This is a genomic window from Lacinutrix sp. YIN62, from assembly GCF_057219185.1.
Genome location: NZ_JBXVVH010000002.1, coordinates 173,014 through 230,684, shown reverse-complemented (window position 1 = coordinate 230,684; position 57,671 = coordinate 173,014). Strand labels below are relative to the sequence as shown.

Genomic DNA, 57,671 nt, shown 5'->3' with positions numbered 1-57,671 from the left:
CCTGTCCTAAGACCTTCATAGCCTTGGTTTTCAAATCTACTTATTAACTTATAAGCTGTAGGACGAGAGATTTCAAAGGTTCTGCATAATTCTGTAATGGTATATTTTCCTGTACGCCATTCACAGATAAATTCAATTTTTTGTTCCATAGTTGTCGTTTCTTTCCAAGGCATAATTTCTGTTTTTATTCAGAAATTTAGTCTTTAAAAAGTGTAAACGATGTCCCTTTAACTTTGTAAACGATGTTTCTTTACCATACCGCATTACACACAACGGTTAGTATATGAAAAGTAGGCGATTTCTAAGTGCTAAACTTTCGGTTAAGTATAAAGTTTGATATAAACTCAAAGCTTTGAATTTATCACTGTTTCGCCTATTTTTTATATACATCTTAAGTTAGCATTTTATTAAATTAGACACATAATCATAAAGAACTAAAGCACAGAATAAGGTTATGATATACGCAGAGACCTAGCTCTCGTCAACATTGATAATCCCTGTTCTTTACTATGTTAAATTCGTTCAGTTCTGTGAAGCTTTAGACTTCGATTTTAAGTTGTAGAATTCACATTAGATTAAGTTCTTTACAATCCTTTTTTTATGAATAAAGATATTAAATATTTTGGAATAGACATTAGTAAAGATTTTTTTGATGTCTGCGATAATCATTCGAAGTATTATCAATTTAGTAACAGTATTTCTGGCTTCAAAAAGTTAGTTAAAATATTAGATTCCAATACGGTTTGCGTTATGGAAGCTACAGGTTATTATCATTCTCGATTAGCTTACTTTTTGTTAGCATTAGGTTTTGGAGTAAGTGTCGTTAATCCATTAAAGATTAAACGTTATATCCAAATGGATTTATCAAAAATAAAGACCGATAAGAGTGATGCGAAAATGATTCAGCTTTATGGTAAGGATAGAAATCCTAAGTTATGGGTTGGTCAATCAAGTAGACAGCAAGAGAGTTTACAGTTATCGCGTATGCTTAGTGTTTACAGTAAACAAAGCACTCAGTTAAAAAATAAAATACACGGCGAATCGGTTTTAGGAAATCCATCAAAAAGTGTTGTTAAGTCTTTAAAGAGAAGCTTAAAGCATCTAAAAAAAGAAATGGAAATTTTAGAAAAAACATTGCAAGAGCATGTGAAAGAAGAATATCAATCATCATTAACTTTATTACAAAGTATTCCAGGAATAGGCAACAAAACGGCTTTAATGTTATTGGTTTTCACAGATGGTTTTCATCGTTTTGAAAGTTCAAAAGCGTTATGTAGTTATGCTGGATTAACTCCAATAATAAGACAAAGTGGAAGTCGTGTAAAAGGGCGCCCACGAATTAGTAAAATGGGGAACCCAAAACTTAGAAATTTATTATTTATGTGCCCTTTTAATGCCTGTAAATATAACCGGGCATGTAAAGCCCTTTTCGATAGAATAGTGGCTAAAGGCAAAAGTAAAAAGCTAGCTTTAATAGCAGTGTGTAATAAGTTACTAAAACAAGCGTTTTCTATTGTTAAAAATGGGGTGCCTTATAACGATGAATATAGAAGTGTTTTGAGGTGTCATTAATTGAGTTTTATTTGGTTTTTACTTCAGTGCTTTGTTGGCAACTGGCTTTTTATTCTATATGATACCATTGATATTCTTTTCCGTTCCAAAATATAATTCCGCCACCGTGAGATTCCTCAACGCTCATATAAATTCCGTTTCCAATAAGTTTGAAATTCTTGCTTTCGTCTTGTCCGATTATATCTCCCGTTTCTTCGTCAACTAAAGTCGGTGAGACAATTTCTCCTATTGGTAACATTTCAAAAACTTCAATCCAATCCAAGTCTGTCATTTCAGACACTTCTTTTCCTGCTCCGAAAATGTAACTCTCAAAATTTACAGAATTGTGAAGTATTAAAACTCCAGTTTTTTGATTGATTTTATTTTTTACGATCGAGGCGAAGTCAGTTTTGTTATCTCCGTTAAAATCTCCTATCAGATTTTTGTCAGTAACTAATTCTAAAGAATCAGGAACTTTTGATAAGTCAACTTTTTCAATCGGTTCAACTTTCGGTTTATTCGATTCGACTTTTAATTCAGTTTTTTCTTTTTTAGGTTCAGTTTTTCTTTCCGTCTTTTCTTTACAAGACGAAAAGCATAAAATCAGAACTAAAATTGTTATTATAAATCTCATTTTTCAGCTTGTTGCCAACGTTTAGTATATGCAAAGTAGGCGATTGCGGGCTTCAAACTTATCAAACCAACACGATTATGAAGCGTGCTATAACCGTTGATTTTACTGCCATTTCGCCTATTTTGTATATGCATTGTTGTGGGTAGTTTTTCTTTGTTCTTTGTAAAAATATCTTATTAATCTTGTCGATTCGTGAGTATCAAGTTTCCATGAGAAAACTTCAACGGGCATTCCATCAGAATCATACTTGTAATCTGTTTGTACATTTCTGTTATCAGAGCCATAAGAATGTTTCTTTACTAATTTCCCATTGTTGCCATAAAATGATTTAAATCCCCAAAAACTTGTTGTAGAATCGTTTTCAATTGTTTCATTTTTATAATCTATGAGTCTATTATTTGAATCATATTCTTGAATCAATTTTGAGTCAAATCCCTTATTATCAAGATAGTCATTCCATTGAGTTTTTCTGCTCAAAATAGAATCTTGATATTCATATGTCGTCAGTTTTTCTAATTTGGGTTGTTCATATATAAAATGGCCGTAATGTTTTTCTTCTCTTACTAAGAGATTCAGGCTATCATAGTAATAATAAGTCTTGGAATTTATTTGACCATCTCGATTGAAAACAGTCCATTCTTTAAGATTTGAATTATCATCATAAGTTTTCCTGTAATTCAAATGTGTTGTGCCTGTTTCAATTCTCGTGGCATAGCGTTCAAAATCTCTTCCTAGACTATCATATTTTATTTCATAAGTTGTATGGTCTTTAAATGTTGAGAAATAATCCAAGTTTAAATATTCAATCAAAGTGCTATCCTTTATTTTTCCGTTTTTCCGAAACCCGTAAGAATAAATCTTTACAGCTTTGATTTTGTTTGTGTCAATCTGGGTTTTTCCAATCAGCTCAAACATCTGATTGAATGCCATATTCCCTTCATCAATTTGAACACAATTCCAAGTGTGTTTCTTATGAATAGAACAACTACTCAAAATAAAAATGATTAATATGTATTGTATGTATCTCATTTTTAAATTACCCACAACTATTATATAAGTACAACTCACTGGCACTTATTTTCCTTATGCAATATAGTTTTAATTTTAAATAATAGTGTGTTTAAGCCGTTTTATTCTAGTTATAACAAAGCATATGCGCGCTTATCTTAGTTTATTTATAAGTGTGTTATAACCGTTAAAAACGGCTATGGTTATTATTAACTTGGTTGTATATTGTTAGTTATGAGCTATTTTGAACTTAATGCAATGTTTTTTCTTAAGAAATGTTAAATATGAGTCTGCTGATAATAGCGGAAAATAGAAGCTCAAAAAAAAGTAAGTATTTAAGCCTTTTAACTAGGCATTAAAAGAGGTGTTTTGTATCTTTGATAACACTTCATTTTAGTTTATACATATGAATATACCTAATACCAAAAGCCCTAGGATTGTCATTGTAGGTGGCGGTTTTGCAGGGGTAAGTATTGCTAAATCTCTAGCAAATAAAAAAGCACAGGTCGTTGTATTAGACAAGCATAATTACCATACATTTCAACCTCTTTTATATCAAGTTTCATCGGCAGGGTTAGAACCCGATTCTATTGCATATCCGCTTCGGAAAATTTTAAAAACACACAAAACTTCTTTTTTTCGTTTAGCTAGTGTAGAAACGATCGATCCAGCTCAAAAAGTAATACAAACTAATATAGGGGCATTGGCATACGATTATCTTATACTGGCTACGGGAACAAAGACTAATTACTTTGGGAATAAGACTATAGAAGCCAATAGTATGCCAATGAAAAAAGTGCCGCAAGCATTGGATATTCGTAGCTTAATACTTCAAAATTTTGAAAAAGCGGCAGTGACGAACTCTGTAGAAGAACGTAAGGCATTATTAAATTTTGTAATTGTGGGTGGTGGCCCCACAGGGGTAGAATTGGCAGGTGCTATCGCAGAGTTAAAAAACAACATACTACCTAAAGACTATAGGGATTTAGATAGTAGTATGATGCAAATCCATTTGTTGGAGGGAAATAAAAGGGTGTTGCCGCCTATGAGTGAGTATGCCTCTGCGCAGGCCACAATATTTCTTGAGGAGTTAGGCGTAAAGGTACATTGCAATACCTTTGTAAAGGCTTACGACGGTAAAATGGTTTTAACCAATACCGATTTGATATTACAGTCTGAAACCTTAATTTGGGCGGCAGGCGTTACTGGAGCTCCTGTAAAAGGGTTAAAAGCAACGGCTGTTAAAGCGCAGTCTAATCGCTATGTGGTTAATAGGTTTAATCAAGTTGAAGGTTACGATACTATTTTTGCTATAGGGGATATCGCTTTAATGCAAACAGAAGCTTATCCTAATGGGCATCCTCAAGTGGCACAGCCAGCAATTCAGCAAGGTAAATTGCTAGGCGCTAATCTTATAAGGCATATTGAAGGGCAGGAGATGAAACCTTTTGTTTATAAAGATAAGGGAGCTATGGCAACGGTAGGCAGAAACAAAGCTGTTGTAGATTTAAAGCATTATAAGTTTGCTGGTTTTTTTGCTTGGTTTGTGTGGATGTTTGTCCATTTAATGTCTTTGGTAGGCTTTCGTAATCGCGTTATTGTTTTTTTTAACTGGTCTTACAGTTATATTAATTTTGATAAAGCTGCACGGCTTATTATACGCCCTTTTAATAAGGGAAATAAAACAGGCTAATCCTTTTTTTGTAAAAGGCCCAAAACAATTAATAATTGCGCCAAGGCATAGGTAAACATAATGCTAAAATCGGCATAATCTAGAGGCGTGTAAAATTTATTTAAAGCCAATAAACTGTCCGATAACATAAACATAAGTGCCCCAAAGAAAACAAGATTAAAGCTATAAGGGCTAACGTTGCCACGTCTTAAAAAAGCAGAGACGGCCATTACTAAAATAACTGCCATATATAAAATAACAGGTATTAATAAAGCACCTAACCCCGATTTTAAAAGGCTAAACAAGCCAATGGCATAAACCAAAAGCAAGGCTATAAAACCATAGGGTTTTATAGTGGTATTACGCTGTTTTAAAAAGACAATACAATACATAATGTGAGCGATTAAAAAAGCCAGTAAGCCAGCGATAAAGAAATGCCCTGATTGATATACGAATAACAATAAAACATCTCCAATTAACGAAAATACCAGTGCTAGACTAGTAAAGGTTTTGGTAGGTTTGGTAAGTCGTGTATTATGTTTTAAAAAGTAAAATAGTAAAGTGCCTACAATTAAAGGTTTGGAAATAAAGTGTATTGCTTGTAAGCCGTTAAAGTTAGCTAGGGTCGTTTCAATTAAAACGAGAATAGAAAATACTATAAAAAATAAAAGATGAGGATTGAGTTTCATTTACAGGGGTGTTTGGATAAAAAGTAAAAGTACTCATTTCATCTTAAAAAAAATACAGTTCGGTAAGTATAAGTTTTGATATTGTGGTAACAAATAGAGTTTTGTACCATTAAACAAAACGAACAGATTAAATGAAATTTTTACACGTACTATTAATGAGCTTGATGCCTTTGTTAAGCATTGCACAAACAACAATAAGCGGACGTATTATAGATACAAAAAAGAATCCTATAGTAGGAGCAAATGTATATTTAGATGGTACTTACGATGGAAGTACAACCAATGCAGAAGGTGTATTTACATTTTTAACGGAAGCAAAAGGAACACAGGTATTAATTATTTCTTTTGTTTCCTATGAAACGGTACAGATACAAAGTGATGTTAGTACATTAGATAATATAACTGTAACGTTACGAGATGCTGTAGGGACACTAGACACGGTAGTGCTATCGGCAGGGACCTTTGCCGCAGGCGATAATAGTAAAATATCGGTTTTAAAACCACTAGATGTTGTTACAACGGCTAGTGCTTTGGGAGATTTTGTAGGCGCTTTACAAACCTTACCAGGAACAACAACTGTTTCTGAAGATGGGCGACTGTTTGTAAGAGGAGGCGACGCAACGGAAACACAAATATTTATAGATGGGATTCGTGTTTTTACCCCATACACGCCTAGTCCTAATAATACACCAACACGGGGGCGTTATTCTCCATTTTTATTTGATGGAATAACCTTTTCTACAGGCGGCTATTCCGCAGAATTTGGAAAAGCGTTGTCTAGTGTGTTGTTATTAAATACTATTGCCGAACCTGAGCAGGAAAAAACAGATATTGCTATAATGAGTGTAGGTGCTACGCTTGGAAATACTCAAAAATGGGGAAATAATGCTATAAGTATAAATGCATCATATATAAATTTATCGCCATATAATGCTGTGTTTAACGATAGAAACGAATGGAAACAACCTTATGAAGGTGCGTCTGGAGAAGCGGTGTATAGGCATAAAACAGAACGTGGAATGTATAAAATATATTCTGCATTCGATACCTCTCATTTCGATGTCATTCAAGCGGATATAAATAATACCGATGGCATACAGTTTAAGTTAAATAACAATAATTTATATTTTAATGGATCTTACAAAGGGGCTTTAAATGCCACGTGGGAGTTGTTTAGTGGCTTAAGTTATACTTATTCAAAAAATAAAATAAATACAGCGCATAATAACATTGATAATACAGAGAAATCTATACATGCAAAAACCAGACTGAAACATCGTTTTAGTAATCGTTTTAAGCTTCGTTTTGGAGGGGAGTATTTTTCAACACGATTTAATGAAAATTATGTTGAAGGCTTAATGTTACCGCAAGATTATGGGGTTTCTAATACGATGGCTGCCGGTTTTACAGAGGCTGAGCTGTTTTTTTCTAAAACCTTAGCTCTAAAAGCTGGTGGTCGCTTAGAATATAGTGTTTTGTTTAAAGAAACCACAGTATCTCCAAGAGTATCTTTGGCTTATAAAACAAGCTCTAAAAGCCAGGTGTCTTTAGCGTACGGTGATTTCTATCAGAATCCAAGTGCCCAGATTTTAAAGTTTAATCAAGAATTGAAAGCGCAGCACGCACAGCATTATATTTTAAATTATCAGTTAAACCATGCGGGGCGAATTTTTAGAGCAGAAACATATTATAAAGATTATAATAAATTAATAAAATATGATACTGAGTTTGCACAATTTAATAGCAATTATACCAATTTAGGTTCTGGATTTGCTAAAGGCATAGATTTATTTTGGAGAGATAGTAAAAGTATTAGTAACATAGATTATTGGTTAAGTTATTCGTATTTAGATACGGCGCGCGATTATAAGAACTACCCTAGTACAGCGCAACCGGACTTTGTAAACACACACAATATATCTGTTGTTGGAAAATATTGGATTAACAAATGGAAAAGCCAAGTAGGGTTAAGTTATAGTTTTGCTTCGGGACGTACCTATACAAATCCTAATCGTCCTGGCTTTTTAAATGCTAAAACTAAAAGTTATAATAATTTAAGTTTAAATTGGGCGTATTTATTAAGTCCTCAAAAAATTCTGTATTTCTCGGTTAATAATGTATTAGGGATAAAAAATATTAACGGTTACCAATATGCTAGTGTACCAGATTTAAACAATAATTTTAATAGGCGTGCTTTACAACCAGCTGCCGATCAATTCTTTTTCGTAGGTTTCTTTTGGACTATTAGCGAAAAAGGTACAGATAACCAATTGAATAATTTGTAGGAATAAAAAAACAGCTCCATAAATTAGGAACTGTTTTTAGGTGTAATTAAAAAATTGATTTTTATTTTAAACAAACTGTAATATGCGCATCGGCATGTGTGCCTTTACTCGCACTATTTAAAATGGCTTTTTGGGTCGCTCTTAAATGAATGGCTCCACAATTTAGGTTTGGATCGGTTTTAATTTCAAATTTTCCCGCTCCGGTATTGGTTCCAGATTGATCTAATCCAGGGCCTATTTTGGTGTAAACGCCTAAATTACCTATTGTAACAGCATAATTTTCAATGTAGTTATCGGTCACTGTAAATTGCCCTTTTATAGTATCGCCTTGGTTATAATGGGTGCAATTACCGCCATCGTTTATAGACAAGGTTACTTTAGGTAAGCTGCTATCCATTTGAATAATTTGACTGTCTGACGTTCCATTACTATGTTCTATGGTTACCTTAATTTTATCATTAGTCCCTGGAGAAAACCTAGCAAGAATACTTCCAATATTGTTATTATATGGTTGGTAAGTGTACTCATTATTAACCGCCGTAACAGTAGGATGTGTAACGCTACCTCCAGAAAACCCTATGAGTTTTAGATCGTCGTTTAAGTAATAACTGCCATTGGTAGCCAAATTGGTAATTTTTATTTTGTATTTCATACCAGCATAAGGTGCAGAAATTCCTTGCACAACAATAATGCCTCTAAACGGACTGTTATTGAATGTCGCTATTTGGTTAAATTCAAATTTGGCTCCAGGAATGGTTAATCCCGTTACAGGGTTAATATAATCTGTTGCTACACCACCTACAGTTATTAGTTTAGGTCTGTTTCCAAAGGTGAAAACTTTAGGTTTAAGTTGTATGTAAGACTCTACTACATTACCCCATGAAGCGCAGTTTAATCCTTGTGGCGGCGTATTCCATGACAGTACCGCTCTTACTTTTAAAACTTGAGGTTTGCTACATTTCTTTTTAAATTTTGAAAAGTCATAAGGTAAAATGGCCGAATAGGATAATCCATTTTTTGGAAAAGGCGTAATGTCATGTACTTCAACAAAAGTGCTGCCCACATGTTGCCATTTACAATATTTTTCATCTTGAATCCAAAAGGAAACGTATTCTTTACTGCCTTTATTACATAAATTTCCATTGTAACCTGAAGGTTTTTTTATTTTAAAGGTTCCTATTAGTGCCTCTTGATTATAATCTGCGCCAACACACATAAGTTCCTCGTAAGTGGTATTACATTTTAGCTTATTTAACTGAGAAAGACTGTCTGCAAGCGAGAGTTTTTTCGAATCAAATAAGTTTTCTATGTTTTTTATGGCAGCATAATTTGAAGTTGATTTCGCTTCTTTTAATAGTTTGTAACCAAAACGATGCGGTTCTATTTTTTCTTTTTTATATGCATCTGCTAATTCTAAAAAGTCTATTTTTTTTGGAGCTATTGTTTTTTTAGAAAGACTAGAAAGAGTAAAGGCAGAGGGAATACCGGTAGAAATTGGAACTGTAGGAAAGGTGGGTAGAATAAATGTTAAAGGTTTTATTTGAATGTTTTCAACTCTAGTGTCACTCCAAACGTAATTTCCAATAACTTGATTGGGGTCGTTGGGAGCAGGAATGGCATTCCATGATAATATGGCTTTTACTTTGGGAAGGTTGGCTTTTGTACAAAATAGTTGTTTAGGGTCAATTTTTAGCCGTACCACATAATCAATGGGTTTTTTTATTTTTTTTAAACAGTCTTTACCTGTTGGAATGTCATGGACATTTAAAGCAGTATAGCCCATATCTTTCCAACCGTTTCCAGTTTGGTAGTCTAAATAGAAACGCACATATTCGTAAGATCCTTTATCACAGAGATTTCCAGAATAGCCTGTCGCTCTTTTTATTTTAACCGTTGCTGTTAATTCTTCAAATTCAGGGTTATACCCAACACAACCTAGAGATTCAAAGCTTGTATTTCCTTTGTTTTTATAAAAATCTAGAGGTGTTTTTAGATTTAGTTTAGAAAATCCAGTGTCTCCAACAGCTAAATAAGAATTGAATTCTTCTCTAGCAGTCATTAATTGTTTGTCGTCTAATTTTGGCATTAGTTCTAAAAGTTAAATTTAGCTTACTCTATATCGTTTTTGAGTAGGGCTTAAAACGGGATAATCATTAATTTTTGTTTGTTTTCTACTTAGAAAGTTTAAATCGTGATATTTGATAAAAAATTAAATATTACAGTTTTAAGTCGTTATATATAACTCATATTCAATGACTTTTCAGCTTCCGTCAATGAATTAATATGTTATGCAAAATTGTAGAATCAATCTAAAAGTGTCAAGAGTTAAATCGCTGTAATACAGTAGGTTTAAAGCTTTGGGGTTAAAGCGTGTTTTTCCTTATTTGTAAGAATAATAAGTCAGATTAATGTTTGTTTTTATGGTGTCTAATGTTCTATAAAATAGAATATTACGTTTTATTTGAGCTAAGGATTTACCTTGTTTTTTATAAGGATATTCAGTATATAAATGAATAATTATAATTGTAGTTTTGGTTTCGTTGTCAATAACAAGACAATAAGCGTAAGTCGAAAAGCTATAATAGAGTAGACATAATTAATTAATATTCATTATCATGAAAATTGAAAGATTATCATCAACATTAGGAGCGAGCGACAAATTTATGGTTGCTGCTGGCTGCAACTGTAACTGCTGTTGCTGTTGTAACTTTAGCATTTTTGCAGAGCAATCTGCACTTTCTGCACTTTAAAGTATGTAGCCTGTGTGCGTTTAATGCATACAGGCTTTTTTTATTCACAAAAAACCAACTAAATCTATGCTGAACAACTTTGACATTTTCGAAGATAAAGAAAATAATGTCTATCAAATAAGAACAAAAGGCGATGTTTTTTTAGTCCGTTTTGAGGGCGAAGAAAAAAAAGAAATTTTCCTTTACATCGTAAAAATAACTAGAGAAAAGAATTTTTCATTCAAAGAGTTGATGAAGAATTTAAAAAGTAAGTTTGAAGAATCCAAAATAATGCCCGTCGTTAATGAATTGAAAGAGAGTGGTATTTTTAATGAGTATTATGTTAGTCCTAAAAAAGATGTTAAAGGTTTGGCACTTGGTATTTTAGGAAAACAAAAGGATTTTTCTAGATTAAAAACAGAAAAAACACTTGAAATTATTGGTTCTGGAGATCTTTTTGAATCTTTTAAGAAGATTGCCAATAAAAATGATTTTGGGTCATTATTTTTAACCAAACTAACAAATAAAAATACCGAGTCTTTACTAGAGAAAGCTTTTAAAAGAGCAGACCTTGTTATCATAGAGAATAACGAATGGAACCCTAAATTTTTAGAAAAAGTAAATCATATTGCTTTAATCCAAAATAAACCATGGATGCTTGTTCGCGGTATGTGGAGAGGTTATGGGAGTATTGGACCTTTGTTTTATGGGAAAGAAACAGGATGTTATGAATGCTTATCTGCAAGAGTGAAAAGTAATATAGAACACCTACAGTATTTTTTAGCTTACGAAAGGCATCTTAAAGCCGAAGATAAGGGGTCACAGCCAGATTGGGCGCCTACAGGCTTTCATGAAATTATTGCTTCTACAGCAATATTTGACAGTTTAAAGTTTCTTACCGAATGGGATGTACCAGAAACTTACAATAATATTATTAATATTCTTCCATCCTTAACCACAGAAAAACACAAGCTATTAAAAAATCCTTTGTGTAGTACTTGTAAACCAGAATTAGAGTATAACTTATCGCCATGGATCGCAAATATTGCACTTAAATAACTACTAGCTCCTAATATATGTATACAAATCAAACTTTAGATAAGTGTTCTTGTATTATTTCAGATGAAACAGGAATTCTAAAAAAAGTCTCTCGATTACCAATTCAAAACGGAGACCCAAAACTGATTGCCTTTGGAGTTATTCCTTCAGAAACGTCTATGCTAGGTACAACGTCTTTTCCTGGAAGAGGAAGTGGCTGTGCATATTCATGGGAAGGCGCAATGCTTACAACTTTAGGTGAAATTTCTGAACGTTATGCACCGGTGTTTTATAAAAAAGAAGAATTTATAAAAACTGCGTATAAGGACTTAAACGTAGGGAAAAAAATTCCCCCTTCAGAATATGCGATTTATCATGAGAATCAACATGACTTATATCAAAAAAACGAACTTCCTATAAAACCATTAACCGAAGATTTAGAATTGCATTGGGTAAAATGTACAGATCTTACAGATGGTCAAGAAGCATGTATTCCCGCAACATTGGTATATATGCCTTTTTTTGAAGATCCTTATTATATCATGTTTAATACTTCTACAGGGCTAGCAGCGCATTCAAATTTTTATAAAGCAGTATTAGGGGGATTGTATGAGTGTATAGAACGGGATTCTTTTGTAATTACATGGTCTCATCACTTGGACGTTCCAAAAATTAGAATTACTCAAGAAATGCAGGATTATATAGACCAGTATTATCCTAAAAACTTTAAGTTTCACCTGTTAGACGTTACGTTGGATCTTGAAAAACCAAGTGTTTTTGGTTTTTGTGTAGGAGAGAGTGATTATGGTAAATTTATTACTGTAGGATCTTCTACAAGAGGAACCTATGCCGAAGCTATTAAAAAAGTAATAATGGAATGTGGGCAAGCGGTCTCTTACTTACGGCATACGTTTAATAAAAACCCAGATTGGAATAAAGGAAAAATGGATTTAAGAGATTTTGAAGACCATTCTTTATATTATAACGTCCATAAGGAAGAAATGAAGGTGTTCGATAAATGGATAGATAAGGTTCCGAATAAAGAAATAGATTTTAATGAAGTAAGACAGACTAGCGATATTGAAGAAATTCAAAGCATGCTAAAAGTCTTTAAAAAGAAAGGTTACAACGTTTTATTTAAGGATGTAACAACGGTTGATGTTAATCAGGCAGGGTTTTATTCTATAAAAATATATATTCCTCAACTTATACAAATGGCTGGCGGTTACCCTTTTTATTTTTGGGGCGGAAAACGATTGTATGAAGTGCCACCAGCACTAGGTTACCCAGCTAAAACGTATGAAGAAATTTCTCGTTATCCTTATCCTTTCCCATAAACAAAAACTACATAAATGAATATTGAAAATATAAAAGAAAAATACGATCGCTTAGATATGGAGATTACGAGTATTCGTAATCTCGGGAAAACAATGGCAGCCTTGTATCATGAAAACTCCAAGGTAAATAAAATAATAGCAAGAAAACAGATCTCTCAAATAAGCATGTTTGAGAGCCCTTATATTGTTGAAAAATCTAGTCAGCCTTATAAAAACTATTATCAAATAGAAACTCATAATTTAGAAGATTATGATATACAAGGCGATAAATCTGATTTTTATAAAACAATACAAGGGAGACATAGCGGAAGAACCTTTGATGGCGATTATAAAATCTCTCTCTTTGAGCTTCATAAAATTCTATATTATTCTTATGGAATTTCAAAGACAAATCAAGTTAGCGAAAACGTAAAATGGTCGTTTAGGCATGTGCCTTCAGCAGGAGGTTTATATCCTTTAGAGTTGTATGTGGTTGTTTTAAATGGAGATGTTCGCAAGGGATTGTACCATTATAGTCCTATAAAAAATGCCTTGTCTTTAATAAAAGAAGGAGATTTTACAGATTTCCTAGCGGAATATTCAGGAGCTAAACCTTGGGTGGATATAGAAAACGCCTCTTGTGTAGTGTTAACGACTTCTGTATTTGAACGGCAAATGATTAAATATGGAGAAAGAGCCTATCGTTTTATCTTAATGGAAACCGGTTTTGTAGCTCAAAACATAAACCTTATTTGCGAACATATAAATTTAGCATCATGTATGGTTGGATTTTATTATGATGATAAAATAAATGAACTCCTTGATGTAAATGGAGTAGGAGAAACGGTTCAAAACATCCTTGTTATAGGAAAAGAGAAAGAAGAAACCCCACGTACAAATGCTGAAAATTAATAAATTAACCCTATAATTTATGGAGGTAATAAATATATCAGATTTACATTATACCATTGAAAAAAAACAAATTCTTGATGGGATTGACTTTAGCATTAACGAAGGGGAAAAAGTAGCTTTATTAGGGAGTAATGGCTCAGGGAAAAGTACTATTATAGATATTATAGCAGATAATTTTTCACCAACATCTGGAGACGTAAAAGTATATAATAATACGTTTAATAAAAAGAAAAAAAATATTGGTGTTTTATACGATAACAGCCCTTTTTTTCCTGCATTAAAAGTAAAAGAACTCATTGCATTTACAGCTTCTATTTATAATATAAAAAAAGAAGACAGTATTGTTAATCAATTAAAAGAGAGTTTAGGAGTAGAAAGTATTAATAATAGCCTTTTTTATTCCCTATCGAAAGGGGAGCGTAAAAAGGTAGGAATTATATTATCTCTAATACACTCGCCTTCATTATTCATTGCAGATGAACCGACCTCTTTTTTAGACCCTTCAATGCGAAGTAAATATTGGAAAATATTATCCAATAGAAAAAATCTAACGGTACTGTTTACTACTCACATTTGGGAGGAAGCAGAACAGTATGCCGATAAAGTTGTTTTTATAAATGAAGGGAAACAATTGTTGGACGCAGATACTGTTTCAAACTATATGTCTGATATGTATTTGATGGGAAACAAAAAAATTGTAATTGATGACACACAAGATGTTAAAAAACTACCGTCAGAGGCCATCGTGATTACTTATAATGACCAGCATCATATTTTTAGTAAAGACTTTAATGAAACACTAGCTATTGTGCAAAAAACAATTAATAAATACTCTTTGCTGGAAAAAGGTTTAGAGGATGTTTATCACTATCTAATCGCAAAAAATAATCAATGAAATCACTCGTAACATCTATAAAATATAATTTATTAATGTATTACCGTATAAAGGTAGCCTTGTTTTTTACATTTATATTTCCAACATTATTGTTTGTTATTTTTGGGAGTATTTGGGGGATTTCTAGTCCTGAGTATATTTATTTTTTGCTCTCTGGAGTCGTTGCAATGAATGTATTAAGTCAAGGAATCTTTTCTACAGGAGCTGTGATAAAGCAATATTATCAAGAGAATATTATCAAGTTTTTAAAAGGACTTCCTATGAATGTATTTAATTATTTTTTAGGAATGGTTATATGTAGGGCTTTGGTTGTTGTAGCAAGTATATTAATGTTAATTTTAATTTCGTTTTTGTTTTTTGGCTACGCAGTAAGCCTAACACAATTTATACTACTTACAGTGGGGTCTTTAATAGGGTTAATCCTTTTTTCTTTTATGGGATTACTTATTAGTTTTTCTGGAAACCTAAGGAATAGTGAAGATTCTAGTAAAGAAATAGGCAATATCATTTATTTTTTAATGATTTTTCTTTGCGATTGTTTTTATCCTGTGAGTGAGTTAAATAATGTTATAGCAACTATTAATATGTTTTTTCCGCTTACTTATTTATTAAATTTTTATAGAGAAGAAAATATCGGGTATTCATTGTTAATCATGCTACTGTTTTTTGCCGTTTTTGCGGTGTTATTTACGTTTATGTTTAAGAGAAAAGCATTACATAGGGTATGAGTATATTGTATTTGTTTGGCGGATTATTAACACTAACAATTTTCCATGAATTGGGACATGTTATTAGTGCTCTAATTTTAAGATTACGAATTTTTAATGTAGGAATAGCAATGCTTCCTTACCCTCATCCGTATGTGAAAGTGTCACATACAGATAATAAGTTGCACCGTTATATTTTTTATTATTCGGGAATAGGAATGACACTTTTATTATTGTCAATTTGTGCTTTGAAAGGCTTTTTGTCTTATAAAATGCTGTATTATGCCTTTGCAATAGAGTTAATTATAGAGTTGAATCCTTTTTACTCGGATATTTTTCTGGTAAATACCAATTCTAGTGATTATGGTAAATTTAATTTCAACCTTTCTAGAAGCAAGAAACTTTATTTTGTTTTCTGGATCGTATTGATCTATCTTTTTTTTAGCCCTTTTGGCTTTCAAAGATTTTTAACTTTTAATTGAATGTAAGATGAAAACAATATATTACCTCTCTATTATCGTTCTATGGGCAATAACAGGTTGCCAAAATTCTAATGCCTCAAAAAACAATGCTACTATTGCTTATGCAAATACTCCTTTGCAGTTTAAAGTTAATGATACGGTTTTAGAAAATATACAAGCTAAGATTTACCAGGCTTTTGTAACGTCTATAACCTCAAAAGAGGTAAGTAGTTTAGAAAGTATAGAATTTAAATTAAATGCGCTTATAAAGAAACACCCTCAAAATATTATTAAATATTGGCAGGCATATTTATATTACTATAAGTCTATTTATTATATGCAAAAAAAGGATAAAGACGAAAGTGAGATTCAAATAAATAAAGGCCTAAAAATAATAGAGGAATTAACACCTAAAAATGGAGAAGATTATGTGTTATTAAGTATGATTCAAGGTTTTGCTATACAATATGTACCTAATTTAAGAAAAGGTGTTTATGCAGTGAAAATTAAAAAAAACATAGAAAAAGCACTTAAAATAGACGATAAAAATATTCGAGCTCATTATGTAGCGGCTAGTAATGATTTTTATACCCCAAAAGAATTTGGAGGAGGTAAAATTATGCAAAACCATTTATTAAAAGCGATTGCACTTCCCGACCAGTTACATCCTAATAAATATTTGCCTTCTTGGGGAAAGGATTTAAGTTATGTTATGCTTATTCAGTTTTATATTAATGACAATAAGATAAAGGAGGCAAAAAAATATTTTAAAGAAGCTATTGCTCTTTATCCAGAAAATTATTCTATTAAATCATTGGCAGTAAAACTTATAGATTGATTTTTTATAAATTTTGAAATGATTAAAAAGAATTATATCGCCTTTGGGCTTATGCTACTCTGTGTTTTAGGGTTTGGTCAATCTAGAATACAAGGGGTCGTTTTAGATAAAGAGCGTGTTCCTGTTTTTGCTGCAAATGTTTATTTGAAAAATAATTCAGCTATTGGTACTACAACAGATTTTGATGGTAAATTTAGCCTGCCATTATCAATTCTTGAACAAAAAAAGGACACTTTGGTTGTCTCTTCTATTGGTTATAAAACATATTATAAAAAAGTGAGCTTATTGTCTCATAACGCGGTGAATAGGATCACAATTGCATTTGGGGAAAATCAATTGCAAGAAGTTGCATTAAGTTATAAATCACCCATTTCTGAGCAGTTTTCAGTTAATAAATTAGAGAAATTAGATATTTATTTAGATCCTATATCCAATGGAGATCCTTTAAAAGCTATAACAGGGTTAGCATCCTCAACAAATGTTAGCGAAAATTCAAATCCAGTTTTGAGAGGGAGTAGTTCTACACGTTCATTAGTAGTGCTAAATGGTGTACCTGTTATAAACCCTATAAAAAATAGTCAAGTAAACAGTGTTGGCAGTTTTAGTTTATTTAATACGGAACTTATAGATAAACAATATGTATATGCGAGCAATCCTCCGTTAACTTATGGGAATTCTAGTGCCGGATTAATAGAGATAGAATCCATAGATAAATTAAGTGCAAATCAATTGAGTCTTTCTGCAGGCCTGGCCAATTTAGGGTTTTTCGTATCTCAAAAAACGAAAGCTGAGAATTTTGTACAGCTTTATGGGAATTGGCAGTTTTCAAGCCCTTTTATAGGTTTAAATGCACCCGGTTTTGATGCTATCAATTATTTTAAAAATAAAGATTTTGGAATAAATTATCATCATAAAATAAATGAAGAGACCGTATTCAATATCTTTAATTATGTAATAGATGAAGATTATAGCGCAGTGAGTCAAAGCTTCACATATAAAGGGACTCAAAAAACTTCGAATACGAGGTATTTTAATATTTTAAACTATAAGAAAAAATATGAGAAAAGTTATTTAACCATTAATGGAGGAGTAGACCTCGCTAATAAATCGTATAATTTTGGAAATGTAGATTCTAAAGTAGACGAACTTCAGTTGTATACTTCTGTTAATTATAAGGATAAAATATTTGATGGAAATACTTTGCAAGTAGGGGCTAGTACAACTTATAATAGTTATAATTACGAAAGCACTATTCCTGAGTTTTTTTTTGCGCAAGCTCCTACTGCACCAGCATTAATAATGGCCGAAGATATTTCGAATCATATTATTGAAATGTATTTGTATGATACGCATAAAATAACAGATAAGTTAACCGGTTCTGTTGGCGCTAGACTTAATATCCCGACTAAAAAACAAAGTAGTAATTTGAGTTCTCAATTTAATTTAAGATATAATTTAAATAGGGAACATTCCTTTTTGTTGAGTTCAGGAAAATATTTTAATTACTCTTTACCCGAGTTTTTTGATACTAATTATACGCTTTTAGAAAGTTACCAAGTCGCTTTAGATTATGCTTTTAAGAAGACAGATTATACTATAAATGCAGCTGTTTATTATAAAGATGAAGGTGGAGATTTGGTAACCAGTGAATTTATACCTTATGATAAAACAAAAATATTTGGGCTGGAGTTTTCTGTAGCGTATTTTATAAATGATGCTTTTAAAGTAACGCTGTCTAATACTATTGTTGATAAAAAAATTAGGGCCTACGATAACTTTGTGAATGCAACAGACGATTTAAATTACTTTGTAAAGGCAGCATTGTCTTATACCAACCCTAAATATGTTAATGTTGCATTAAATTATATAGGGCGTTCTGGAACACGGTTTACGCCAATAGTAGGCAGTACATTTGATACCGATGCTAATGCGTATAGTCCTACATATTCCGAAGGGATTAATGGTGAAGCTCTTAATAATTATAATAGTTTTAATATTACGTTTAATAAAGTGTTTAAAGTTAATGAAAACGCATTAATTAGCTATTTTTCAATAAATAACGTATTCGATACTAATAACCAGAGTGAAAAGCTTTATAATATGGATTATAGCGATTTCTCATACGATTATTTACAGCCACTTACGGTTTACTTTGGATTTATGTATAAGTTGTAAACGTTACACTATAGGCGTGCTTTTGTTTTTTTTAGAGTATTCATTTAGAGTTGTTTATAAAATATTCCCTTTTTATACAAGATAAATTATAATTAAACGCAAGCCTTTTTATAAATTAGAAGTTTACAATTCAGCCATAAGAAATAACAATTCAGAAATACTCTTTTTAAAAACATCGCGTACTGTGAGATATTTGTGGTGTAATTAAAACAAATGTATTATGTGTAAAATATCACTTATTATTGTATTTATAATCACTTCTATATTGCCAGCACAGAGCAATTATGAAAACGGTATGAAAACAGCCTTTGCACTGTGGCAAGAGCAAAAAACAGAAGCCGCTGTTAATTTATTTGAACGTATCGCAAATGCCGAACCCGATAATTGGTTAGCTCCATATTATGCAGCAGAAATTTTAATATGGGATGGGTTTACAGTTTTAAAAAATAAAGTAAAATTAGATTCACAATTGCAGCGTGCACAGCGGTTTTTAGATAAGGCCAAATCTATTTCAAAACACAATCCTGAGATTATGATTATGCAAGCAATGCTGTATACGGCTTATGTGGCTAGTGATGGAAGTACTTATGGGATGACATTATCTGGAAAAATAACAAATTTGTATGCAAAGGCTTATAAATTAAGTCCCCAAAACCCTAGAGTAGTATTAAGTAAAACAGAATGGGATATTGGAACGGCTAAGTTTTTTGGGCAAGACACAAAGCCCTTTTGTAAGGCTATTAAAAAAGCTGTAGAACTTTTTGCTAACTTTAAACCAGAAACAGATTTTCATCCCAATTGGGGCGAAGATAGAGCCAAAGAAGTATTAAAAACGTGTAAATAAAATTAATGTGTTGGAGTTTTTTAAAGCGCTAGGGAAAGCATTTATTATTGGAATTATTGTATTCTTAATTAGAGGTATAATTATGTACTTTAATGGGATTGAAATAGAAATGAATACTAATTTCTATTTGGATTTTGTATATAATCAAATGTATGCTATTATATTGTATATGGCTAATGCCTATGTTATTGGGTATTTCTTAAAACGTTACAAAAGTGAGCTGTTTGAAATAAAAAGAATAGTTTTAGCAGCACTATCTTCAATAATAATATCTGTCGTCACCATTTTTATCCTTCGTTTTTTTATAAACGTTGTTGTTTATAATAGCAGCGTTAGCCAGTTTTTTGCCGATGAGAAAATAATATATTACTGGTTCTCTCTAACAATAGCTGTTACTGTTACCGCTGCATTTTATATTTTTCATTATTATAAATCCAAGCAAGAAAATAAAGTTAAGGAGCAAAAGGTTATTGCAGGAACAGCAAGTGCAAAGTTCGATGCTTTGAAAAACCAATTAGACCCGCATTTTTTATTTAATAGTTTAAATGTATTAACCAGTTTAATAGAAGAACATCCAGAGAATGCACAGCGATTCACAACCGGGCTCTCTAAGGTTTACCGTTATGTGCTAGAGCAAAAGAATAAGGATTTAGTGACCGTAGATGAAGAATTAAAATTTGCAAAAATCTATATGTCCTTGCTTAAAATGCGTTTTGAAGATAGCCTTGTTTTTGATATCCCAGCGTGTTCTGTAGACCCAGAGAGTAAAGTTGTGCCTTTGTCATTGCAGTTGCTTTTAGAAAATGCCGTAAAGCATAATATTGTAACGGCAAATAAACCGTTGCACATAAGAATTTATGAATTTAATAATACATTGGTTGTAGAAAATAACTTGCAAACCAAAGAAGTGATTAAAAAAAGTAGTGGCGTCGGATTAAATAATATTAAACAACGCTACCATTTATTAACAAGTAAAAAAGTAAGTATTATAGAAGACGAGGCTTATTTTAAAGTCGCAATTCCTATGCTTACAAAACAAATAAAAGTGATGATACAAAAAGAAGAAAAAAATATGAATGATGCTTATATAAGAGCACGAAAACACGTAGAAGAAGTCAAAGGGTTTTATTACAACGTAATTGCTTATTGTCTCGTTATACCTTTTTTAATTTTTATAAATTATAAGACTTATTGGGAATTTCAATGGTTTTGGTTTTCTGCTTTTGGATGGGGAATGGGTATTGCATTTCACGCGTATAAGGTTTTTGTAAATGATGGTATATTGGGGCGTGATTGGGAGCGTCGTAAGATTCAAAAATTTATAGAAGAAGAAAAAAAGAAGCATTGGAATTAAATTGAAAGTTAAGATGGAATATAATATAGAATCACACGAAAATAAAGATCAATATCATAGTCAGGAAGAAGCTTATATACGGGCCAAAAAAAAGGTCGAAAGAATAATTGGATTTTACTGGCATTTGGCCTCCTATATTATTGTAAATATTTTTATCATTATTATAATAGCCAGACATGCTGAAAATCAGTTCTGGAGTTTTTCTACATTTTCAACGCCTTTTTTTTGGGGGATAGGCTTGTTTTTTCATGGCGTAGGTGTTTTTGGTAAAAATTTAGTCTTTGGTAAAGCATGGGAAAAGCGAAAAATTGCTAAATATATGGAAGAAGAAACAAACCAGTGGGAGTAAAAGTATATTGTAATTAAAGTGCTAAAAAATTGGTGAACAATTAGAATCAAAAGACGCATTTTTTTAAGGCGTTTAATATTTTAAATAGTAATTAAATTAGTAAAAATAAGCAGGAATAAGTATGAGGGTGTTAATAATTGAAGATGAAAAGCCGTCGGCACGACGTTTACAGCGCATGTTAAAGGCTATAGATATATATGTTGAAACCTTGCTGCATTCGGTAGAAGAGTCTATAGAATGGTTTCGAAATAATGCGCATCCAGATTTAATTTTTTTAGATATCCAGTTAAGTGACGGGCTGTCTTTTCAAATATTTGATGTTATAGCAATACAGTCTGCCATAATATTCACAACCGCTTACGATGAATACGCCTTACAAGCCTTTAAATTAAATAGTATAGACTATTTGCTTAAACCTATAGATGCAGATGATTTAGAGATGGCTGTTGCCAAATTTAAAACCAGACTACCACAAAAACAAAATGTAACTTTAGATTTTAATGATATAAAAAAACTGTTAGTAAACCCGATAGAACGTGAATATAAAAAGCGTTTTTCAATTAAAGTTCGGCAGCATTTAAAACTAATAAATATTGATGAGATCGAATGTTTTTATAGCGAGAATAAAGGGACTTATCTTTATACAAGTGAAGGGCGTAGTTATTTGTTAGATACTAGCTTAGAGCGTTTGGAGCAAGAATTGGAACCGCAGACTTTTTTTAGAATTAATAGAAAATTCTTTGTTAATATTTATGCGATAAAGGATATGATAAGCTATACGAATTCACGCTTGCAAATTAAATTAAAAACGTATAGGGAACAAGATGTTATTGTTGCAAGAGAGCGTGTAAAAGACTTTAAGTTATGGTTAGAATAATGTGCGATTAAAGTTAATCTTCGGTTCTATTGTCATCAAATCCTGATGGGAGTAGTTTGGGGATGAATTTTATTACAAGCGGTAATAGTAAAGCACCTCCTGGAAGCATAAAAATAGCCAAACTAGGGATAGACTTAAAAATGTCAAGCAGTTGCTCTTGTACTATTTTTTGTTCTTTTGTACTTAAATCTCTAACTGTAGACTGCGAAATTAAAAACATTAATTCCTTACTTTGTACGAGTTCTTTTTGTAGGCGTTTACTATTTCTAGAAATAAGTTTACTTACCATTTTACTAGAGTTGTCATAAAAGGTTTTAACTATATTTCTTGACCCTAATAGAATGATGTCTTTTTTATGATCGTTAAAAAAGGTATTAATAACAGTAATGGATGTTTTTACAGTGTATTCGTTTAAATCTAAGTTTTTACCTAATTGAAAAAGGATGTAGCGTTCATTATCATCTATAGTTTTGTCGCTCCAAGTCGATATACAAGCTAAATCTAAAATATATTGTTTATCCAGAGGTGTGTTAAGGAGGGAGATAGCTTCTAAGTAACTTAATTCTTTATCCTTTTGATAACGCATAGATTGCTCAAAAAAGTTAATTAAGCTTGTATCATAAGATGTTTTATCTGCTTTAGCATTTAGTGTATTTAAAACAATGGTCTCTATTATAGATTCTTTTTGTTGAATATTTTGTTCAGAAATATTTCCAATGCTTAAAAATTGCCTAAACGCAATAACATCAATAAATAAAAGGGCATTAGTTATAAAGTAATTGAAACTTTTATTTATTAGGTTATTATCTATTTGAATCCGTTTATGAATGATTTTTTCTAATAATGAGGCATCCTTTTTTTCTCTTAAAATATCCGATAAAAAGGTTGTTTTATACGCCTTAACTTCAGAATAAAAGCGAATAATATTGTCTATAAAATCAACAGGTTGCTGTGTTTCATTATGAGTGATATATAATGCTAGAAGGTGATTTATTTTACACATCTCTTCAGGACTTAAATCTCCTTTTTCTATGTAATTATTAACAATATCGGTATTACTACCATAGATATAACCAGATAATCGTAAACCATTATATAATTCCAAAAGGGTGTTGGGAAGTTTTAAGGTTTCAATTGTTTTTAATAGTTTTTTTACCCAACCGCTAGTTGACGGATTCATAGAATTGCTTTTTATTTACTCTAAAATAAGCATTCATATGGAAAAAAAAAAGCTACAATTAAGTAGCTTTTATTATTTTTTAGGATTTAATCTTAAAGGGTAAACAAAATTATTTTTAGCTGTATTAATTAGCCCTTAGAAAAGTGTTCACTTCAATAGCTACATCTTCCCAAGTTTTGCTTATTCCATCTGCTCCTTTATGTAAGTCAAAACAAACCTTATTTAAGGTTTCTAAAGCCTCCAAGGCTTTCCAATCTTTTAAGTGCATAGTCCCTACCATTTTTACACGTCTTTCATCTGTTATGGAGACTTCTAATGGTAAATTATTAGTCGTACCATTCATGGTAATGGCTGCAATATATTTTCCATCATTGTAAGTAATGGTTCCTTTTATAAACTCAGGATCAAGCATAACACCAAAAAAAGATGTTTTTAATTTAGTGTCTCTCCCTTCATCTTTGGTAAATAAACTACTAACAGGGATAGCAAAATTTAAATTATTTAAGGCTTCTTGTGGTGTGTTGCCTGTTTTTTTATCGAAATTTAAGACCAAAAACTCTCCTCCAACCGCTTTTTTATCAGTAGTTTTATAGGCGGTCCATTTTACAGATGTGGCTTCTGGTATAACTACGAATTTTTTAGTTTCTACAGTCTCTACAGGAGACGTTTCCTTAGGCTCTTTTTTGTCACTCTTGCATGATAATACCCCTAATGATAAGACTATTAGTAGGGCGCTTATTTTGTTCATTTTTCTTAGTTTTTTATTAAAGAATAAAGTTAAGTATTTTTTAGTCTAAACTAAAGGCTTTTGTGTCTTTAAATTCAGAAGTATTTAAACCTTCTATTGTTTTGCGATACGGTTTCCAATCTTCATCATAAAAAATATTAATTTTATTTATAAAATCAGTTAAACTTTCCTTGGCTTGAGACACTAAAGTAAATTCTGTTTTGGATAACCCTTTTTTTCGAGAACGAATGTAATTGCGGGCTTTGTTTATTCGAGAATTTACTGTTGGGAGGTTGTTTCTTGTAATCCCTTGACGCTTATCTTCTTTTCCGAAGTAAAGCGCTAAAGTAGAGTCAATTTTCTGTATAATTTCTTTAGATATCTTTATTTCTTCTGTATATTTTTTTGAATCTAATTTTTTTAAATCTTTCTCGTATTTAGAAGCCGTATTTTTACTTTCTACTAATTGCTTTATTGCGTTTGCAGCAGTTTGTTGCATTGTTTCTATTGTTTTTAATGCGGCATAAATAGCATCAGTATTCGAGGTTAAAACAGTAATACGAGGGTCTTCTTTAACAGTTATTTGCGTTTCAGAAGTTTGATCTCCATAGTGCATTTCTACTCGATAAACCCCTGGTTTTACAGAAACACCACTAGGTTCGCTTTTACGGGGTCTAATGTTTTTAGAAGGCCTAGCTTTTCCGCTTTCACGCATAAACCAGGTCCATTTGTGAATTCCAGTCGCTTTAGGGCTTTTACGTTTTAAGGTTCTAATTAAGCGATTACCATCATATATATTCATTGTAATAGAATCCCATTTTACGATGTTTTCCTCCTTTGGGTTTTCCTTATTACTCGTTTTATCTTCTTCTTTTTTTGAAGTAGGATTAATTTTTAAATAATAACTTAATTGCGCTCCAAAATTTCTGTTTTCACCATTGTAAGTGGCATCTGCTCCAAAGCGACTGCCTGTAGGTTGTTGGTATGTCGCTTTATAGGCTGTAGGAGGGGAGAAGAGCTCCAGCTTTTTATTTAATAGGCGATTGTTTTTAGCGATAGCTCTTAAAGGTCGAATATCATCTATTATCCAAGCGGCACGCCCAAAAGTACCTATTACTAAATCGTGTTCACGCGGATGAATAACTAGATCTTTAACAGGGACAGTAGGGAAACCTTCAGTCCATTTTGTCCATTTTTTCCCAGCATTTATAGAAAGGTATAAGCCATCATCTGTACCTAAAAATAAAAGATTAGGCTCTTCGAGGTCTTCAACTATGGATAATGTATAGCTTTTTACTGTATTAGAGTCTACAATACGTTTCCACGTTTTTCCATAATTTTTTGTTCGGTATGCATAAGGAGTATAGTTGAAGCGTCTATAATCATTAGCGACTAAAAGCGCTTCCCCTTTATTTTTGTTGGATGCTTTTATTTGCACAATCCAGCTGCCTTCTGGGAGGCCTTTTAGGTTTTTAGAAACCTCCGTCCAAGTGTCTCCTCCATTTTGTGTAATATGTATGCGTCCGTCATCTGTACCTACCCAGAGCATATCTTTTTCAAGGGGAGAAGGCTCGATAACTAAAATGGTACAATGGTTTTCTGCTCCAGTGGCATCAATAGTTAGTCCTCCACTATCTCTTTGTTTTAGTTTTTCGGGGTTATTAGTTGTTAAGTCGGGTGAAATGATTTGCCATGTATCTCCTTTGTCTGTTGATTTATGAACAAATTGACTCCCAAAATAGGCGATATTATTGTTAAATGGATCGACATTAATAGCTGCATTCCAGTTAAAACGTAATAAAACCTCTGCATCGGGATGTGTTGGTTGTACAGTATAATTGTTACCCGTTTTCCAATCGTAGCGACTTACATAGCCTTGTTGGCTCATAGTCCAACCATATCTGGAGTTGTCTTTATCAGGAATAACATCAAAACCATCGCCAAAAGAGAGTTCTTGCCAATATGAATTTCTAATCCCTTGAGAGCGCCAAACATAAGCGGGGCCTCGCCAAGATCCATTGTCTTGCATGCCTCCGTATACGTTATAAGGAATGTCGTTATCTACATTTATATGGTAGAATTGTGCTACAGGCAGATTCCCTATAAAGCGCCAGTTTTTGCCGCCGTCTTTTGTAATGTTCATTCCACCATCATTACCATCTATCATAAAGTTACCATTTTCTGGGTGAATCCACCAAGCATGATGATCGGGGTGAACCCCATTATTAACACCATATGCAGGCATTAATTGGTTGAAATTTTTACCACCATCTTCACTTACATTAATGTATGTAAATACAGAATAAACGCGGTTTTCGTTTTGAGGGTCTACATAAATTTCAGAATAGTAGAAAGGTCTGTTACCAATGCCTTTTTTATCATTAATTTTTTTCCAATTAAAACCACCATCTTCACTTTTGTATAAAGCATTCTTTTTAGCTTCAATAAGCGCATAGATTATATTCGGTTTACTTTTTGCAATAGCTACTCCAATACGTCCAAGATTACCTTTAGGTAAGCCCTCTTTATCGGTTATTTTTTTCCAATTTTCGCCTCCGTCATGGGTAATATACAAGCCCGAGCCTTGTCCGCCAGAGTTGAAAAACCAGGGGGCTCTCTTGTGCTCCCATAGCGTTGCGATTAATTTATTGGGGTTTGTGGGGTCCATAACCAGATCAGCAGCTCCTGTTTTTGTATTGGCATAGAGTATTTTTTTCCAAGTTTTGCCACCATCGGTGGTCTTGTAAACTCCGCGTTCTGTATGCGCTCCCCAAGGCGAACCGATAGCGGCAACATAAACGGTGTTTGGATGAGTTGGATCTATAACAATGCGATGTATATGACGTGTTTTTTCTAATCCCATAGACAACCAATTTTTGCCTCCATCTAAAGATTTATAGATGCCATAACCTCCATTTAAACTGTTTCTAGGGTTGCCTTCTCCAGTACCCACCCATATTACACTTGGGTTAGATTGTTGTATCGCTAGTGCGCCAATGGAAGCTGTAACCTCTTTGTCAAATATAGGGTGCCATTTTATACCACCTGAAGTAGATTTCCATAGCCCACCCGAAGCTGTACCAACGTACATTATATCTGGATTGCTGTGAATAACATCTATAGCAGTAACACGACCGGACATTCCGCCAGGGCCAATATTACGAGGAGTCATATTTTTAACCAAATCCATAGAAAACTCTTGAGCAGACAAGGAAAAGATAAATAATAGGGACAGGGTTGATAAAAAGTGTTTCATTTTAAGGTTTCATAGGTTATGAAAATAAAGGTAATAAAACGGATGCAGATAATTCATAAAGACTTGTTAACATGAAAGCGACAATACCCAAAAATATTGTATTTTTATAATGCTATGAAAAAAACAAGAACGCAAAGAAAAGGATTCGTTTTTAAAAGATATAAAGCGCCTTTTCAATCTCCTTTTGAAAAATTATTCGATATATTTAAAGAGCTCATAACGCATACTTCTGGAGATTTTGATGAAGCTATAGATTGGCTAAGAGAGCTTGATAAAGAATATAAATTAACGACACCAGATTATACTATTGAAGACTTTATTGAAGATTTGAAAGCTAAAGGATACATTCGTGAAGCCGTAAAACCAAATGGTAAAGGCGGGATGACTATTACAGCGAAAACCGAACGAGCCATTCGACAGGCGGCATTAGAGCAAATTTTCGGACAAATAAAACGGAGCGGTTCTGGCCAGCATAAAAGTCAGTCTCAAGGAGTAGGAGACGAACATACGGGTGATTTTAGAAACTATCAGTTCGGAGATGCTTTGGATAAAGTTTCTATAACAGAAAGTTTACGTAACGCTCAAATAAATAATGGAATAGATGGGTTTCGCTTAACCGAAGAAGACTTGGTGATCGAAGAGACCTTGCACAAATCGCAAATGAGTACAGTGTTAATGATTGATATTAGTCATAGTATGATTCTGTATGGAGAAGACCGAATCACACCAGCCAAAAAAGTAGCAATGGCATTAGCAGAGTTAATTACAACACGATACCCGAAAGATACATTAGACATTTTAGTTTTTGGGAATGATGCTTGGGTTATAAAAATTAAAGACCTTCCGTATTTAAATGTAGGACCTTATCATACTAATACCGTTGCAGGTCTAGAGCTAGCAATGGATTTGTTACGAAGAAAACGTAATACAAATAAACAAATTTTTATGATTACCGACGGGAAACCAAGTTGTTTGAGGTTGCCTGACGGTAATTACTACAAGGATAGTAATGGTCTTAATCCTTACATCACTAATAAATGTTATGCGATGGCACAACAAGCAAGAAAACTTCATATTCCTATAACAACATTTATGATAGCTCAAGACTCCTATTTGATGCAATTTGTACAGCAGTTTACACAAGCGAATCAAGGAAAAGCATTTTATACAGGATTAAAAGGCTTAGGAGAAATGATTTTTGAAGATTATGAAACCAATAGAAAGAAACGTATTAAAGGATAGTTTTAAAAGAAAAGAATAGGTCATAAAATGAGCATAAAAGCAATTAAAACATTAGGCGAATTACAAAAAACGAATTACAGATCTAAATCTATAAAGGATGAATTAAGAGCGAACTTAATAGCACAGATAAAAAATAAAGAAACCCCTTTTACAGGGATATATGGTTATGAAAATACAGTAATACCAGAGTTAGAACGTGCTATTTTATCAAAGCATAATATTAATTTGTTAGGGTTGAGAGGCCAGGCAAAAACACGTTTAGCGAGGTTAATGTTGAATCTATTAGATGAATATATTCCAGTTGTAGAGGGCTCTGAAATTAACGACGATCCTTTGCAACCCATTTCTCGCTATGCTATTGAATTAATACGAGAAAAAGGAGCAGAAACGCCAATTACATGGATGCATAGAGATGCGCGTTTTGCCGAAAAACTAGCAACTCCAGATGTAACAGTGGCAGACATTATAGGGGATGTTGATCCTATAAAAGCAGCCAATTTAAAACTTAGTTATGCAGACGATCGCGTAATTCATTATGGAATGATTCCTAGGGCAAATCGCTGTATTTTTGTTATTAATGAGTTGCCAGATTTGCAAGCTAGAATACAAGTAGCTCTTTTTAATATTTTACAAGAAGGAGATATTCAAATACGGGGTTTTAAATTACGATTACCTTTAGATATGCAATTTGTGTTTACAGCCAATCCTGAAGATTATACTAATCGGGGGAGTATTGTAACGCCTTTAAAAGACCGTATTGGTTCGCAAATATTAACGCATTACCCACAAGATATAGAAACAGCTAAAATTATAACAGCACAAGAAGCAAAATTAGAAACGATTCAAAAAGAGCGTGTTACTGTTCCTGAATTGGCTAAAGATCTATTAGAACAAATTGTTTTTGAAGCCAGAGATAGTGAATATGTAGATACCAAAAGCGGGGTTAGTGCACGGTTAAGTATTACCGCATATCAAAATTTAATTAGTGCAGCAGAGCGCAGAGCTTTAAAGAATGGTGAAAACACCACGATGGTAAGGTTAAGCGATTTTCTAGGAATTATTCCAGCTATAACAGGGAAAATAGAATTAGTATACGAAGGCGAGCAGGAAGGAGCTGCAAAAGTGGCCTATCATTTAATAGGAAGCGCAGTACAAAGCTTGTTTTCTGAGTTTTTTCCTAAAATAGAGAAGCTACAAAGAGAAGAGGATGAAAGTCCATACGACACTATTGTATCTTGGTTTTTTAATAAAAGTGAAGGCTTTGAGTTATTAGACGATTTGAGAGATAAAGAGTATATAAGTCTTTTAGATGCCATATCTCCATTAGATGATTTGTTAGCAGCATACCAGCCACGATTAGCAAAGGACGAAAGCTACTTTGTTAAGGAGTTTGTGTTGTGGGGATTGGTGGAGTTTAAACTATTGAGTAAGTATCGCTATATGGAAGGGATACAGTTTAAAGACCCGTATGGGAGTTTTATAAATGGATTATAAAATAAGAGTAAAATAGATCCCATTTTATAGATTGTAAACATTTTAAAAGCTCAAGATAATATTTTACGCTTGAGTTTTAAAAAAGCTTACAAATTAATGTTAATGCGTTTTGCTACAGAGGCTTATCTAGCCTGTTCTATTGCCGTTTTCTATGAAACGTTCGGATTGGAGTAACGTAATTTCTTTGGCTCCATCAATTTCTCCCAAAATAAGACATTCACTCATTGTTGTAGCTATTTGTTTTGGAGGAAAGTTAATGACAGCAACAATTTATTTTCTAATCAAACCCTTAACCAAATATAATTGGGTTATTAGAGCCGAAGTTTTATGGATATAAATAATGATTTATTTATGCTTATTATCACGCTCTTTATAATCGTCTCTTTTTACTCTGTGTCTATACTTAAATTGTTCAATCATTTTTTTTCTAAATGAATGATCAGCTTCTATGAGTTTTATAACTCTTTTTGCTGACAATATTTTTATGAGTTTTTCATAATATTTTTTTTTAAGCTCTAGACGTTCCTGTTCTGTTTTTATTATATTTTCTAGGAAAGTTTGAGCCTCAGCATCTGTTAAGTCTTTTGAATGTTTTTCTTTAGAGGTTTTATAATGATAAGTACGTAATTTTTCTCTAGCGTTTTCATAAGTATTATAAATAGGCCAAAACGCTTGTGCTTCTGTTTCGGTTAAATTTAAGCTTTCGGTAATGTGAGCAATTTTTAATGCTTTTAACTTACTTTTATTAGGTTTTTGAGCATAAACACTCATAATAGAAAGCGTTAAAACGAGCACTATAAGTCTTTGTTTTGTATTCATTTTATTGTGAAATTAATTCATTGTCTTCTAAATAATCTAAGTACGTTTCTAAAGTGTCGTCGCTTAAATATTGAGCAAAACTGTTTTCGTCTAATTCTTCGTTGGTAAACAGTGTTGTTATATCGTAAAGATCTGTTTCATTTAATACATAATGATCGATTAACTCTGTATCTAAAGAGCTAAAGGTTGTTGGCTTGGTTGTATTTAAACTAAAAAATAATATAATTGTTGCAGCGATACTAGCGGTATAAAATAATACGTTTTTATTAAATAAGGAGACGACCTTATTTTTCTTTTGCATAGCAATCTTATCAATAATATCGTTTTCTAAAGTGTTAAGATATTGCTTAGGAGCTTGAAAACCAGAGTTGTTTGTTGCTTTTTTACGTTCTTTGTTATTATAAATAGCAGCTTCTAAACCTTCAAAATAGCTGTCAGGTACTTTGAATCCAGAGTCCTTTATGTCGTGTAAATTTGTAGTCTTCATAATATATTTAGTGTAATAATATACTAATAACAGCTCAGTTATTATGGATTTAATGTTAAATAGCGTTCAATTTTTTTTACAGCAATGTGATACGATGCTTTTAAGGCACCCTCACTAGTCTCAAGAATATCTGCCATATCTTTATATTTAAGTTCTTGAAAATATTTCATATTAAATACCAATTGTTGCTTATGCGGTAATAGAGCTATCGCTTTTTGTAATTTTAATTGTATTTCGTCCCCTTCAAAATAAACATCTGCGTGTAAATTGTTTATCGTGATATTTTGAAGGTCTTCATTTGTTATTTGTAATCGTTTAGCCTTCTTGTTTAGGTGTGTAATAGATTCATTTGTTGCAATACGATACATCCATGAATATAATTTACTTTCTCCTTTAAAGCAGTCAATATTCTTGTACACTTTTATAAAGGTGTTTTGAAGTACATCATCTGCATCATTATGAGACTTAACAATATGCCTTATATGCCAATATAAACGCTCTTTGTAAAGCTTTATTAATGTTTTGAAGGCTTTATCTTTATCGTGTTTAGATTGTAATTGTACTAAAAGTTCGGTGTCTTCGATCACAAAATTAATTTTCTATAGGACTATGGAATTTAAATAAGGTTTAAAATATTATTTTTTAAGATATAAAGTTAGCTAATGTAGGGCTTTAGATGTTGGTTTATTTTAACATAAAAATCGACCAAGAGTTGCTATTCATCGATAAAAAGTGTTTTTTTTTGGAGGGTATGTTTTTTTATATTATTTTTGGTTAACATACATACTTAAGTTGTTAGTCGCCCCAAGTCTAACACGGAATGAAAAAGGATAAACATTATGTTTATCCTTTTTTTATGTGTTATATATTTGAGATAGTGAATGTTACTCGAAACTTTGCATCTCCACAAGCTTTTTATAAATACCATTTTTAGTTATAAGCTCATTATGCTTTCCTTGTTCTGCTATTTCTCCTTTTTTCATTACAATAATTTCATCAGCATTTTGAATGGTTGATAGGCGATGCGCAATAACAATAGATGTTCTGTTCTTCATCATATTTTCTAGTGCCACCTGGACTAAACGTTCACTTTCGGTGTCTAAGGAAGACGTCGCTTCATCTAATATCATAATAGGCGGATTTTTAAGGACGGCTCTAGCAATACTTATACGTTGCTTTTGTCCTCCAGAGAAATTGCTACCAGCGTCTCCAACATTAGTTTCTAGTTGTTCTGGTAAATCTTTTATAAATTCCCATGCATTTGCAATTTTAAGAGCTTCGACGATTTGTTCGTCAGTAGCATCTTCTTTACCTACAAGGACATTATTTTTTATGGTATCGTTAAATAGTATTGAATCTTGTGTAACGAGTCCCATTAAGGAGCGAAGCGAATGGGTATCCATGTCTTTAATATCTATCCCATCAATAGTAATAGCGCCTTCATTTACATCGTAAAAACGAGTTAAAAGATTTGCGATTGTACTTTTACCACTTCCAGATTGTCCTACCAAAGCGATTGTTTTACCTCTAGGGACATCGATAGAAAAGTTTTTTAGTACGTTGTCTTTTTTATATCTAAAATTAACGTCTTTAATGGAAATGTTATTCGTAAAATCTTCTTTTATAATGGCATTTTCTTTTATTGGAATGGTATCTTCTTGCTCTAATATTTCAAAAACACGATCGGCAGCAGCAACACCATTTTTCACAGCATATGAAGCTTTAGAAATTGCTTTTGCAGGTGTTAAAATATTATATGCTAATCCCATAAAAGATAAGAATACTTCTCCTTCTAATGTTTTTTCTATTAAAACGAGTTGCCCTCCATACCATAGTAATACGGCGATAGTAATTATACCTAAGACTTCACTTAAGGGCCCTGCTAAGTTGTTCTTATTCCCAATACTATTGGATAGTTTTAATAGGCGGCTTACAGAACCATTAAACTTTAATCCAAAATTCGATTCCGCATTATAGCTTTTTATAATTTTAAGGCCAGATAAACTCTCCTCTACAATGGATATTAAAAATCCGCCTTCTTGTTGTAAACGCGTAGATTTAGATTTTAAATTTTTACCTATAATAGAAATTATAAACCCAGCAACAGGAATAAAAAGGAATACAAATAAGGTTAACTTCCAACTAATTGTAAACATAAAAACTATTGAAAAAATAATAGTCATAGGTTCTTTTACAACAAGTTCTAGTACTTTAAAAAAAGAATTTTGTACTTCGCTAACATCACCTAGCATTCGTGCCATTACATCCCCCTTTTTTTGTTCTGAATAGAACGGAATAGGGAGGCTTATAATTTTTTGATACATCGTTTTCCTTAGGTCTGCTAAAACGCCATTACGAAGATGCATAATATGTAAAGAAGCTAAGTAGTTGAATACGTTTTTTAATAAGAAAGTCACTATAACAAGCCCAACAACCAATAATAAGCCATATTGTGCACCATAATTTTCATTGAGTTCGGAAACATTGAAATAGAAGGATTCTTTTAAAAAACCTGGTAATTCTTCGATGCCATTATAAATGGGGGCTTTGTCAATTTTTTTAGACTTGTCAAAAAGCACTTCCATCATAGGGATTAAAGCGACGAATGATAGTGTGCTAAAAAGTGCATAAAGCACATTGAAAATGACATTCCATACCACATTAGTTTTATAGGGTTTAACAAAGGGAAGTAATTTATGTATTATTTTTTTCATTTATTTGAGATTCATAGTCTTTAAAATAGCGTCAATTTTTAGCTCTAATTGCGCTTCGGTTTTAATAAAGTCTTCTATAGATTTTAGAGGTGCATTCACACTAATATAGAATTTTATTTTTGGTTCTGTACCACTTGGTCGTAAGGCTATTTTACTACCATCTTCAGTATAATAAATAAGGACATTAGATTTGGGAACAGCAATGCTAGTCGTAGCTCCTGAAATCATATTCTTAGCTACAGATAATTGATAGTCTTCTATACTTGTAACCTTAGCATTATTAACAACTAGTAAAGGGTTTTTACGGGCATTTACCATCATTTGTTTTATTTCTTGAGCGCCTTTAATTCCTTTTTTTGTTATCGAGACTAGGCGTTCCTTATATAAACCATGTTTAAGGTATAACTTAATTAATTCCTTGTAAAAGGAGCTGCCTTTGGCTTTGGCTTGAGCAGCAATCTCACAGGCTAGAAGAGTTGCTGTAACAGCATCTTTATCTCTAACAAAATCACCAACCATAAACCCAAAACTTTCTTCACCACCGCCTATAAAATCTAGATTAGGGAAATCTTTGATCATTTTTGCGATCCATTTAAAACCTGTTAAGCCAATTTTACAGTCTACATTGTAGGCTTTAGCTAAAACGGACATCATCGGAGTAGATACAATTGTACTCCCAATAAATTGATTATTGTTGAGTTTACCGTTAATCTCCCATTGTTTTAAAAGGAAATCGGTCATCATCACCATGGTTTGATTGCCGTTAAGTAAAACCAATTCATTCTCAAGGTTTCTTACAGCAATTCCCACACGATCACTATCAGGGTCGGTTCCAATAACAATATCACCATCAACTGTATTTGCTAGGTTTAAAGCCATTTTTAATGCTTCTGGTTCTTCAGGGTTAGGGGATGATACTGTTGGGAAATCACCATTAGGCTCTCGTTGTTCTTCAACAATATGAACAGTAGCATAACCTGCGCGGTTAAGAGTTTCAGGAATAGTCATTATTGAAGTGCCATGCAAAGAGGTAAACACAATATTTAAATTGTTTTTAGCTGCTTTAGGAGTATTAAAACTTCCGTTTTTAATCGCTGCATCAATAAAAGCAGTATCTATTTCTGGTCCTATATATTGTATTAAATTGTTATTGGCTTCAAATTTTATTTCAGCATAATCTATTGCATTTATAATTTGGATAATCTCATGATCTTGCGGTGGTACGAGTTGCCCGCCATCTTGCCAATAGACTTTATAACCATTATATTCCGGTGGATTATGAGAAGCTGTTAAAACAATGCCACAATGGCAATTTAAGTGTTTTAAAGCAAAGGACAGCTCTGGCGTAGGGCGAAGATCTTCAAACAAAAAGACTTCTATGTTATTTGCCGAGAATACATTGGCTACTATTTTTGCTAGCGCTTTACTATTGTGTCTGCAATCGTAAGCAATGGCTACTTTAAGGGACTCGTTAGGAAATACCTTATGCATATAATTACTAATGCCTTGTGTATTTTTACCTAAAGTATATTGGTTAATGCGATTGGTGCCAATACCCATAATACCGCGCATACCACCAGTACCAAATTCTAAGTCTTTATAGAAACTTTCTTTTAATTTTGAAGGATCTGTAGCTATTAGGTGTTTTATATGATCTTGAGTCGCTTTGTCAAAAGCAGGGGTGATCCATGTATTAACTCGTTTTAAGAGCTCTGGTTCTATATTTGTCATTGTTTGTTATAATAGATTGCAAAAATAAGCAATTTTAAAAATGTTAAAACTTAAGAGTGCTTTTCATTTGCATTAAAGTTTAATTTTTTCTTAATTAAATAGCGTTTTTTATCGTTTTTAGTACGTAATATGATTTCGCCTAAGAACCCTGCAATAAAAAATTGTGAACCAATAACCATTGTTACCAATGCGATGTAAAATTGGGGGCGCTCTGTTATTAATCTTCCCTCTGGATTAAAGAATAATTTATCGATGCCTAAATAGGCCGAGAAGGAGATACCAACAATAAACATAATAACACCTAAAGCTCCAAAAAGATGCATGGGACTTTTCCCAAAACGTGAAATAAACCAGATGGTTATTAAATCTAGAAAACCATTAATAAAGCGTTCTATTCCAAATTTAGTTTCACCATATTTTCTTGCTTGATGCTGTACAACCTTTTCTCCAATATTGGTAAATCCTGCATTTTTTGCAAGTACAGGAATATATCGATGCATCTCTCCATTAACATCTATGTTTTTTATAACATCGTTATGATAGGCTTTAAGACCACAATTAAAATCGTTTAGTATAACGCCAGAGGTTTTTCTTGCTGCCCAGTTAAAAAGTTTAGACGGGAGGTTTTTTGTAAATCTGTTGTCGTAGCGTTTTTTTTTCCATCCAGAGACTAGATCGAATTTATTATTTACAATCATATTGTAAAGTTCTGGAATTTCATCAGGGTTATCTTGCAAATCAGCATCCATTGTAATAATAACGTTTCCAAGTGCTTTTTTAAAACCAGCGTGTAAAGCTTGAGATTTTCCATAATTCTTTAAGAATCGAATTCCTTTTACATTACTGTCATGTTGCGATAAACTAGTGATAGTATCCCATGAATCATCTGTACTCCCATCATCTATAAATATGATTTCATAAGAAAAATGATTGGATTGCATAACCTTTGCAACCCAATCATATAATTCTTTTAGAGATTCTTTTTCGTTAAGTAGAGGTATGACTACAGATATGTCCATAAAATAAATCTGAAATTTAATATTTCAAAGATATGATTATTCTGCGTTTACTGGGTTTCTTTTTAAAATTAAAGAAATAATTAGTCCAATAACTGAGAAAAAAACCAAACCTTTAGCTAAAGAAAATAATTGAGCTCCTATTGATTGTGTATCTTGGTTTTCGATTGTTTCTATTTGTTTAGCGATATCATCTTGAGAGGCTCCAAAATTTTGAAGCATTGATACAGATTTTTCAATAGCTATTTCTTTTAATTGAAGAGCCGCCTCAGGATCAATTACATTAAATATTATAAAACTTGTAATTGCACTAATAATAGTTCCTATTGCTATTGTGATGAAGTAAGAAGAAAAAGCATTTTTAAAACTAATAAATCCCTCTAATTCTTTTTTAGCGTTAATTGTAGAGAATGTACCGAAAGCAATAATTATTACAGGTATAGTTAGAAGTACCAACCATAAATTAACAAGCAGTTCAATTTTTAAAGCATAACTTAATATAGTTATTGCAGCAAGCAGAAAGCCTAAGTATAGGCCATAATTAATTGCTGATGATTTGATAGAAGTTTCCATAATAGTTTGTAATTTTATAGTTTGTTTATGTTTGGTTAGTATTCAAATATAATGAAACGTTACAAAAATAAGTTTAAAATTATTCTGTAAAATTTGTTGTTAGTTTGCAAAAAAGAATTAAATTTGCACCTCGAAAATAGAATAGAATTAAAGCATTTAGCGATGAAAAAAGGTATACATCCAGAAAATTATAGAATGGTAGCATTTAAAGATATGTCAAATGAAGACATATTCATAACTAAATCTACAGCTAATACGAATGAGACTATTGAGTTTGAAGGAACAGAATATCCTTTAATAAAAATGGAGATCTCTAGAACGTCACATCCATTTTACACTGGTAAATCTAAATTAATTGATACTGCTGGACGTATTGATAAATTCAAAAACAAATACGCTAAATTTAAAAAATAATTTTAGCATATCGATATATAAAGCCTTTCAATTTATTGAAAGGCTTTTTTGTTCTATACAATTTAGATTATTTTTGAATATATAACGATTTGAATTGTAGATTTAAATTCTAAAACACACCTTATAATGAATTACATTCTTTTTGATGGCCCCTCTCGTAATCAATTGTTACCGTTCACTTATACACGACCAGTAGCAGACATTAGAATAGGAATTTTAACTATTAGAGAAAAATGGGAGCGCTACTTGGAAGCTACAACCACTACGATTACCGAGGATTATCTTTCTGAAAAATATCCTATGGTGGAGCTAGAAAAGAATATTATGATTAATGCATCTTATTGTCCAAATGCGGAATTGGTTGTTTTAATTAAAAATTTAAAAGCCAATCAAGCAATTTTTAAAGACGATGAGGTTATTGCTTTTTTTACAATAGAAGCACAAGAGGCTATAGATTTAAGTACATTTGAGGCTATAGAGTTTAATGATGATTTATTGAAGGTAGAACATACTTGGGATGTCTTTTCTAAAAACGAAGCCGCTATTAGTCATGATTTTAATCTACTAACCAAAGGACGTGAATCACAAGCTATACCAAGCTCTAACAATGTTATTGCTCCAGAAAATATATTTATAGAAGAAGGTGCTACATTAGAATTTGTAACATTAAACGCGAGTTTTGGCCCTATTTATATTGGTCGTAATGCAGAAATAATGGAAGGTACGATTATACGTGGCCCACTAGCATTATGCGATAATGCAACCTTAAAATTAGGGACTAAAATATATGGGGCAACAACTATAGGGCCTTATAGTAAAGTTGGAGGAGAGGTTAATAATTCGGTGCTATTTGGGTACTCAAATAAAGGACACGATGGGTTTTTAGGAAATGCTGTTATAGGGGAATGGTGTAATTTAGGAGCAGATACTAATAACTCTAATTTAAAGAATAATTATGCCGAAGTTAGGCTGTGGAATTACGAAACTGAAAACTTTGCAAAAACAGGATTGCAATTTTGTGGTTTAATGATGGGAGATCATAGTAAATGCGGTATTAATACAATGTTTAACACAGGAACCGTAATTGGAGTGAATGCAAATATTTTTGGAAGCGGTTTTCCACGAAACTTCGTTCCTAGTTATAGTTGGGGCGGGAGCTCTGGTTTTACAACTTACAATACTAAAAAAGCCTTTGAAGTTGCCGAAGTAGTAATGTCTAGACGAAATATTCTGTTTTCCGAGAAAGAAAAAGCAATCTTATTGGCGGTTTTTGAAGAAACAAAGAAATTTAGGCGGGACTAATTGTTTTAATTACTAGACTGTTTTTTTACGTGTTTTAACTCTAAGAGGTTAATAGGATTGTTGCCTAACCCTGAAACATCTTTTCCTTTAAAACGAACCACTTCATCGTAGTATAAAGGAATTATTGGAGTTTCTTGCATTATTAAGCTATCCATTTTGGTATAGAGTGATATGCGTGCTTCTCTATCTGTTTCAGTAAAGGATTGTGTGTACCACAAGTCGAACAAGTCATTTTTAAAATGCGTATAATTGGGGCCGTTTGGGGCAAAATTTTCACTAAAATAAAGCGATAAGTAGTTTTGGGCATCAGGGTAATCGGCGACCCAACTGGCTCTAAATAGGTCTAGTTTTCCGTTAGATTTAGCTGTTTTTAAAGTAGAAGCAGGAATCACATCAATAGTAATTAATAGACCTATTTTTTGAAGCTCTCGCTGTATATATTCACAAAAATTCAAATAATTTCCCGTTGTTGTTAGAGTGATTTCTGGAGTATTGTTTCCTGTTTCTATTTTGTACTGAGAGAGTAATTCCTTTGCTTTTTCAGGCTTATAGCTAAACCCTATAGATTTGTTGTAACCAGGTAATCCTTTAGGGATAAAACCACCATTAGCGGGAATACCAATGCCATTTCTTAGGAAAGTCATCATTTTTTGTCTATCGAAACCATAATTTATAGCTTGCCTAAGCTTTTTAGATTGTATTTCAGAGACATCAGACGGCATAAAAAAAGCTAAGTATTCGGTATTTAAATAGGGGCCTCTAATCATATCAATACTATTGCTGTATTTTTTTCGGAGTGTGCCTTTAGACGTTAGAATATCATCTTGATATGAAGCATCCAGAGAGTTTAGAAAATCGAGATTACCTTGTATAAATTGAAGAAATTCACTTTGTTTATCTGGTAAAAAAGTAATCGCGATAGCTTCAAGGTAAGGGAGAGGTTTGCCTTTAGTATCTGTTTCAAAATAATTATTGTTTTTACGAAAAACCAATTTAATATTTTCTTCCCAGCGTTTAAATTTAAAAGGGCCAGTACCAATGGGATTAGCTCTAAAATCATTACCATAAAAGGTTACAATCTCTTTAGGAACTACGGCACAGTATTTCATTGTTAATAAACCTAAAAATGCAGGAAATGCCTGCTTTAATTTAATCTCTAAAATAGTATCGTTTACAGCAGAAATAGTGGCAACTTTATTCATAACCCAGCGTCCGGGAGACGCAACGTTATCATCGATGAGTCGGTTCAGGCTATATTTAAAATCTGAAGCAGTGACCGTTCTGGTAGACTCTTTTCCAAACAGGGAATGTTTATGAAATTGAACGTCATTACGTAATATAAAAGAGTAGGTTAGTGCGTCGTTAGAGATAGACCAATGTTTTGCTATAGAAGGTTGTACTTCTAGGTTTTCGTCCATTTGTACCAAGCCATTGAATAACTGGTTTACCGCCCATATATCTGCATTATCCTTAGCAAAAGCAGGGTCTAAGGAACTAATATTTTTATGCTCGTTATATCTAAAAACAAGATGCTCTTTATTTGAATTTGTGTTTTTTTCGCAAGCGTAAAATAATAGAATGATACAACTTGCTGTAAAATAATTGCTTAGGGATTTAAAATGTCTGAGTGCGCGTTTTATCATTTTATATATTAGTTGTAAATTTGCAAGCCAAAAAATACATTAAGAGAAGTCTAAATATCATTATATTAAAGTTGCTCTGTGTTTACATCAGTAAATATAAAGAGATTTAGATCGTCACCGAAATGACAACACGATTTATGAAAAAAAAAGTAGCTTTTTACACTTTAGGTTGTAAACTTAATTTCTCCGAAACCTCTACAATAGCTAGAGATTTTACAACGGAAGGTTTTGATCGTGTAGATTTTTCTGAAAGTGCAGATATCTATGTAATAAATACCTGTTCTGTAACAGAAAATGCAGATAAACGCTTTAAGTCAATAGTTAAGCAGGCGCAAAAAAATAACCCAGAAGCATTTGTAGCAGCTGTTGGTTGTTATGCACAGTTGAAACCTCAAGAATTAGCCGATGTAAATGGGGTTGATTTGGTTTTAGGCGCCACCGAAAAATTTAAAATTACAGATTATATAAACGATTTGTCTAAAAATGATTTTGGTGAGGTACATTCTTGTGAAATTGAAGAAGCAGATTTTTATGTTGGTAGTTATTCCATAGGCGATAGAACGCGGGCATTTTTAAAAGTACAAGACGGTTGTGATTATAAATGCACGTATTGTACAATCCCTTTAGCACGTGGTATTTCTAGAAGTGATGCTTTAGAAAATGTATTAAAAAATGCTAAGGAGATTTCAGAGAAAGAGATAAAGGAAATTGTTTTAACGGGAGTTAATATAGGGGATTACGGAAAAGGAGAGTTTGGAAATAAGAAGCATGAACATACATTCTATCAATTGGTTGAAGCTTTAGATACTGTTAATGGTATCGAGCGTTTGCGAATTTCGTCTATAGAGCCTAATCTACTTAAAAATGAAACAATAGACTTTGTTTCTAAAAGTAGGACTTTTGTGCCGCATTTCCATATTCCGTTACAAAGTGGCAATAATGAAATATTAAAATTAATGCGCAGGCGCTATATGCGAGAATTATATGCAGATCGTGTTACCAAAATTAAGCAAGTCATGCCGCATGCTTGTATTGGAGTAGATGTTATTGTAGGATTCCCAGGGGAAACCGATGCGCACTTTTTAGACACGTACAATTTTTTAAATACTCTAGATATTTCATACTTACACGTCTTTACATACTCTGAAAGAGCTAATACTGTCGCTGCTAATATGGAAGGGGTTGTGTCTAAAAATGTAAGAGCTAAGCGTAGTAAAATGTTAAGAGGCTTAAGTGTAAAGCTACGTCGTGCCTTCTACGAAAAACAATTAGGAAGCCACAGAACAGTGCTTTTTGAAAGTGAGAATAAAGAAGGTTATATACATGGGTTTACAGAAAATTATGTTAAAGTAAAAACCCCTTGGAACCCAGCATTAGTGAATACATTAAAAAAGGTTAAACTAACAACAATTGACGACGATGGTTTGGTAAGGTTTGAATTTATAGATAATAAGTAAGTCGCCTAACATGTAATATAAAGTCAGCAAAAAAGAAGTTTTAGACTATGGATTAGAGATGTTAAAGCAACATTATAAGCTTAATATAGAGTCATAGTTAATTAAAATAGAATAAAATTATGCTATCTTAAAAAGGCTATATTTATGTATTGTATGTAGCGGCAATATAGGAGTTAAAATTGTATAACGCTTTATGCACCCAAAACGCAGGTGATAAATCAAATATTCAAGTTTAATTAAGTTATATTATATCCTTACACCAACAGGAAGTAAGCTTTTATATTGTCTGTTTCGTCTAATAAATTTAGCAATTTCTGGACTTGTAGGGACAATGCTTAAGTTTCTGTCTTTAACATTTTCAAAGACTAATTTTAGAAAGTCTTCAGTGAAATTTTTGTCAGTAATTTCCTCAGGAACAATTAGTTTTGTTAAGAAAATTTTTCGATCTTGAAGAGAATATTCAATTTTAGCAAAGTGGTCTTGGTTTTTCAATTCAAATTGACGTAAAAAGTTATTGTCAATTAGTTCCGCAGCATCAATCATAATGTAATAAAATTTAATTTTTAAGTAGGAAATTAAAAATAGAGCAAACTATTTTTATAGCTTTACGATTACAAATTTATAAAAAATTATTGATAATCGCCTTTTATTTTATGTTAAATACTTATGATTCAAGACTTAATACATGTTTACCTTATGCCAGGTATGGCAGCGAACCCTTCTATATTTGATAATATTAATTTACCCAAAGCGCAATTCAAGATACATAAGTTGTTCTGGGTTATCCCTGAAGAAGCAGAAACTCTTAGTAATTATGCTTTACGAATGACCAAAAACATAGCACATGAAAATGTGGTATTGCTCGGAGTGTCGTTTGGAGGTATTTTAGTACAAGAAATGAGTAAACACATTAAGTTACGAAAACTAATAGTAGTTTCTAGTGTTAAAACAAAATACGAATTGCCTAAACGCATGAAGGTGTTAAGGGTTACAAAGGCATATAAGCTTTTACCAACGCAATTGATGAGTAATATAGATTTGTTAGCTAAGTTTGCCTTTGGTAACACCATTACTAAGCGTATTGATTTATACAAGAAATACCTTTCAATGAGCGACAAACGCTATTTAGACTGGTCTATAGCACAAATTATTAATTGGAATCAAGAGCAAGCGATTCCCGAAGTAATACATATTCATGGTGAAAAAGATGCTGTGTTTCCTCATTCTAATTTAAAAAAATGCATTACCGTTAAAGGTGGAACGCATATTATGATTATTAACAAATATAAATGGTTTAATGAAAATTTACCGCGCTTAATTTTAGCTTAAAAAAGAAGCTCTATTTGGTAAAAAACTTTAAATTTACATAAAAAGTATTGAAGATGAATATCGTACAAAAGACATTAGCTTTATTTGGATTAATGTGCCTCTCATGGGTATTTATTAATGCATTAAGTGAGGCGCCAACCGATGAGAATTATGAGACAAAAGTGGTAAATGATTATAACGTTTATGCGTTACAAGTACCAGATCGGTTAGATTTTGCAGGAGAAGGAGTGCCTTTAGAAAATCCCGATATACTAGAAAGAATGGATAAAGAGTTATTGGTAAACACCTACTGGCAATCCAATGGTTTACTTATGTTTAAACGCGCAAAACGCTATTTTTCAATAATAGAGCCTATTTTAGCGAAACATGGTGTTCCTGATGATTTTAAATACCTAGCAGTAATAGAGAGCGGTTTGACAAACGCAAAATCTCCTGCGGGAGCAAGTGGTGTATGGCAAATTATGAAAGCAACAGGACGTGAAAATGGGTTGGAAATTAATGCAAATGTAGACGAACGCTATAACCTTGAAAAAGCAACAGAAGTCGCGTGTAAATACTTGAAAAAGTCTAAAAACAAACTGGGGTCTTGGACTTTGGCTGCCGCGGCTTACAATGCTGGTAATGCGGGTGTTTCAAGACGTTTGAAAGCACAAGATGTTACGAGTTACTATGATTTGTTGCTAGGAGAAGAAACAGGACGCTATGTTTTTAGAATAATAGCATTAAAAGAGATTATGTCAAATCCAAGACGATACGGTTTTAATTTTAGAGAGAAAGACTTATATAATCCGGTCCCTACTTATAAAGTCTCAGTAGATACGGCAGTAAGTAATTTTGCGCAGTTTTCTAAAACACTGAATATCAATTATAAATTATTAAAACTTCACAATCCTTGGCTAAGGCAAAAGGTGCTTAATAATAAATCCCGTAAAAAATATTTTATTGCTATTCCTCGAGAAGGATATTATACTATTACAGATTAACTATATTTTGTTAGTGTCGAAAATAGATTTAGCTTAAAACATAATGAAAACAAAAATGGATTTATCGGTTATATTTATTCTAATAATAGTTGGAATATTAGCAGGGCTTTTTAGTGGAATGTTTGGAGTAGGCGGCGGCGTAATAATGGTACCGCTTATGGTTTTTGCTCTTGGCTACACTCAGCATCAAGCCCAAGGGACTAGCTTAGCTGTTCTGGCAGTCCCAGTAACGTTTTTGGCGGCCTATACTTATCATACTTCTGGAGAGCAGCCTATCAATTTTAAATATGCCTTAATTATAGCTGTTTGTTTTGTTTTAGGGGGCTATTTAGGGACAAAAATAGCCATTTCAATAAGTGAAACAGTTTTAAAAAAAATATTTAGTGTGCTATTAATTCTAGTCGCTATTAAAATGTTTTTTAGCAAATAATAAAAACTATTCAATAAAAAAAGGAACTGTTTTACAGCTCCTTTTTTGTGTTATTTTAGTAAACTTACCTTCTTGAGCGACGTTGTTGCCTCATAGAGCCGCCTTGGCCATAATGTTGACTTGGCATTTGGGCACGCTTCATATTGTTTTTCATGTCCTTAATTTGCTCTTTTAACATGCCTTGTTTGTCTAATTTTTGCGCTTCGTTAATTAATAGTGTTGCTTCTTGTTTTTTGCGTTTAGAAAAAGCAATACCCGCTAAATTAAGTTTAGCCATAGCCAGATCTTGATCCATAGATAAGCCTAAGGCAACTGCTTTTTTAAAGCGACGCTCAGCTTCATTCATATCAGATTGAGAGACTAAGATGCCATTTAAATAATGAAAATAACCTTGTTGCTTTACAACTAAGGCTGCTTCTGGGTTTTTAATTTTATCTAACCAGTTTTTTGCACCAGCCATATCTTGCTTTCTAAGTTTTAAAAAGGCTAGAAGAATAAATTCGTTTTTAAAGTATAGAAATACAAAAATTAGAGAAAGTAAAATAAGCATAATACCATTTCCTATTCCACCTTCTGTAAATTGCCAAATAGCAGTGGAAAGTATTAGGCCAGCAATGATTAATTTGAATATTTTATTGTACATTTATTATGTTTTTATATGAGGTTAAAGGCAAATAATAGCCTTCATTTTTTTTATGCTCGTTGTTTTAGATTGCAAAGAAACTAATTTTTATCGAAAAATTAAGCTTTAGAAAACGTAATTTACACTCCAATTTATGAATCGGTTTTCTGTTGTTTTTATTAAAAATGATAACTAATACGTAGTAATATGATAAATATTTTTAAAATAAGGTTTGTGAAATAAAAAAGTCGTTGTATATTTGCGCTCAGTTTTAGAGAAATACTTAAGCTAATTAATTAAAATACAATTCAGACTTTAAAGATATTATAAAATGAGCAAAAGAACGTTTCAGCCATCAAAAAGAAAGAGAAGAAACAAACACGGTTTCAGAGAAAGAATGGCATCGGTTAATGGTAGAAAAGTATTAGCTCGTAGAAGAGCAAAAGGAAGAAAGAAAATATCTGTTTCATCTGAAACTAGACATAAAAAATAATGATTAACAATTGTTAATATGATTAGGGCGTTACTTAGGTGTAACGCCTTTTTTTGTATCTTATTATTACTATTTTTGAAACTCTATAAATCAACACAATGCCAAAGAATTCAAAGTTAAAATCGGTACTTATCATCGGATCTGGTCCTATTGTAATCGGACAAGCCTGTGAGTTTGATTATTCAGGAACACAAGCTTTAAGATCGCTTAGAGAAGACGGAATTGAAACCGTTTTAATCAATTCCAATCCAGCAACTATTATGACGGATCCCTCAATGGCGGATCACGTATATTTATTGCCATTAAATACAAAATCTATTATAAAAATCTTAAAAGAGCATCCGCAAATCGATGCTGTTTTGCCTACAATGGGAGGGCAAACGGCGTTGAACTTATGTATTGAAGCAGATGAAAAAGGGATTTGGGAAGATTTTGGAGTCGATATTATTGGAGTCGATATCGATGCTATTAATATCACAGAAGATAGAGAAAAGTTTAGAGAGTTAATGCTTAAAATAGGTATCCCAATGGCGCCTCAAGCAACAGCAACCTCATATTTGAAAGGAAAAGAAATCGCACAAGAATTTGGCTTCCCATTGGTTATTAGAGCCTCTTTTACTCTAGGTGGAGCAGGCGCTTCATTTGTTTATAAAGAAGAAGATTTTGATGAGTTGTTAACACGTGGTTTAGAGATTTCTCCAATCCATGAAGTTATGATTGATAAAGCATTGATTGGATGGAAGGAATACGAATTAGAATTACTTAGAGACGCAAACGATAATGTTGTAATTATCTGTACCATCGAAAATATGGATCCTATGGGGATTCATACAGGGGATTCTATTACAGTTGCACCTGCTATGACCTTAAGTGATAAGACTTTTCAAAGAATGCGTGATATGGCTATACATATGATGCGTAGTATAGGAGACTTTGCTGGTGGTTGTAATGTACAATTTGCTGTAAGTCCAGATGAGAATGAAGATATTATAGCTATAGAAATAAACCCTCGTGTATCACGATCGTCTGCATTAGCAAGTAAAGCCTCTGGATATCCTATTGCAAAAGTAGCAGCTAAATTGGCTATAGGTTACCATTTGGATGAGTTAGAAAATCAAATCACAAAATCGACATCGGCTTTATTTGAACCTACTTTAGATTATGTTATCGTAAAAATACCACGTTGGAATTTCGATAAGTTTGAAGGTTCAGATAGAACACTAGGTCTTCAAATGAAATCGGTTGGTGAAGTTATGGGAATTGGACGCTCTTTTCAAGAAGCATTGCATAAAGCGACTCAATCTTTAGAAATAAAACGTAATGGATTAGGAGCCGATGGTAAAGGCTATAAAAATTACGATCAAATAATAGAAAAACTTACCTATGCAAGTTGGGATCGTGTATTTGTTATTTACGATGCGATACAAATGGGAATTCCTTTAAGCCGTATTCATGAAATTACAAAAATAGACATGTGGTTCTTGAAGCAATATGAGGAGTTATATCTTTTAGAAAAAGAGATTTCTAAGTTTAAAGTAGAGACTATAGAAAAAGAGTTGTTATTAGAGGCCAAACAAAAAGGATATGGCGACAGGCAAATAGCACATATGTTAGGTTGCTTGGAAAGCGAAGTATACAAAAAACGCGAAGCGTTAAATGTAAATCGCGTTTATAAGCTGGTGGATACCTGTGCAGCAGAGTTTAAAGCTAAAACACCCTATTATTATTCAACATTCGAAAACGATGTAGAGACAGCAGACGGAAAGCGATTTGCAGATAATGAAAGTGTTGTTTCAGATAAAAAGAAAATTATTGTTTTAGGGTCTGGACCCAATAGAATTGGACAAGGAATAGAATTTGATTATTGTTGTGTTCATGGCGTTTTGGCGGCTGCTGAATGTGGCTATGAAACAATAATGATTAATTGTAACCCAGAGACTGTTTCAACCGATTTTGATACCGCAGACAAGCTGTATTTTGAGCCTGTTTTTTGGGAACATATTTACGATATTATTAAGCATGAAAAACCAGAAGGTGTTATTGTGCAATTAGGCGGGCAAACGGCTTTAAAGCTTGCGGAAAAACTAGAACGTTATGGAATTAAAATTTTAGGATCTAGCTTTAAATCTTTGGATTTGGCTGAAGATAGAGGCAGTTTTTCTAATATATTAAAGGAGAATAATATTCCTTATCCAGAATTTGATATCGCAGAAACGGCAGAAGAAGCCTTGGCTGTTGCTGATAAGTTGGATTTTCCTATTTTAGTGCGCCCATCGTACGTGTTGGGAGGACAAGGCATGAAAATAGTAATAAACAAAAAGGAATTAGAGGAACATGTTGTTGATTTATTACGTAGTATTCCTGGAAATAAATTACTTTTGGATCACTATTTAGATGGTGCTATAGAAGCAGAAGCAGATGCTATTTGCGATGGCGAGAATATTTACATTATAGGAATAATGGAACATATAGAGCCTTGTGGTATTCATTCTGGAGATAGTAATGCAACATTACCGCCGTTTAATTTAGGGAACTTGGTAATGCAACAAATAAAAGACCACACTAAAAAAATAGCTTTAGCTTTAAATACAGTAGGTTTAATTAATATTCAATTTGCTATTAAAGACGATGTTGTTTATATAATAGAGGCGAACCCAAGAGCTTCTAGAACCGTCCCTTTTATAGCCAAAGCTTATGGCGAACCTTATGTAAATTATGCAACAAAGGTTATGTTAGGCGAAAAGAAGGTGACCGATTTTACTTTTAATCCTAAATTAAACGGTTATGCTATTAAACAACCCGTATTTTCGTTCAATAAATTTCACAATGTAAACAAACAACTAGGGCCAGAAATGAAAAGTACAGGAGAGAGTATTTTATTTATTGATGACCTAAAAGATGATGAGTTTTATAACCTGTATTCAAGACGTAAAATGTATTTGAGTAAGTAACGGTATTCATAAATTTTATAAAAGCGCATTGCTAACCTTTATGGAATAGCAATGCGCTTTTTTGTCCTAATAAATAAATTTATAAAAGAGAGAATCTTACTTTATTTATAAGGACTATTTTTTATATAATCCACGTGTTTTCTAACATAAAACATTGGTTTTATTTCTTTTTTAACTATAAATTGAATAAAAATGTTTAATTTTAAATTGAAAAAAGGAAAATATTATGAAAAAAAAATACACTATCAAATTATTGTTAACCCTGGTATTTATAGCTTTTATAGGCTTGAAAATCAACGCTCAAGTGCGTATCGTAGGCGTGGATCCTATTAATAATCAAGTAACGCTTCATAATTATGGAGCTGCAGCTGTAGATATTTCTGGTTATTGGCTATGTAATTTTCCATCTTATACACAAGATATGTCTGGGCTAACACCATTGGCTCCAGATACAAGTGTTACCGTTACTGCTACAGTTGCTATGGATGTTGGAGATGGAGAAATTGGTTTGTATGATACCAATAGTTTTAGTTCTACTATTGCTATGCAAGATTATATGGAATGGGGCTCTGGAGGCCATCAAAGAGAGGCCGTTGCCGTTGCTAAAGGCATTTGGGGAGCTGGAGATTTTATTGATGCTGTAGCACCATATGAATATATGGGCGATGGAGCAGAGAACGGTGTCTCTTTTTGGGGAGAATCTTTAAGTACTCCACAAATAGAATCTGAAATAAAGACGTTTTCAATTTATCCCAATCCAAGTGCGTTAAGCTTAAATATAGGGCTTCCAAATTTAGTTAAAGGAGGTTTAAAATTTGAAGTTTTTGACGTTTTGGGAAAGAAAGTCTATTCAGGGAGTTTGAGTACATTGTCATCTAGTATAGATGTTTCTAAATGGAATAATGGGATGTTTTTAGTAAAGTTAACTTCAATTGAAGAAAATATAACATTAACCAAACGCTTTGTTAAGATCTAGAAGATAATATAAAAATATACTAAAAATAAGGCCTTCAGCGTAATAGTGTAGAAGGCTTTTTTATTCAAAAAAATTAAATATCTATTTTTACTTTTGAGTTTTTCAATTCTGAAAGATAATCTTTAATAAGGAAATCTTGTTCATATTCTAATTGGCGTTCCTTTTTATTATTGCTCCTTTTTAATGCTCTTAAGAAACGTTTTACTTCTCTTTTATTATTTAATATTAAGCCGGGAACTTCAATAGATTTACCGTCATTATTTTTGGCAACCATAGTAAAGTATGAGGAGTTACAATGTTTTGTTTTTCCAGATTGTATGTGTTCAGCTTCTACACGAATGCCAATAACCATAGAGGTTTTACCAACATAGTTAATGGATGCTTTCATTGTTACTAACTCTCCAACCTCTATGGAATCTAAAAAATCTACAGTATCTACAGAGGCGGTAACACAGTAGGCCTTGGAATGTTTAGAAGCACAAGCAAAGGCAATTTGATCCATTAACTTTAATATATATCCACCATGTATTTTACCACTAAAATTAGAATGAGAAGGGAGCATTAATTCCGAAATGCTAATTCGTGAGGCATCTACCGTTTTGTATGTATTCATAATTCAGATATTTAAATGTTAATAAATAACGTTATAGATTGTGTCTGTTATATCATAGGAGCTAGATTAGTTTTTTAGTATTAATTATAGGGATGGATCTGTGAAAATGGAATCCTCTATTTAATTTTCATTTTCTGCACGTTTTATAATAGCTTCAGGCAATGCCTTTTTTGCTTTAGCTCCCATTTTTTTCAATTTTTCTACACTGGTAATAAGATTTCCTCTACCTTCTACTAATTTATTCATAGCAGCAGAATAATCTGTTTTAGCGGCATCGATCTTTTTACCCACACCAGTTAAGTCTTTTACTAAACCTTCAAATTTGTCATATAGTGCCCCTGCTTGTCTTGCTATTTCAATGGCATTACGTTGTTGTTTTTCATTATTCCACATCGTATCTATGGTACGTAAAGTCGCTAATAGTGTTGAAGGCGTAACTATAACAATGTTGCGTTCAAAAGCTTTGTTGTATAATGAATTGTCTTCATTTATAGCTATGGCAAAGGCCGGTTCTATAGGAATAAATAGCAAAACAAAATCTGGAGATTCAATGTCATATAAATCTTGGTAGTTCTTGTCCGATAATTGTTCAACATGGCGTTTTATAGAGTTTATGTGAGCTTTTAAATGGGTATTTCGTTCTTCATCTTCAGCATTGACATAGCGCTCATAATCGGTTAAGGAAACCTTAGAATCTATAACCATTTTTTTGCTGTCGGGAAGATGTAATATAACATCTGGAAGTACACGGGAACCATCATCTAAAGTAAAACTTTGTTGTAAGAAATATTCCCTGTCCTTTTCTAATCCAGATTTTTCTAAAACGCGTTCCAGAACTAATTCGCCCCAATTTCCCTGCATTTTACTATCTCCTTTTAAAGCTTTTGTTAAATTGGTGGCTTCTTTAGTCATTTTTTGATTTAAATCCTTTAGCCCTAATAGTTGTTCTTTTAAGGCCGAGTGTAAACTGATGCTTTCTTTTTGCGTATCGTCTACCTTTTTTTCAAACGTTTGAATTTTTTCTTGTAAAGGATTTAAAATATTTTTGATATTCTCCTTATTTTGAATCGTAAATTTTTCAGATTTTTCATCTAAGATTTTAGTTGCAAGAATTTCAAAATCTTTTCTAAGTTGTGCTTGGCGTTCTTCTAATTGTTCTTCCCGTTTTAAATTTAATTGTTGAAGGTTTTCATATTCAGCATTTTTCCGAGTTAATTCGGTATTTAAAAATTCTTTTTCACGGCGAATGGCTTCTCGTTCGTTTTCAGTTTTAGAAATGGTTGCCTTTAAATCTGTGAATTGGGTGTTAAAAGTGTCATTTTGTTTCAGAATCTCTGCTTCCGTAAATTGTTTATAATCATTAAACTGTTGTTGCAAATTAGTATTACGTTCTTCTAAGGTGCTTTTTTCGCTTTTACTCTTTAGTTTAGAAAACAAGATGCCTAAATAACCGCCAGTGGCAGCAGCTATTAGTATTGCAAGGATAAGAATGAGATTGTCGGTCATTATATGAATAGAATTTAGATCAAAGATAATTTTTTTAGAAATAAGAAGGAAGCTAGACTATAGAAGTTATTATTTAATTACTAAAACAAGATTATTTCTTACTTTAAAGATCAAAAAAGAAAAACATAAGGTTTATTTTTTTACTCTAAAACTCCCTGTGTTTTCATCAAAAATAATAAGATCTTTAGGGAATAAGCTCTTAAAAGCACCTTGTTTAATCAAGTTTTTTGGGGTGTCCTGGACAATATTGTTATTTGACATAACGATGAGGTTATCACATAACTGTATCGCTAAATCTATTTCGTGAGAGGAGAAGAGTATTGTTTTACCAGTGTCTTTTGCAAGTTGTTGTAATAGTTTTAAAATATAGGCTTTATGGTACATGTCAAGATGCGTTGTAGGCTCATCTAAAATAATGATAGAGGTGTCTTGAGCTAGTGCACGTGCTAACATTACTTTTTGTAATTGTCCATCGCTAAGCTCGTAACATTTTTTATGCTTTAAGCTTTCAATATTAGTTTGAACTAATGCCTTATTTGTGATAATAATATCTGTATTAGATAAATTACCAACCCAATTTGTATAGGGTTGCCTTCCTAGCGCAACTAGTTCAAAGACCGATAGGTTTTTAGACATAACACTTTCGGTAAGGACTAAACTTAAAACCTTTGCTAAGTTTAAGGCATCGTAGCTTTGTAATGTTTTATCGTGAATCGTTATATGACCACTTATAGGAGCTTGAACGCGTGTAAGTGTACGTAGTAATGTAGATTTACCTATACCGTTGGCTCCAACCAGGCCTATTAATTCGCCTTTATGAAGCTCAATATTAATGTTGGAGGCAATAATAGCATCTGCTTTTTTAGAAGCATACCCAATAGTTAAGTTTTGTGCTTTTAAGATGATATGTTGTTTCTTTTTTTTCAAATTAAAATACCATTTTTTTCTTTCTAACGAGTAACCAAACAACAATGGGCGCCCCAATTAAGGAGGTTATGGCGTTAATGGGTAAGGTGTAATCTGTATTCGGGAGTTGTGCAATACTATCACAAATAAGCATAACTATTGCGCCTAATAAAAATACGGCAGGCAATAGTATTTTATGACTAGAGGTGTTAAATAATTGTCGTGTTATATGTGGAATTGCAAGACCTATAAACGCTATTGGACCAGCGAAAGCAGTAATAGTTCCGGCCAACAGACTTGTTGCTATAATAATAATTAAACGGCTTTGTTTAATATTTAACCCTAAACTTTTGGCATAGTTTTCTCCTAAAAGAAGCGTATTTAATGCTTTTATAGAGGCAATACTAAAAAGCATACCGATACTATAAATGGCTGCAAAAACTTTAAGTTCTCCCCATTGGAGATCTCCTAAACTTCCAAATCCCCAAAAAATATATTGTTGTAATTCTTCGGCAGAGCTAAAGTAGGAGAGTACACTTACTATGGCAGCTGTTATGCTCCCAAACATTAACCCTATAATAAGTATAGCCATAGTATCTCTTACACGCATCGAAACTATTAATACCGTAAGTAGTACTAGAAAACTCCCAAAACTAGCTGCTATAACTAAGCTCCATTTAGAGATTAAAAGACTCGTTAAAAAGCCTCCTAATAGCGAGGAACCCATAATAACTAAAGCAACACCTAAACTGGCGCCAGAGGTAATTCCTAGGACAAAAGGGCCTGCTAATGGATTTCTGAATAAGGTTTGCATTAATAAACCAGAAACACCCAACCCTGAACCTACTAAAATGGCCGTAATAGCTTTTGGTAATCGGTAGTCTTGAAAGATATACTCATTATTTGTATAGTGATCTGGACTTGTAAAAAAACTATTAAAACATTCTTTAAATGGAATATTAACAGAACCTAAACTAACATTTACCACAAAGAGTAGTATTACTATTAGTAGTAATAGTATGAAATAGATCTTATATGATTGTGTTTTAGTCAATTATTTAAGACGTTTAAAAAAAGTGGGTGTGTAATTTTTTAATAATTCTGGATGGCAAATTTTAATAATATCTTTTAATACTAAATCAGGCCTTGCTATGCCTTGTTCATAATAAGTGACGCCTCCAGTTTGACCTGTGGTGTTAGAAAACGAATAGATTTTTTTGTTTTTAAAGGCTTCAAATTCAGTATAATGAATGTTTGCTTTCTCTAAGGCTTCCAAGCTTGTGTAATAGGAAGGGCTTAACCATAAGTTCGCCATTTTTGCTTTACTAAAAACAACTTCAAAATTTAAGGAAAGACTCCCCTTTCCTGTAGAATTTTGCCATAAATAATTAGTGTTAGCATCTTTTAAAATTTGTGCTTCTGCACTGGTGCCGCTAGGAAGGTACCAAATATCTTTGTACATGGCACCGCTTAATATTGTTGGTTTTGTGGTGGCGCCAAAGGCTAATGATTTAGCTTTTAGATAGTCTGTTTCTATACGTTTAAAAATGGTATCGGCTGCCTCGCTTTTATTGTAAAGAGCTCCAAATAATTTGATCCATTCGGCTTTTGCTAAAGGCGATTTTTCTACCCAATCCCCATTATAAATAACTGGGATTTTTGCATTTTGTACAGTTTTTAGAGACTTATTTTTTCCATCAACACCAAAGGCCACAACAACATTAGGTCCTAAACTTAATAGCACTTCTGTATTTAAGCCTTCGTTTTTACCTAATTCTCTAACATAACCATCATCTATGCGTTGCCTTGTTTTTTTAGAGGAGACGTAGTTAGTCCCAGGGAAGCCAATTAGAGAGTGTTCTACTCCTAATAATTCCAAGGCAGGGATATGAGTTGTAGACGTTACCACGATTTTATTTACAGGGGTAATTATAATCCCATCATATTGATCTTGCATAAAAGTTGTTTTGGCAGCTTCTTCTGCTGAAATTAAAACATACTTAAAATGAGAATCTGAATTTGGCCAAGGATTCTTAATATTTAAAATGCGATGATTACCGTTGTTTTCAATGCTAAATCCTTCGGCATAAGCAGTGTTTTTTTTGCTATTGGAAACCTGTGCTTTAGTATTGCTTTTTAAGGGCGGTGCTTTAGTTTCTTCTTTGCAAGAAATTAAGGAGAGGAACAGGAATAAAGTGACTATTGTTTTCAATTTGATTGTATTTGGTACATCAAAAGTAATATTATTTAATCTTTTGTAAGGAACATTGATCAAAAAGCTTACTTTTGCAGCGAATTTTGGTTCGGTATAACAAAAACGATATAGCCTTTTAAAGTATTTAAGATCATATCGTTTTAACCCTATCGATTAAAAGGGAATCAAGTGAAATGCCATGAGTCTTATTTAAATCATGAGATAAAAGCATTATAGTCTTGAACTGTTCCCGCAACTGTAATCTTAGTCACCTTAGTGTGATGCCTATTGTTAAAACTTCTAACCACTGATTTTTAGGAAATTGGGAAGGTAAACAATATGGACGAAAGTCAGGAGACCTGCCAAAATTTATCATCTAAAAGTGATTCTCGGGTAAAGAATCTAAAAGATTTATGAAAAAAACGATTAGTACACTACTATTTACTATTTTTTGTTTTTGCAGCATTGCTCAAGCACAAATAGATTCTATCCAAACATTAAATGAAGTGGTGTTAAGTGATAATAAGTTAAAACACTATGCTTCTGGAGTTAAAGTAGAAGTGCTTAATGATTCTATTTTAGATAAAAATGAAATGTCTTTAACCCACTTATTGGCCTTTAATTCTAATATCTATTTTAAAGAGAATGGTTCAGGAATGGTTTCTTCTCCTTCTTTTAGAGGAACCAACGCATCCCAAACCGCAGTAATATGGAATGGAATAAATATTAATTCACAGCTTAACGGACAAACAGATTTTAATACTATAAATACAACCAATTATAATTCTATAGATATTCGTAGTGGTGGTGGGAGTGTTCAATATGGAAGTGGAGCCATTGGGGGGAGTATTCATTTAAATAATAAATTAAGATTTTATTCTCATTTTAAAAATAGTTTAAGGTTGTCTTATGGCAGTTTTAATACTAAAAATAGTAGTTATACCGCAACCTATGGGAGCGAAACATTTTCAGGGAATATAGGGATCGCTTATATCGAATCTAAAAACGATTATAAATACTTAGGTACGGATAAAATCAATGAAAATGGGCAGTATAATAATGTGAATCTCAATGTGAATTTGGGCTATTTTATTTCAGAAAAAGATGTCCTTAAGTTATACCATCAGAGTTTTAGTGGGGAACGCAATCTTTCTGGAACGCTCGTCGCTGTAGGGCGTAGTAAATACGAAGATGAAAACTACCGTACAATGCTAGAATGGTCGCGTTTGTCTGGGAAATTTAGTTCTAAGTTTAAAGTAGCGCATTTACAAGAGTTATTTCGATATTTTGAGAATAAAGACAAGGACAATTATTCTTTTGGAAAGGTTAATACTCTATTGTTCAATCATAGTTTGAATGTTCGTTTATCCGAGACATTGCAATTCAAAACTATTTTAGATTACAATAGTTATGAAGGTGCTGGAAGTAGTTTTGGAGATCCTAAAAGAACCGCATTTTCTGCTACAGCTTTATTAAATCATAAACCAGCAGAAAAATGGAATTATGGTATTAACCTTAGGAAAGATTTTACATCGGGGTTTGAGAGCCCGTTTGTGTTTTCTGCAGATGCAGCTTATGCAGTAACGAAATATTATACTCTGCAATTAAATGGTTCAAAAAATTATAGGATACCAACCTTTAACGATTTGTTTTGGACTCCTGGCGGAAATATGGATTTGGTGCCAGAATCTTCTTATCAAATAGATTTAGGGCAGCAATTTAATTTTAAAAAAATCAACTTTAAGTTAAACGGGTATTATATTGATACCAAGGATCTTATTTTATGGAAACCAGATAATACAGGGACTTGGTCTCCAATTAATGTTGCAGAATCTAAAAGCTATGGCGCCGAAGTAGAAGTGCAATCACATTATAATATTAATCGTCATCGTTTTAGTTGGAGTGGGCATTATTCTTATACAGTTTCTGAAAATGTAGAAACAAAAGAGCAACTCGTTTATGTCCCGTTTCATAAAGCAAATGCATCTTTAGCATACCATTACAAAACATTTACGATGTTTTATCAGCATTTGTATACTGGTGAAGTGTACACATTAGAACGAAAAATATTACCTAATTATACTGTAGCTAATATTGGTGTTAGTTATATCATTAATAAACGTAAAGCCGTTCATTATGCGTTTAATTTTAAAATAAATAATCTGTATAATAAATATTACGAAAACGTAGCATTGCGTCCAATGCAAAATAGAAACTATCAAATACAAACAACAATTAAATTTTAAAAAAAAATGAAACTTAACAAAATAGCTTTAATT

Annotated in this window: 51 protein-coding genes and 1 riboswitch (2 of these 52 only partly in view); of the genes, 28 read left to right on the top strand and 23 right to left on the bottom strand. The window is 32.5% G+C overall.

The features are described 5' to 3' along the window. On the bottom strand, window positions 1-173 hold the 5' portion of the coding sequence (locus tag AC2D8I_RS02455) for a helix-turn-helix domain-containing protein (RefSeq protein WP_484704404.1). The gene continues 31 nt to the left of window position 1, outside the view; the window shows 173 of its 204 coding nt (coding positions 1-173); it begins with the start codon at window positions 171-173; its stop codon lies beyond the left edge, outside the window. Between the two features lie 427 nt (window positions 174-600). Between AC2D8I_RS02455 and AC2D8I_RS02450 the strand changes: the two genes are divergently transcribed. Next, window positions 601-1,572, top strand: coding sequence for an IS110 family RNA-guided transposase (locus AC2D8I_RS02450; RefSeq protein WP_484704403.1), 972 nt, complete (start codon window positions 601-603; stop codon window positions 1,570-1,572). 49 nt (window positions 1,573-1,621) lie between these two features. Here the strand turns inward: AC2D8I_RS02450 and AC2D8I_RS02445 are convergent, their stop codons facing one another. Then, window positions 1,622-2,185: a hypothetical protein gene (locus AC2D8I_RS02445; RefSeq protein WP_484704402.1), complete on the bottom strand. Its 564-nt coding sequence runs from the start codon at window positions 2,183-2,185 to the stop codon at window positions 1,622-1,624. A 117-nt stretch (window positions 2,186-2,302) separates the two neighbouring features. Next, complete coding sequence (locus AC2D8I_RS02440) at window positions 2,303-3,214, bottom strand: hypothetical protein (protein WP_484704401.1); 912 nt, start codon at window positions 3,212-3,214, stop codon at window positions 2,303-2,305. A 385-nt stretch (window positions 3,215-3,599) separates the two neighbouring features. Here AC2D8I_RS02440 and AC2D8I_RS02435 point away from each other — a divergent pair, with 385 nt between their 5' ends. Continuing rightward, a complete protein-coding gene (locus tag AC2D8I_RS02435; protein ID WP_484704400.1) occupies window positions 3,600-4,886 on the top strand; it encodes an NAD(P)/FAD-dependent oxidoreductase in 1,287 nt (428 codons plus the stop codon). On the opposite strand, the gene AC2D8I_RS02430 is transcribed toward AC2D8I_RS02435, so the two are convergent. After that, on the bottom strand, window positions 4,883-5,554 hold the full coding sequence (locus AC2D8I_RS02430; protein WP_484704399.1) for a lysoplasmalogenase: 672 nt from the start codon (window positions 5,552-5,554) through the stop codon (window positions 4,883-4,885). The two genes, AC2D8I_RS02435 and AC2D8I_RS02430, sit on opposite strands and share 4 nt — an antisense overlap. Window positions 5,555-5,685: 131 nt before the next feature. Here AC2D8I_RS02430 and AC2D8I_RS02425 point away from each other — a divergent pair, with 131 nt between their 5' ends. Beyond that, the gene (locus AC2D8I_RS02425) at window positions 5,686-7,839 is read left to right on the top strand and encodes a TonB-dependent receptor (protein ID WP_484704398.1); all 2,154 of its coding nucleotides are present in this window, start codon (window positions 5,686-5,688) and stop codon (window positions 7,837-7,839) included. Between the two features lie 61 nt (window positions 7,840-7,900). Here AC2D8I_RS02425 and AC2D8I_RS02420 read toward each other — a convergent pair whose 3' ends face one another. Further along, window positions 7,901-9,925 carry a hypothetical protein gene (locus AC2D8I_RS02420; RefSeq protein ID WP_484704397.1) on the bottom strand — a complete coding sequence of 675 codons (2,025 nt, stop codon included), beginning with the start codon at window positions 9,923-9,925 and terminating at the stop codon, window positions 7,901-7,903. A 730-nt stretch (window positions 9,926-10,655) separates the two neighbouring features. On the opposite strand from AC2D8I_RS02420, the gene AC2D8I_RS02415 reads away from it, so the two are divergent. From AC2D8I_RS02415 to AC2D8I_RS02360, 12 genes are all read left to right on the top strand, one after another. After that, window positions 10,656-11,627: a TOMM precursor leader peptide-binding protein gene (locus AC2D8I_RS02415; protein WP_484704396.1), complete on the top strand. Its 972-nt coding sequence runs from the start codon at window positions 10,656-10,658 to the stop codon at window positions 11,625-11,627. A 17-nt stretch (window positions 11,628-11,644) separates the two neighbouring features. Continuing rightward, window positions 11,645-12,943: a YcaO-like family protein gene (locus AC2D8I_RS02410; RefSeq protein WP_484704395.1), complete on the top strand. Its 1,299-nt coding sequence runs from the start codon at window positions 11,645-11,647 to the stop codon at window positions 12,941-12,943. 15 nt (window positions 12,944-12,958) lie between these two features. Continuing rightward, window positions 12,959-13,834 (top strand): SagB/ThcOx family dehydrogenase, encoded by an 876-nt coding sequence (locus tag AC2D8I_RS02405; RefSeq protein ID WP_484704394.1) that lies wholly within the window; start codon window positions 12,959-12,961, stop codon window positions 13,832-13,834. Between the two features lie 19 nt (window positions 13,835-13,853). After that, entirely contained in the window at window positions 13,854-14,729 is an 876-nt protein-coding gene (locus AC2D8I_RS02400) for an ABC transporter ATP-binding protein (protein WP_484704393.1), read from the top strand. Beyond that, window positions 14,726-15,457 (top strand): ABC transporter permease, encoded by a 732-nt coding sequence (locus tag AC2D8I_RS02395; protein WP_484704392.1) that lies wholly within the window; start codon window positions 14,726-14,728, stop codon window positions 15,455-15,457. The genes AC2D8I_RS02400 and AC2D8I_RS02395 overlap by 4 nt, the downstream gene beginning before the upstream one ends. After that, window positions 15,454-15,918, top strand: a complete 465-nt coding sequence (locus AC2D8I_RS02390; protein ID WP_484704391.1) for a hypothetical protein — start codon at window positions 15,454-15,456, stop codon at window positions 15,916-15,918. The genes AC2D8I_RS02395 and AC2D8I_RS02390 overlap by 4 nt, the downstream gene beginning before the upstream one ends. 7 nt (window positions 15,919-15,925) lie before the next feature. Then, window positions 15,926-16,735, top strand: a complete 810-nt coding sequence (locus AC2D8I_RS02385) for a hypothetical protein (protein ID WP_484704390.1) — start codon at window positions 15,926-15,928, stop codon at window positions 16,733-16,735. Between the two features lie 18 nt (window positions 16,736-16,753). After that, window positions 16,754-18,910 carry a TonB-dependent receptor gene (locus AC2D8I_RS02380; RefSeq protein WP_484704389.1) on the top strand — a complete coding sequence of 719 codons (2,157 nt, stop codon included), beginning with the start codon at window positions 16,754-16,756 and terminating at the stop codon, window positions 18,908-18,910. 220 nt (window positions 18,911-19,130) lie between these two features. After that, entirely contained in the window at window positions 19,131-19,754 is a 624-nt protein-coding gene (locus tag AC2D8I_RS02375) for a tetratricopeptide repeat protein (protein WP_484704388.1), read from the top strand. Window positions 19,755-19,761: 7 nt separating this feature from the next. Further along, a complete protein-coding gene (locus AC2D8I_RS02370) occupies window positions 19,762-21,108 on the top strand; it encodes a 2TM domain-containing protein (protein WP_484704387.1) in 1,347 nt (448 codons plus the stop codon). Window positions 21,109-21,121: 13 nt separating this feature from the next. Continuing rightward, window positions 21,122-21,457 (top strand): 2TM domain-containing protein, encoded by a 336-nt coding sequence (locus tag AC2D8I_RS02365; protein WP_484704386.1) that lies wholly within the window; start codon window positions 21,122-21,124, stop codon window positions 21,455-21,457. Between the two features lie 121 nt (window positions 21,458-21,578). Then, entirely contained in the window at window positions 21,579-22,334 is a 756-nt protein-coding gene (locus AC2D8I_RS02360; protein ID WP_484704385.1) for a LytR/AlgR family response regulator transcription factor, read from the top strand. 13 nt (window positions 22,335-22,347) lie between these two features. Here AC2D8I_RS02360 and AC2D8I_RS02355 read toward each other — a convergent pair whose 3' ends face one another. From AC2D8I_RS02355 to AC2D8I_RS02345, 3 genes are all read right to left on the bottom strand, one after another. After that, window positions 22,348-23,514 carry an LETM1-related biofilm-associated protein gene (locus AC2D8I_RS02355; protein ID WP_484704384.1) on the bottom strand — a complete coding sequence of 389 codons (1,167 nt, stop codon included), beginning with the start codon at window positions 23,512-23,514 and terminating at the stop codon, window positions 22,348-22,350. A 124-nt stretch (window positions 23,515-23,638) separates the two neighbouring features. Continuing rightward, a complete protein-coding gene (locus tag AC2D8I_RS02350; protein ID WP_484704383.1) occupies window positions 23,639-24,262 on the bottom strand; it encodes a YceI family protein in 624 nt (207 codons plus the stop codon). A 40-nt stretch (window positions 24,263-24,302) separates the two neighbouring features. Further along, window positions 24,303-27,497, bottom strand: coding sequence for a WD40/YVTN/BNR-like repeat-containing protein (locus AC2D8I_RS02345; RefSeq protein ID WP_484704382.1), 3,195 nt, complete (start codon window positions 27,495-27,497; stop codon window positions 24,303-24,305). A gap of 114 nt (window positions 27,498-27,611) precedes the next feature. Between AC2D8I_RS02345 and AC2D8I_RS02340 the strand changes: the two genes are divergently transcribed. After that, window positions 27,612-28,739: a vWA domain-containing protein gene (locus tag AC2D8I_RS02340; protein ID WP_484704381.1), complete on the top strand. Its 1,128-nt coding sequence runs from the start codon at window positions 27,612-27,614 to the stop codon at window positions 28,737-28,739. Between the two features lie 27 nt (window positions 28,740-28,766). Next, window positions 28,767-30,233: a MoxR family ATPase gene (locus tag AC2D8I_RS02335; RefSeq protein WP_484704380.1), complete on the top strand. Its 1,467-nt coding sequence runs from the start codon at window positions 28,767-28,769 to the stop codon at window positions 30,231-30,233. 345 nt (window positions 30,234-30,578) lie between these two features. On the opposite strand, the gene AC2D8I_RS02330 is transcribed toward AC2D8I_RS02335, so the two are convergent. The 7 genes from AC2D8I_RS02330 to AC2D8I_RS02300 form a co-directional block, all read right to left on the bottom strand. Further along, entirely contained in the window at window positions 30,579-31,052 is a 474-nt protein-coding gene (locus tag AC2D8I_RS02330) for a hypothetical protein (protein ID WP_484704379.1), read from the bottom strand. Between the two features lies 1 nt (window position 31,053). After that, on the bottom strand, window positions 31,054-31,539 hold the full coding sequence (locus AC2D8I_RS02325) for a hypothetical protein (RefSeq protein WP_484704378.1): 486 nt from the start codon (window positions 31,537-31,539) through the stop codon (window positions 31,054-31,056). A 41-nt stretch (window positions 31,540-31,580) separates the two neighbouring features. Next, window positions 31,581-32,123, bottom strand: coding sequence for an RNA polymerase sigma factor (locus tag AC2D8I_RS02320; protein WP_484704408.1), 543 nt, complete (start codon window positions 32,121-32,123; stop codon window positions 31,581-31,583). Between the two features lie 300 nt (window positions 32,124-32,423). Next, window positions 32,424-34,253 (bottom strand): ABC transporter ATP-binding protein, encoded by a 1,830-nt coding sequence (locus AC2D8I_RS02315; RefSeq protein ID WP_484704377.1) that lies wholly within the window; start codon window positions 34,251-34,253, stop codon window positions 32,424-32,426. Beyond that, window positions 34,254-35,984 (bottom strand): phospho-sugar mutase, encoded by a 1,731-nt coding sequence (locus tag AC2D8I_RS02310; protein ID WP_484704376.1) that lies wholly within the window; start codon window positions 35,982-35,984, stop codon window positions 34,254-34,256. 50 nt (window positions 35,985-36,034) lie between these two features. Then, window positions 36,035-37,003, bottom strand: a complete 969-nt coding sequence (locus AC2D8I_RS02305) for a glycosyltransferase family 2 protein (protein ID WP_484704375.1) — start codon at window positions 37,001-37,003, stop codon at window positions 36,035-36,037. Window positions 37,004-37,039: 36 nt separating this feature from the next. Then, window positions 37,040-37,573 carry a DUF4199 domain-containing protein gene (locus AC2D8I_RS02300; RefSeq protein WP_484704374.1) on the bottom strand — a complete coding sequence of 178 codons (534 nt, stop codon included), beginning with the start codon at window positions 37,571-37,573 and terminating at the stop codon, window positions 37,040-37,042. Between the two features lie 162 nt (window positions 37,574-37,735). Here AC2D8I_RS02300 and AC2D8I_RS02295 point away from each other — a divergent pair, with 162 nt between their 5' ends. Together AC2D8I_RS02295 and AC2D8I_RS02290 are read left to right on the top strand one after the other, a co-directional pair. After that, the gene (locus AC2D8I_RS02295) at window positions 37,736-37,987 is read left to right on the top strand and encodes a type B 50S ribosomal protein L31 (protein ID WP_484704373.1); all 252 of its coding nucleotides are present in this window, start codon (window positions 37,736-37,738) and stop codon (window positions 37,985-37,987) included. A 126-nt stretch (window positions 37,988-38,113) separates the two neighbouring features. Continuing rightward, on the top strand, window positions 38,114-39,289 hold the full coding sequence (locus AC2D8I_RS02290) for a GlmU family protein (protein ID WP_484704372.1): 1,176 nt from the start codon (window positions 38,114-38,116) through the stop codon (window positions 39,287-39,289). A gap of 5 nt (window positions 39,290-39,294) precedes the next feature. Here the strand turns inward: AC2D8I_RS02290 and AC2D8I_RS02285 are convergent, their stop codons facing one another. Beyond that, entirely contained in the window at window positions 39,295-40,932 is a 1,638-nt protein-coding gene (locus AC2D8I_RS02285; RefSeq protein WP_484704371.1) for an ABC transporter substrate-binding protein, read from the bottom strand. A gap of 137 nt (window positions 40,933-41,069) precedes the next feature. Here AC2D8I_RS02285 and mtaB point away from each other — a divergent pair, with 137 nt between their 5' ends. After that, complete coding sequence (gene mtaB / locus AC2D8I_RS02280) at window positions 41,070-42,389, top strand: tRNA (N(6)-L-threonylcarbamoyladenosine(37)-C(2))-methylthiotransferase MtaB (RefSeq protein WP_484704370.1); 1,320 nt, start codon at window positions 41,070-41,072, stop codon at window positions 42,387-42,389. A gap of 246 nt (window positions 42,390-42,635) precedes the next feature. Here the strand turns inward: mtaB and AC2D8I_RS02275 are convergent, their stop codons facing one another. Further along, window positions 42,636-42,932 (bottom strand): GNAT family N-acetyltransferase, encoded by a 297-nt coding sequence (locus tag AC2D8I_RS02275; RefSeq protein WP_484704369.1) that lies wholly within the window; start codon window positions 42,930-42,932, stop codon window positions 42,636-42,638. A 123-nt stretch (window positions 42,933-43,055) separates the two neighbouring features. Here AC2D8I_RS02275 and AC2D8I_RS02270 point away from each other — a divergent pair, with 123 nt between their 5' ends. Genes AC2D8I_RS02270 through AC2D8I_RS02260 form a run of 3 tightly spaced genes read left to right on the top strand, consistent with a single transcriptional unit; the run spans window position 43,056 to window position 45,131 of the window. Further along, on the top strand, window positions 43,056-43,718 hold the full coding sequence (locus tag AC2D8I_RS02270; protein ID WP_484704368.1) for an alpha/beta hydrolase: 663 nt from the start codon (window positions 43,056-43,058) through the stop codon (window positions 43,716-43,718). 53 nt (window positions 43,719-43,771) lie between these two features. Then, window positions 43,772-44,701, top strand: a complete 930-nt coding sequence (locus AC2D8I_RS02265) for a lytic transglycosylase domain-containing protein (protein ID WP_484704367.1) — start codon at window positions 43,772-43,774, stop codon at window positions 44,699-44,701. Window positions 44,702-44,744: 43 nt separating this feature from the next. Beyond that, window positions 44,745-45,131 (top strand): sulfite exporter TauE/SafE family protein, encoded by a 387-nt coding sequence (locus tag AC2D8I_RS02260; protein WP_484704366.1) that lies wholly within the window; start codon window positions 44,745-44,747, stop codon window positions 45,129-45,131. A 64-nt stretch (window positions 45,132-45,195) separates the two neighbouring features. On the opposite strand, the gene AC2D8I_RS02255 is transcribed toward AC2D8I_RS02260, so the two are convergent. Next, window positions 45,196-45,774: a DUF2892 domain-containing protein gene (locus AC2D8I_RS02255; RefSeq protein ID WP_484704365.1), complete on the bottom strand. Its 579-nt coding sequence runs from the start codon at window positions 45,772-45,774 to the stop codon at window positions 45,196-45,198. Window positions 45,775-46,084: 310 nt separating this feature from the next. On the opposite strand from AC2D8I_RS02255, the gene rpmH reads away from it, so the two are divergent. The 3 genes from rpmH (at window position 46,085) to AC2D8I_RS02240 (ending at window position 50,173) form a co-directional block, all read left to right on the top strand. Continuing rightward, window positions 46,085-46,246, top strand: a complete 162-nt coding sequence (gene rpmH, locus AC2D8I_RS02250) for a 50S ribosomal protein L34 (RefSeq protein ID WP_013751688.1) — start codon at window positions 46,085-46,087, stop codon at window positions 46,244-46,246. 98 nt (window positions 46,247-46,344) lie between these two features. Next, window positions 46,345-49,197, top strand: a complete 2,853-nt coding sequence (gene carB, locus AC2D8I_RS02245) for a carbamoyl-phosphate synthase large subunit (RefSeq protein WP_484704364.1) — start codon at window positions 46,345-46,347, stop codon at window positions 49,195-49,197. Between the two features lie 226 nt (window positions 49,198-49,423). Next, a complete protein-coding gene (locus AC2D8I_RS02240) occupies window positions 49,424-50,173 on the top strand; it encodes a T9SS type A sorting domain-containing protein (protein ID WP_484704363.1) in 750 nt (249 codons plus the stop codon). Between the two features lie 73 nt (window positions 50,174-50,246). Here AC2D8I_RS02240 and AC2D8I_RS02235 read toward each other — a convergent pair whose 3' ends face one another. The 5 genes from AC2D8I_RS02235 to AC2D8I_RS02215 form a co-directional block, all read right to left on the bottom strand. Further along, window positions 50,247-50,786 carry an acyl-CoA thioesterase gene (locus AC2D8I_RS02235; protein ID WP_484704362.1) on the bottom strand — a complete coding sequence of 180 codons (540 nt, stop codon included), beginning with the start codon at window positions 50,784-50,786 and terminating at the stop codon, window positions 50,247-50,249. 120 nt (window positions 50,787-50,906) lie between these two features. After that, window positions 50,907-52,292, bottom strand: coding sequence for a DNA recombination protein RmuC (locus tag AC2D8I_RS02230; protein ID WP_484704361.1), 1,386 nt, complete (start codon window positions 52,290-52,292; stop codon window positions 50,907-50,909). Between the two features lie 132 nt (window positions 52,293-52,424). After that, window positions 52,425-53,219: an ABC transporter ATP-binding protein gene (locus AC2D8I_RS02225; RefSeq protein ID WP_484704360.1), complete on the bottom strand. Its 795-nt coding sequence runs from the start codon at window positions 53,217-53,219 to the stop codon at window positions 52,425-52,427. Window position 53,220: 1 nt separating this feature from the next. Next, on the bottom strand, window positions 53,221-54,252 hold the full coding sequence (locus AC2D8I_RS02220) for a FecCD family ABC transporter permease (RefSeq protein ID WP_484704359.1): 1,032 nt from the start codon (window positions 54,250-54,252) through the stop codon (window positions 53,221-53,223). Further along, on the bottom strand, window positions 54,253-55,410 hold the full coding sequence (locus AC2D8I_RS02215; RefSeq protein WP_484704358.1) for an ABC transporter substrate-binding protein: 1,158 nt from the start codon (window positions 55,408-55,410) through the stop codon (window positions 54,253-54,255). It abuts the gene before it with no gap. 123 nt (window positions 55,411-55,533) lie between these two features. Beyond that, window positions 55,534-55,773, top strand: a riboswitch (cobalamin riboswitch). A gap of 32 nt (window positions 55,774-55,805) precedes the next feature. Between AC2D8I_RS02215 and AC2D8I_RS02210 the strand changes: the two genes are divergently transcribed. After that, a complete protein-coding gene (locus AC2D8I_RS02210) occupies window positions 55,806-57,638 on the top strand; it encodes a TonB-dependent receptor plug domain-containing protein (RefSeq protein ID WP_484704357.1) in 1,833 nt (610 codons plus the stop codon). Window positions 57,639-57,644: 6 nt separating this feature from the next. Then, window positions 57,645-57,671 carry the beginning of a DUF5074 domain-containing protein gene (locus AC2D8I_RS02205; RefSeq protein WP_484704356.1) on the top strand. 1,014 nt of this gene lie beyond the right edge of the window, so the window shows 27 of its 1,041 coding nt (coding positions 1-27); its start codon is at window positions 57,645-57,647; its stop codon lies beyond the right edge, outside the window.

Excerpts from the sequence above, each read along its gene's own strand:
- AC2D8I_RS02450 (WP_484704403.1), top strand. The coding sequence starts at position 601 with ATGAATAAAGATATTAAATATTTTGGAATAGACATTAGTAAAGATTTT.
- AC2D8I_RS02445 (WP_484704402.1), bottom strand. The coding sequence starts at position 2,185 with ATGAGATTTATAATAACAATTTTAGTTCTGATTTTATGCTTTTCGTCT.
- AC2D8I_RS02440 (WP_484704401.1), bottom strand. The coding sequence starts at position 3,214 with ATGAGATACATACAATACATATTAATCATTTTTATTTTGAGTAGTTGT.
- AC2D8I_RS02435 (WP_484704400.1), top strand. The coding sequence starts at position 3,600 with ATGAATATACCTAATACCAAAAGCCCTAGGATTGTCATTGTAGGTGGC.
- AC2D8I_RS02430 (WP_484704399.1), bottom strand. The coding sequence starts at position 5,554 with ATGAAACTCAATCCTCATCTTTTATTTTTTATAGTATTTTCTATTCTC.
- AC2D8I_RS02425 (WP_484704398.1), top strand. The coding sequence starts at position 5,686 with ATGAAATTTTTACACGTACTATTAATGAGCTTGATGCCTTTGTTAAGC.
- AC2D8I_RS02420 (WP_484704397.1), bottom strand. The coding sequence starts at position 9,925 with ATGCCAAAATTAGACGACAAACAATTAATGACTGCTAGAGAAGAATTC.
- AC2D8I_RS02415 (WP_484704396.1), top strand. The coding sequence starts at position 10,656 with ATGCTGAACAACTTTGACATTTTCGAAGATAAAGAAAATAATGTCTAT.
- AC2D8I_RS02410 (WP_484704395.1), top strand. The coding sequence starts at position 11,645 with ATGTATACAAATCAAACTTTAGATAAGTGTTCTTGTATTATTTCAGAT.
- AC2D8I_RS02405 (WP_484704394.1), top strand. The coding sequence starts at position 12,959 with ATGAATATTGAAAATATAAAAGAAAAATACGATCGCTTAGATATGGAG.
- AC2D8I_RS02400 (WP_484704393.1), top strand. The coding sequence starts at position 13,854 with ATGGAGGTAATAAATATATCAGATTTACATTATACCATTGAAAAAAAA.
- AC2D8I_RS02395 (WP_484704392.1), top strand. The coding sequence starts at position 14,726 with ATGAAATCACTCGTAACATCTATAAAATATAATTTATTAATGTATTAC.
- AC2D8I_RS02390 (WP_484704391.1), top strand. The coding sequence starts at position 15,454 with ATGAGTATATTGTATTTGTTTGGCGGATTATTAACACTAACAATTTTC.
- AC2D8I_RS02385 (WP_484704390.1), top strand. The coding sequence starts at position 15,926 with ATGAAAACAATATATTACCTCTCTATTATCGTTCTATGGGCAATAACA.
- AC2D8I_RS02380 (WP_484704389.1), top strand. The coding sequence starts at position 16,754 with ATGATTAAAAAGAATTATATCGCCTTTGGGCTTATGCTACTCTGTGTT.
- AC2D8I_RS02375 (WP_484704388.1), top strand. The coding sequence starts at position 19,131 with ATGTGTAAAATATCACTTATTATTGTATTTATAATCACTTCTATATTG.
- AC2D8I_RS02365 (WP_484704386.1), top strand. The coding sequence starts at position 21,122 with ATGGAATATAATATAGAATCACACGAAAATAAAGATCAATATCATAGT.
- AC2D8I_RS02360 (WP_484704385.1), top strand. The coding sequence starts at position 21,579 with ATGAGGGTGTTAATAATTGAAGATGAAAAGCCGTCGGCACGACGTTTA.
- AC2D8I_RS02355 (WP_484704384.1), bottom strand. The coding sequence starts at position 23,514 with ATGAATCCGTCAACTAGCGGTTGGGTAAAAAAACTATTAAAAACAATT.
- AC2D8I_RS02350 (WP_484704383.1), bottom strand. The coding sequence starts at position 24,262 with ATGAACAAAATAAGCGCCCTACTAATAGTCTTATCATTAGGGGTATTA.
- AC2D8I_RS02345 (WP_484704382.1), bottom strand. The coding sequence starts at position 27,497 with ATGAAACACTTTTTATCAACCCTGTCCCTATTATTTATCTTTTCCTTG.
- AC2D8I_RS02340 (WP_484704381.1), top strand. The coding sequence starts at position 27,612 with ATGAAAAAAACAAGAACGCAAAGAAAAGGATTCGTTTTTAAAAGATAT.
- AC2D8I_RS02335 (WP_484704380.1), top strand. The coding sequence starts at position 28,767 with ATGAGCATAAAAGCAATTAAAACATTAGGCGAATTACAAAAAACGAAT.
- AC2D8I_RS02330 (WP_484704379.1), bottom strand. The coding sequence starts at position 31,052 with ATGAATACAAAACAAAGACTTATAGTGCTCGTTTTAACGCTTTCTATT.
- AC2D8I_RS02325 (WP_484704378.1), bottom strand. The coding sequence starts at position 31,539 with ATGAAGACTACAAATTTACACGACATAAAGGACTCTGGATTCAAAGTA.
- AC2D8I_RS02315 (WP_484704377.1), bottom strand. The coding sequence starts at position 34,253 with ATGAAAAAAATAATACATAAATTACTTCCCTTTGTTAAACCCTATAAA.
- AC2D8I_RS02310 (WP_484704376.1), bottom strand. The coding sequence starts at position 35,984 with ATGACAAATATAGAACCAGAGCTCTTAAAACGAGTTAATACATGGATC.
- AC2D8I_RS02305 (WP_484704375.1), bottom strand. The coding sequence starts at position 37,003 with ATGGACATATCTGTAGTCATACCTCTACTTAACGAAAAAGAATCTCTA.
- AC2D8I_RS02300 (WP_484704374.1), bottom strand. The coding sequence starts at position 37,573 with ATGGAAACTTCTATCAAATCATCAGCAATTAATTATGGCCTATACTTA.
- AC2D8I_RS02295 (WP_484704373.1), top strand. The coding sequence starts at position 37,736 with ATGAAAAAAGGTATACATCCAGAAAATTATAGAATGGTAGCATTTAAA.
- AC2D8I_RS02290 (WP_484704372.1), top strand. The coding sequence starts at position 38,114 with ATGAATTACATTCTTTTTGATGGCCCCTCTCGTAATCAATTGTTACCG.
- AC2D8I_RS02285 (WP_484704371.1), bottom strand. The coding sequence starts at position 40,932 with ATGATAAAACGCGCACTCAGACATTTTAAATCCCTAAGCAATTATTTT.
- mtaB (WP_484704370.1), top strand. The coding sequence starts at position 41,070 with ATGAAAAAAAAAGTAGCTTTTTACACTTTAGGTTGTAAACTTAATTTC.
- AC2D8I_RS02275 (WP_484704369.1), bottom strand. The coding sequence starts at position 42,932 with ATGATTGATGCTGCGGAACTAATTGACAATAACTTTTTACGTCAATTT.
- AC2D8I_RS02270 (WP_484704368.1), top strand. The coding sequence starts at position 43,056 with ATGATTCAAGACTTAATACATGTTTACCTTATGCCAGGTATGGCAGCG.
- AC2D8I_RS02265 (WP_484704367.1), top strand. The coding sequence starts at position 43,772 with ATGAATATCGTACAAAAGACATTAGCTTTATTTGGATTAATGTGCCTC.
- AC2D8I_RS02260 (WP_484704366.1), top strand. The coding sequence starts at position 44,745 with ATGAAAACAAAAATGGATTTATCGGTTATATTTATTCTAATAATAGTT.
- AC2D8I_RS02255 (WP_484704365.1), bottom strand. The coding sequence starts at position 45,774 with ATGTACAATAAAATATTCAAATTAATCATTGCTGGCCTAATACTTTCC.
- rpmH (WP_013751688.1), top strand. The coding sequence starts at position 46,085 with ATGAGCAAAAGAACGTTTCAGCCATCAAAAAGAAAGAGAAGAAACAAA.
- carB (WP_484704364.1), top strand. The coding sequence starts at position 46,345 with ATGCCAAAGAATTCAAAGTTAAAATCGGTACTTATCATCGGATCTGGT.
- AC2D8I_RS02240 (WP_484704363.1), top strand. The coding sequence starts at position 49,424 with ATGAAAAAAAAATACACTATCAAATTATTGTTAACCCTGGTATTTATA.
- AC2D8I_RS02235 (WP_484704362.1), bottom strand. The coding sequence starts at position 50,786 with ATGAATACATACAAAACGGTAGATGCCTCACGAATTAGCATTTCGGAA.
- AC2D8I_RS02230 (WP_484704361.1), bottom strand. The coding sequence starts at position 52,292 with ATGACCGACAATCTCATTCTTATCCTTGCAATACTAATAGCTGCTGCC.
- AC2D8I_RS02210 (WP_484704357.1), top strand. The coding sequence starts at position 55,806 with ATGAAAAAAACGATTAGTACACTACTATTTACTATTTTTTGTTTTTGC.